This is a genomic window from Streptomyces panacea (assembly GCF_040560175.1).
GTDB classification, from domain to species: domain Bacteria; phylum Actinomycetota; class Actinomycetes; order Streptomycetales; family Streptomycetaceae; genus Streptomyces; species Streptomyces panacea.
In genome coordinates this window covers 1-46,611 of sequence record NZ_JARJHW010000043.1, presented here as the reverse complement: position 1 = coordinate 46,611, position 46,611 = coordinate 1, and the positions used below count along the sequence as shown (strand labels likewise).

At 71.2% G+C, this 46,611-nt stretch carries 37 protein-coding genes and 2 pseudogenes; 25 read left to right on the top strand and 14 right to left on the bottom strand.

Annotation, left to right across the window (positions count from 1 at the left end):
* Positions 1 to 685: pseudogene (locus tag P3L51_RS13490) on the top strand (lytic transglycosylase); the annotation flags it as partial.
* Between the two features lie 286 nt (positions 686 to 971).
* On the opposite strand, the gene hrpB reads toward P3L51_RS13490, so the two are convergent.
* Complete coding sequence (gene hrpB / locus P3L51_RS13485; protein ID WP_354605410.1) at positions 972 to 3,539, bottom strand: ATP-dependent helicase HrpB; 2,568 nt, start codon at positions 3,537 to 3,539, stop codon at positions 972 to 974.
* 4 nt (positions 3,540 to 3,543) lie between these two features.
* The gene (locus P3L51_RS13480) at positions 3,544 to 4,413 is read right to left on the bottom strand and encodes a class I SAM-dependent methyltransferase (protein ID WP_354605409.1); all 870 of its coding nucleotides are present in this window, start codon (positions 4,411 to 4,413) and stop codon (positions 3,544 to 3,546) included.
* 388 nt (positions 4,414 to 4,801) lie between these two features.
* On the opposite strand from P3L51_RS13480, the gene rpsA reads away from it, so the two are divergent.
* The 4 genes from rpsA to P3L51_RS13460 all read left to right on the top strand — a co-directional run bounded on the left by rpsA (position 4,802) and on the right by P3L51_RS13460 (position 8,645).
* Positions 4,802 to 6,325, top strand: coding sequence for a 30S ribosomal protein S1 (gene rpsA, locus P3L51_RS13475; RefSeq protein WP_354605408.1), 1,524 nt, complete (start codon positions 4,802 to 4,804; stop codon positions 6,323 to 6,325).
* A gap of 250 nt (positions 6,326 to 6,575) precedes the next feature.
* The gene (locus P3L51_RS13470; protein ID WP_354605407.1) at positions 6,576 to 7,514 is read left to right on the top strand and encodes a PAC2 family protein; all 939 of its coding nucleotides are present in this window, start codon (positions 6,576 to 6,578) and stop codon (positions 7,512 to 7,514) included.
* 81 nt (positions 7,515 to 7,595) lie between these two features.
* Positions 7,596 to 8,201 (top strand): dephospho-CoA kinase, encoded by a 606-nt coding sequence (gene coaE / locus P3L51_RS13465; protein ID WP_354605406.1) that lies wholly within the window; start codon positions 7,596 to 7,598, stop codon positions 8,199 to 8,201.
* A gap of 78 nt (positions 8,202 to 8,279) precedes the next feature.
* Positions 8,280 to 8,645, top strand: coding sequence for a tetratricopeptide repeat protein (locus tag P3L51_RS13460; protein WP_354605405.1), 366 nt, complete (start codon positions 8,280 to 8,282; stop codon positions 8,643 to 8,645).
* Here the strand turns inward: P3L51_RS13460 and P3L51_RS13455 are convergent.
* On the bottom strand, positions 8,614 to 8,958 hold the full coding sequence (locus P3L51_RS13455) for a DUF6343 family protein (protein ID WP_354605404.1): 345 nt from the start codon (positions 8,956 to 8,958) through the stop codon (positions 8,614 to 8,616). The genes P3L51_RS13460 and P3L51_RS13455 overlap by 32 nt on opposite strands.
* A 121-nt stretch (positions 8,959 to 9,079) precedes the next feature.
* Here P3L51_RS13455 and P3L51_RS13450 point away from each other — a divergent pair, with 121 nt between their 5' ends.
* The 4 genes from P3L51_RS13450 (at position 9,080) to P3L51_RS13435 (ending at position 14,389) form a co-directional block, all read left to right on the top strand.
* On the top strand, positions 9,080 to 9,547 hold the full coding sequence (locus P3L51_RS13450) for a DoxX family protein (RefSeq protein ID WP_354605403.1): 468 nt from the start codon (positions 9,080 to 9,082) through the stop codon (positions 9,545 to 9,547).
* A 160-nt stretch (positions 9,548 to 9,707) separates the two neighbouring features.
* A complete protein-coding gene (locus tag P3L51_RS13445) occupies positions 9,708 to 12,629 on the top strand; it encodes an SCO1167/SCO6262 family helicase (RefSeq protein WP_354605402.1) in 2,922 nt (973 codons plus the stop codon).
* The gene (locus P3L51_RS13440; RefSeq protein WP_354605401.1) at positions 12,626 to 13,891 is read left to right on the top strand and encodes an SWIM zinc finger family protein; all 1,266 of its coding nucleotides are present in this window, start codon (positions 12,626 to 12,628) and stop codon (positions 13,889 to 13,891) included. Before P3L51_RS13445 ends, P3L51_RS13440 begins: the two co-directional genes overlap by 4 nt.
* A gap of 45 nt (positions 13,892 to 13,936) precedes the next feature.
* On the top strand, positions 13,937 to 14,389 hold the full coding sequence (locus tag P3L51_RS13435) for a hypothetical protein (RefSeq protein ID WP_354605400.1): 453 nt from the start codon (positions 13,937 to 13,939) through the stop codon (positions 14,387 to 14,389).
* 119 nt (positions 14,390 to 14,508) lie between these two features.
* Here the strand turns inward: P3L51_RS13435 and P3L51_RS13430 are convergent, their stop codons facing one another.
* Together P3L51_RS13430 and P3L51_RS13425 are read right to left on the bottom strand one after the other, a co-directional pair.
* A complete protein-coding gene (locus P3L51_RS13430; RefSeq protein ID WP_354605399.1) occupies positions 14,509 to 15,693 on the bottom strand; it encodes a S1 family peptidase in 1,185 nt (394 codons plus the stop codon).
* 354 nt (positions 15,694 to 16,047) lie between these two features.
* Positions 16,048 to 16,224 (bottom strand): annotated as a pseudogene (locus P3L51_RS13425) (hypothetical protein); the annotation flags it as partial.
* A gap of 131 nt (positions 16,225 to 16,355) precedes the next feature.
* On the opposite strand from P3L51_RS13425, the gene P3L51_RS13420 reads away from it, so the two are divergent.
* From P3L51_RS13420 to P3L51_RS13395, 6 genes are all read left to right on the top strand, one after another.
* Positions 16,356 to 16,697, top strand: coding sequence for a hypothetical protein (locus P3L51_RS13420; protein WP_354605398.1), 342 nt, complete (start codon positions 16,356 to 16,358; stop codon positions 16,695 to 16,697).
* Positions 16,673 to 17,536 carry a tyrosine-type recombinase/integrase gene (locus tag P3L51_RS13415; protein ID WP_354605397.1) on the top strand — a complete coding sequence of 288 codons (864 nt, stop codon included), beginning with the start codon at positions 16,673 to 16,675 and terminating at the stop codon, positions 17,534 to 17,536. The genes P3L51_RS13420 and P3L51_RS13415 overlap by 25 nt, the downstream gene beginning before the upstream one ends.
* On the top strand, positions 17,533 to 18,279 hold the full coding sequence (locus tag P3L51_RS13410; protein ID WP_354605396.1) for a hypothetical protein: 747 nt from the start codon (positions 17,533 to 17,535) through the stop codon (positions 18,277 to 18,279). Before P3L51_RS13415 ends, P3L51_RS13410 begins: the two co-directional genes overlap by 4 nt.
* Entirely contained in the window at positions 18,276 to 18,557 is a 282-nt protein-coding gene (locus P3L51_RS13405; protein WP_354605395.1) for a hypothetical protein, read from the top strand. Before P3L51_RS13410 ends, P3L51_RS13405 begins: the two co-directional genes overlap by 4 nt.
* Entirely contained in the window at positions 18,554 to 19,132 is a 579-nt protein-coding gene (locus tag P3L51_RS13400; protein ID WP_354605394.1) for a DUF6262 family protein, read from the top strand. The genes P3L51_RS13405 and P3L51_RS13400 overlap by 4 nt, the downstream gene beginning before the upstream one ends.
* Before the next feature lie 304 nt (positions 19,133 to 19,436).
* Positions 19,437 to 20,462: a hypothetical protein gene (locus tag P3L51_RS13395; RefSeq protein ID WP_354605393.1), complete on the top strand. Its 1,026-nt coding sequence runs from the start codon at positions 19,437 to 19,439 to the stop codon at positions 20,460 to 20,462.
* 26 nt (positions 20,463 to 20,488) lie between these two features.
* Here the strand turns inward: P3L51_RS13395 and P3L51_RS13390 are convergent, their stop codons facing one another.
* The gene (locus P3L51_RS13390; RefSeq protein ID WP_354605392.1) at positions 20,489 to 21,019 is read right to left on the bottom strand and encodes a hypothetical protein; all 531 of its coding nucleotides are present in this window, start codon (positions 21,017 to 21,019) and stop codon (positions 20,489 to 20,491) included.
* 269 nt (positions 21,020 to 21,288) lie between these two features.
* Here P3L51_RS13390 and P3L51_RS13385 point away from each other — a divergent pair, with 269 nt between their 5' ends.
* Entirely contained in the window at positions 21,289 to 21,930 is a 642-nt protein-coding gene (locus P3L51_RS13385; protein ID WP_354605391.1) for a nucleoside/nucleotide kinase family protein, read from the top strand.
* 17 nt (positions 21,931 to 21,947) lie between these two features.
* Here P3L51_RS13385 and P3L51_RS13380 read toward each other — a convergent pair whose 3' ends face one another.
* The 4 genes from P3L51_RS13380 to P3L51_RS13365 all read right to left on the bottom strand — a co-directional run bounded on the left by P3L51_RS13380 (position 21,948) and on the right by P3L51_RS13365 (position 25,362).
* Positions 21,948 to 22,865: a carbohydrate kinase family protein gene (locus P3L51_RS13380; RefSeq protein WP_354605390.1), complete on the bottom strand. Its 918-nt coding sequence runs from the start codon at positions 22,863 to 22,865 to the stop codon at positions 21,948 to 21,950.
* Positions 22,862 to 23,770, bottom strand: a complete 909-nt coding sequence (locus P3L51_RS13375; RefSeq protein WP_354605389.1) for a pseudouridine-5'-phosphate glycosidase — start codon at positions 23,768 to 23,770, stop codon at positions 22,862 to 22,864. The genes P3L51_RS13380 and P3L51_RS13375 overlap by 4 nt, the downstream gene beginning before the upstream one ends.
* 81 nt (positions 23,771 to 23,851) lie before the next feature.
* Positions 23,852 to 24,394: a methylated-DNA--[protein]-cysteine S-methyltransferase gene (locus P3L51_RS13370; protein ID WP_354605388.1), complete on the bottom strand. Its 543-nt coding sequence runs from the start codon at positions 24,392 to 24,394 to the stop codon at positions 23,852 to 23,854.
* Positions 24,395 to 24,453: 59 nt separating this feature from the next.
* Entirely contained in the window at positions 24,454 to 25,362 is a 909-nt protein-coding gene (locus P3L51_RS13365; RefSeq protein ID WP_354605387.1) for a glycerophosphodiester phosphodiesterase, read from the bottom strand.
* 235 nt (positions 25,363 to 25,597) lie between these two features.
* On the opposite strand from P3L51_RS13365, the gene P3L51_RS13360 reads away from it, so the two are divergent.
* From P3L51_RS13360 to P3L51_RS13340, 5 genes are all read left to right on the top strand, one after another.
* Positions 25,598 to 26,527 carry an MHYT domain-containing protein gene (locus tag P3L51_RS13360; protein ID WP_354605386.1) on the top strand — a complete coding sequence of 310 codons (930 nt, stop codon included), beginning with the start codon at positions 25,598 to 25,600 and terminating at the stop codon, positions 26,525 to 26,527.
* Between the two features lie 52 nt (positions 26,528 to 26,579).
* The gene (gene uvrB, locus P3L51_RS13355; RefSeq protein ID WP_354605385.1) at positions 26,580 to 28,688 is read left to right on the top strand and encodes an excinuclease ABC subunit UvrB; all 2,109 of its coding nucleotides are present in this window, start codon (positions 26,580 to 26,582) and stop codon (positions 28,686 to 28,688) included.
* Positions 28,689 to 28,870: 182 nt separating this feature from the next.
* Positions 28,871 to 29,437: a TerD family protein gene (locus P3L51_RS13350; protein ID WP_031231966.1), complete on the top strand. Its 567-nt coding sequence runs from the start codon at positions 28,871 to 28,873 to the stop codon at positions 29,435 to 29,437.
* A gap of 233 nt (positions 29,438 to 29,670) precedes the next feature.
* Positions 29,671 to 31,719 (top strand): TerD family protein, encoded by a 2,049-nt coding sequence (locus P3L51_RS13345; RefSeq protein ID WP_354605411.1) that lies wholly within the window; start codon positions 29,671 to 29,673, stop codon positions 31,717 to 31,719.
* 281 nt (positions 31,720 to 32,000) lie between these two features.
* Entirely contained in the window at positions 32,001 to 33,044 is a 1,044-nt protein-coding gene (locus tag P3L51_RS13340; protein WP_354605384.1) for a TerC family protein, read from the top strand.
* 111 nt (positions 33,045 to 33,155) lie between these two features.
* On the opposite strand, the gene P3L51_RS13335 is transcribed toward P3L51_RS13340, so the two are convergent.
* From P3L51_RS13335 to P3L51_RS13325, 3 genes are all read right to left on the bottom strand, one after another.
* Entirely contained in the window at positions 33,156 to 34,202 is a 1,047-nt protein-coding gene (locus P3L51_RS13335) for a S66 family peptidase (RefSeq protein WP_354605383.1), read from the bottom strand.
* Between the two features lie 67 nt (positions 34,203 to 34,269).
* Positions 34,270 to 34,926, bottom strand: coding sequence for an MBL fold metallo-hydrolase (locus P3L51_RS13330; RefSeq protein WP_354605382.1), 657 nt, complete (start codon positions 34,924 to 34,926; stop codon positions 34,270 to 34,272).
* A gap of 10 nt (positions 34,927 to 34,936) precedes the next feature.
* The gene (locus P3L51_RS13325; RefSeq protein ID WP_354605381.1) at positions 34,937 to 35,623 is read right to left on the bottom strand and encodes a maleylpyruvate isomerase family mycothiol-dependent enzyme; all 687 of its coding nucleotides are present in this window, start codon (positions 35,621 to 35,623) and stop codon (positions 34,937 to 34,939) included.
* 228 nt (positions 35,624 to 35,851) lie between these two features.
* On the opposite strand from P3L51_RS13325, the gene uvrA reads away from it, so the two are divergent.
* The 4 genes from uvrA to P3L51_RS13305 all read left to right on the top strand — a co-directional run bounded on the left by uvrA (position 35,852) and on the right by P3L51_RS13305 (position 45,519).
* The gene (uvrA, locus tag P3L51_RS13320; protein WP_354605380.1) at positions 35,852 to 38,830 is read left to right on the top strand and encodes an excinuclease ABC subunit UvrA; all 2,979 of its coding nucleotides are present in this window, start codon (positions 35,852 to 35,854) and stop codon (positions 38,828 to 38,830) included.
* 99 nt (positions 38,831 to 38,929) lie between these two features.
* The gene (locus P3L51_RS13315; protein ID WP_354605379.1) at positions 38,930 to 39,181 is read left to right on the top strand and encodes an acyl carrier protein; all 252 of its coding nucleotides are present in this window, start codon (positions 38,930 to 38,932) and stop codon (positions 39,179 to 39,181) included.
* 22 nt (positions 39,182 to 39,203) lie between these two features.
* Complete coding sequence (locus P3L51_RS13310; RefSeq protein WP_354605378.1) at positions 39,204 to 40,829, top strand: amino acid adenylation domain-containing protein; 1,626 nt, start codon at positions 39,204 to 39,206, stop codon at positions 40,827 to 40,829.
* Between the two features lie 97 nt (positions 40,830 to 40,926).
* Entirely contained in the window at positions 40,927 to 45,519 is a 4,593-nt protein-coding gene (locus P3L51_RS13305) for a non-ribosomal peptide synthetase (protein ID WP_354605377.1), read from the top strand.
* Here the strand turns inward: P3L51_RS13305 and P3L51_RS13300 are convergent.
* Complete coding sequence (locus P3L51_RS13300) at positions 45,516 to 46,415, bottom strand: carbohydrate kinase family protein (RefSeq protein WP_354605376.1); 900 nt, start codon at positions 46,413 to 46,415, stop codon at positions 45,516 to 45,518. The genes P3L51_RS13305 and P3L51_RS13300 overlap by 4 nt on opposite strands.
* Positions 46,416 to 46,611 lie beyond the last annotated feature (196 nt).

Here is a 46,611-nt window from a genome sequence, read left to right as displayed (position 1 = left end):
CGTCGAGCGGCTGGCGGACGCGGGCACCGGCAAGCTGTCCGCCACGGCCGGCGGGGCGTTCGCGGAGCGCGTCACGGTGCGCGGCGAGGACGCCAAGGGCAAGGCCGTCGGCAAGGTGGCCGTGCAGTTCACGATCGTCGGCGACACGGACGCGACGTTCGCGGACGGCGGGAAGAAGGCCACCGTCACGAGCGGCGCCGACGGCGTAGCCAAGGCACCCGCGCTTCGGGCGGGCGAGAAGACCGGCGACTTCACCGTGCGGGCGGGTGTCCTGCGCCGTACGGTCCCGGCCCTCGACTTCACGGCGACGGTCACCGAGCGCCGGGCCGACGCGGTCGTCAGGACCGGCGAGAAGGAACTGACGGCGGCGCCGGGCACGGAGTTCGCCGACGCCGTCGAGGTCAAGGCCACCGACAAGGGCGAGATCGCCCCGGGTGTGGCGGTCAAGGCCACCATGATCAAGTCCGCCGACGACGCGTCGGCGACGGACAAGGGCCCCTACTTCAAGGACGCGGACGGCAAGCCGCTGCGCGCCCTGACGGGCCTGAAGACGAACGCCCAGGGCCTGCTCGTCCTGCCGAAGATCTTCGCGGACGACGCGACGGGCACGTTCCTGCTCCAGATCGAGACGGCGGGCGGCGCGAAGGTGACGATCGAACTGAAGGTCGCCGCCCCGGCGGCGTAGTCACCGCACCGGCGCACACACGCCGCTCCTCCGTCGCGGACGGAGGGGCGGCGTCGCCGTGTGGTGCGTGCTGTCCAGCGGGGGAGTGTCCCGCCGCTCCCGTCGGGCTCGCGTGCCCCGGTACCGCGCCTCTCCGCCGTAGCCGCCTCCCTCTCCGGCTTGCGATCCACGGCACCGCCGTCACTTCAGCCGCCGTCACTTCAGCAGACGTCACCTCAGCCGCCGGCGCCGCGGGCGCCGAAGGGCGGGGCTCACGGCGGCCGGTGCTCCACGACAGGCCCCGGGCCTACCGGCGTTCCTTCAGGCGTCGCGTCGCCACCGCCCGCGTCGGGTCCTCCGGCCACGGGTGGCGCGGGTAGCGGCCCCGCAGCTCCGCGCGCACCGCGCGGTAGCCGTCCCGCCAGAAGGACGCCAGGTCCGCCGTGACGGCGGCGGGGCGTCCGGCGGGGGAGAGCAGGTGGACCAGCACCGGCACGCCCGCGACGGTCGGTGTCGCCGTCAGGCCGAACAACTCCTGGAGTTTCACCGCCAGTACGGGCTGCTCCCCGCCGTAGTCGACGCGTACGCGCGATCCGCTCGGCACCTGGATACGCTCGGGCGCCAGCTCGTCCAGCCGCCCCGCCTGACCCGACGACCACGGCAGCAGCCGTCGCAGCGCCTGGCCCGCCTCGACACGCGCCAGATCCGCGCGGCGCCGGGCCTTCGACAGCTCGGGCTCCAGCCAGTCGTCCGCGCCGTCGAGCAGAGCGGCGTCCGATACGTCGGGCCACGGTGCGCCCAACGCCCGGTGCAGAAAGCCCAGTCGCTCCCGCAGGGCCTCCGCGTCGCGCGTCCAGCGCAGCAGGGTGCCGGGGCCCTCGCGCCGCAGACCGTCCAGCAGCGCCGCCCGCACCCGGGCCGGGTCGGGCTTGCGCAGCGGCCGTGCGGACAGTTCGACCGCGCCGAGCCGCCGTACCTCCCTGGCGACGACGTCGCCGTCCTCCCAGCGCACCTCCTCGCCGGCGACGAGCAGATGCGCGGCGGCGGTGCGCGCCGTGTCCTCGTCGATGACGGCGGCGAGCCGCACCCGCGCCGACGCGGCCGTCGCGGGCCGGTCCGCGACGGCAACGGCCAGCCACGGCGCGCTGCGCAGCCCGGACCCCTCGCCGAGCTCGGCTCCGGTCCCGGACACCATGAGGAACGCACCGCCGCCCCGGGCCCGCGCCACCCGCTCGGGAAACGCGTACGCGGCGACGACCCCGACGACGACATCGTCGGTCGGACCGGCCCCGGCCCCGGCCCCGGCGCCGTCGCGTCCGCCGGCGCCCCCACCGTCGCGTCCGCCGCCCGGCAGTGCCGAAGCCAGCCGTCGGGCCTCCTGACGCCAGCGCGCCGCGTACCCGTCGCTGCCCCGTTTCGCCGTACGCCAAGCCGCCGCCAGGTCGTCCCCGTAAGCCCTCGGCGGTTCCTCGCTCAGCAGCGCCACCACCTCGGCGGCCCGGCGTGCGCCGACCTCCCGGGCGCCGTCGAGCAGCGCGCGGGCGAGGCGCGGGTGGAGGCCGAGGCGGGACATACGGACGCCGCGGTCGGTCACCCGGCCCGCCGCGTCCACCGCGCCGATCGCGGCCAGCACCGCCCGCGCCGCGGCCAGCGCCCCCGCCGGGGGCGCGTCGAGCAGGGCGAGGCCCGAGGCGTCCGGGTCGCCCCAGCACGCCGCCTGCAAGGCGAACGCCGCCAGATCGGCGACCTTGATCTCCGGCGCGGGGAACCGCGCCAGCCGTGCGTCCTCGGCCTGGTCCCAGCACCGGTACACCGCGCCCGGTGCCTCGCGCCCCGCACGCCCCGCGCGCTGGCGTGAGGCGGCCTGCGAGGCCCGCACCGTGGTGAGCGCGCTCAGCCCCCGGGCGTGGTCCGTACGCGGCTCACGCGCCAGCCCCGAGTCGACCACGATCCGCACGCCCGGCACGGTCAGGCTCGACTCCGCCACCGAAGTCGCCAGCACGACGCGGCGGTTGCCGTCCCCCGACCCGGCGAGCACGGCGTCCTGCACCTCCGCCGGCGCCCGGCCGTGTACCTGGAGGACCTCCGCGCCGAGGTCGTCGGGGCCGCCCAACTGGCCCGCCACCCGGCCGATCTCGCCGACTCCCGGCAGGAACACCAGCACGTCGCCCGCGCGCTCGGCCAGCGCCCTGCGTACGACGGAGGCCACATGCGTCAGCAGCGCCGGATCGACCCGCATCCCGTGCGGCGGACGTACCGGCCGCGCCGGGGGCGCCCACACGACCTCCAAAGGATGCGTCACTCCCCGCGCCTCCACCACGGGCGCGTCCTCCAGCAGCCGCGCCCACCCCTCGGCGTCGGTCGTCGCGGAGGCGGCCACCAGCCGCAGTTCGGGACGGAGCGTGGCCCGTACGTCCAGCAGGAAGGCCGCCACCGTGTCGGCGTCCAGGTGCCGTTCGTGACACTCGTCGATGATCACCACGTCGACGCCGCCGAGTTCCTGGTCGCGCTGGAGCCGCTGGAGCAGTACGCCGGTGGTCACCACCTCCACCACCGTGTCCCGGCCCACCACGCGCTCGCCGCGCACCGTGAAGCCCACGCTGCCGCCGACCCGCTCGCCCAGCAGCCACGCCATGCGCCGGGCCGCCGCACGCGCGGCGATCCGGCGCGGCTCGGCGACGATCACCCGCCGCCGCGGGCCCGGCGCGACACCGTCGAGCCGAACGAGCCCGGCCAGCACCAGCGGCACCAGCGTCGTCTTGCCCGTGCCGGGCGGCGCGCACAGCACGGCGCACCCCGGCCCGTCGAGGGCCGCCTCCAGCGCCGGCAGGGCGGTACGGACGGGCAGACTGCCGAGGACGTCGTCGCGGATCACCCGCTCAGTCTCGTACGCAGACGAAGATCGCCGAACCGGGGATCAGATTCCCGCGCAGCGGCGACCAGCCGCCCCACTCCTGGGTGTTCCAGGCCGGCCACTGGGGCTCCACCAGGTCGACCAGCCGGAAACCGCCCGCCACCACGTCACGTACCCGGTCACCCACCGTCCGGTGGTGTTCCACGTACATCGCGCGTCCCCGCTCGTCCTGTTCCACGTACGGCGTGCGGTCGAAGTACGACGCGGTCACCGACAGGCCCTCGGGCCCGGGCTCGTCGGGGAACGCCCAGCGGATCGGGTGCGTCACCGAGAAGACCCAGCGCCCGCCGGGGCGCAGCACCCGCCGTACCTCGCGGAACACCCCCACCGGATCGGCGACGAAGGGGATCGCGCCGTACGCGGAGCACGCGAGGTCGAAGGAGCCGTCCCGGAACGGCAGAGCCGCCGCGTCCGCCTCCACAAGAGGTACGTCGTCGCCGATGCGCAGCGCGTGCTGGAGCTGTCGGTGGGAGAGGTCGAGCGCCACCGGGCGCGCGCCCTGCTTCGTCAGCCAGCGTGAACACTGCGCCGCGCCCGCTCCGATCTCCAGGACGTCGAGGCCCCTGAGCGACTCGGGCGGCCCCAGCAGCTCCGCCTCCACCTCGTCCAGGCCCTCCGGTCCCCAGACGAACCGGTCGTCGCCGAGGAAGGTGCCGTGCTCGACCTGGTAGTCGTCCGCGTTCCGGTTCCACCAGCTCCGGTTGGCGCGGCTGCTCTCGGTGCCGTCGCTCGCACGCCGGGTGGCCTCCGGCTCCTGCTCCGCCCCCGCGTCCACCGCCTCCGGCGCCCGCGCCGTGTCGTGCTCCGCCTGCTGCTCTGCCTGCTCTTGGCTCATCGTGCCCGTCGTCGTAGTGTGCGGAGAGGCTCAAAGACTCTGTGCCGCGCTGTAGTCGGCCGGTAGCGGCCTGGGCTACGGTGCGGCCATCGTGGCCTCATGAAACGCTTGTTGTGCCGGGTATGGGGCGTTCCGCCCCGGGTGTGCGCCTTCGCGCATTGACCCTGTCCGGCTGCCCCCGTATGCTAAAGGTTGCGCTGCGGGCTTGCGCGCCTCAGACGTAGCAGGCCGCGCTCGCATCTGTTGTAGGTCCCCTCGGCTGTCGAGGCGCCTCCTTTTACATCGGGAATGGCGCTTCCTTGGCTGTCCGGCCTCCGGCAGATGGCGATACGGGCTCTCGGCGTGGCAGTACCTACGACTCAATGTCCGCACCGGAGCCTTTACCCACATGACGAGCAGCACCGAGACCACCGCCACCACCCCGCAGGTTGCGGTCAACGACATCGGTAACGAGGAAGCATTCCTCGCCGCGATCGACGAGACGATCAAGTACTTCAACGACGGCGACATCGTCGACGGCGTCATCGTGAAGGTCGACCGGGACGAGGTCCTGCTCGACATCGGTTACAAGACCGAAGGCGTCATCCCGTCTCGCGAGCTTTCGATCAAGCACGACGTCGACCCCAATGAGGTCGTCAAGGTCGGCGACGAGATCGAAGCCCTTGTTCTCCAGAAGGAGGACAAGGAAGGCCGCCTGATCCTCTCGAAGAAGCGCGCGCAGTACGAGCGCGCCTGGGGCACGATCGAGAAGATCAAGGAAGAAGACGGCATCGTCACCGGCACCGTCATCGAGGTCGTCAAGGGTGGACTCATCCTCGACATCGGCCTCCGTGGCTTCCTGCCGGCTTCTCTCGTCGAGATGCGCCGTGTCCGCGACCTCCAGCCCTACGTGGGCAAGGAGCTCGAAGCCAAGATCATCGAGCTGGACAAGAACCGCAACAACGTGGTCCTGTCCCGCCGTGCCTGGCTCGAGCAGACGCAGAGCGAGGTTCGCCAGACCTTCCTCACGACCCTGCAGAAGGGCCAGGTCCGCTCCGGCGTCGTTTCCTCGATCGTCAACTTCGGTGCGTTCGTGGACCTCGGCGGTGTCGACGGTCTCGTGCACGTCTCCGAGCTCTCCTGGAAGCACATCGACCACCCCTCCGAGGTTGTCGAGGTCGGCCAGGAAGTCACCGTCGAGGTTCTCGACGTGGACATGGACCGCGAGCGTGTCTCCCTGTCGCTCAAGGCGACGCAGGAAGACCCGTGGCAGCAGTTCGCCCGGACGCACCAGATCGGCCAGGTCGTTCCCGGCAAGGTCACCAAGCTCGTTCCGTTCGGCGCGTTCGTCCGTGTCGACGAGGGCATCGAGGGTCTGGTCCACATCTCCGAGCTGGCCGAGCGCCACGTGGAGATCCCGGAGCAGGTCGTCCAGGTCAACGACGAGATCTTCGTCAAGGTCATCGACATCGACCTCGAGCGCCGTCGCATCAGCCTCTCGCTGAAGCAGGCCAACGAGGCGTTCGGTGGCGACCCGGCCTCGGTCGAGTTCGACCCGACGCTGTACGGAATGGCTGCCTCGTACGACGACCAGGGCAACTACATCTACCCCGAGGGCTTCGACCCCGAGACCAACGACTGGCTCGAGGGCTTCGAATCTCAGCGCGAGGTGTGGGAGACCCAGTACGCCGAGGCGCAGACCCGCTTCGAGCAGCACCAGGCTCAGGTCATCAAGTCCCGCGAGGCCGACGAGGCCGCTGCTGCCGAGGGCGCTGCCGCCCCGGCCGGCGCGGCTCCCGCGGCCTCCGGTGGCAGCGGTGGCGGTGGCGGCGGCGGTTCGTACTCCTCGGAGTCCCAGGACAACTCCGGCGCCCTGGCGTCGGACGAGGCCCTGGCCGCGCTGCGCGAGAAGCTGGCCGGTGGCCAGAGCTGACGCTCTGACTCCGTAGTCGATCGCGGTAGAGCATGACGTGAGGCCCGTTCCCCCCGGGGAGCGGGCCTCACGCATGCCCGCACGGGGCAGGCGGGGAGGGGCGCGGCGCCAAGTGCCCTACGCGGTCGGTCTCTTGCTCCTCGCGCCACCGGTGCGGGGCCCACGGCGGCCGGATGCGGGACGCGCGGGCGGGGAATGCTCACGCCCGGAGGTGCGTTCTTCCTGAGGAACACGAGGAGGACCGGTAATCGTGCTTGATCCGCAGGATTTGTACGAGTGGGAGCCCAAGGGCCTGGCAGTCGTCGACATGGCGCTCGCGCAGGAGTCCGCGGGCCTTGTCATGCTCTACCACTTCGAGGGCTACATCGACGCGGGTGAGACCGGCGACCAGATCGTCGAGAACCTGCTCGAATCGCTGCCGAACCAGGTGGTGGCGCGCTTCGACCACGACAGGCTGGTCGACTACCGCGCCCGCCGACCCTTGCTGACCTTCCGGCGCGACCGCTGGTCCAGCTACGAGACGCCGACGCTGGAGGTGCGGCTCGTCCAGGACGCCACGGGCGCCCCGTTCCTGCTGCTGTCGGGGCCCGAGCCCGACGTCGAGTGGGAGCGGTTCGCGGCGGCCGTGGGCCAGGTCGTCGAGCGCCTCGGCGTCCGGCTGGCCGTGAACTTCCACGGCATCCCGATGGGCGTGCCGCACACGCGACCGGTCGGCATCACCCCGCACGGCAACCGCACCGACTTGATGCCGGGCCACCGCAGCCCCTTCGACGAGGCACAGGTGCCCGGCAGCGCCGAGGCGCTCGTCGAGTACCGGCTGATGGAGCAGGGACACGACGTACTCGGCGTGGCCGCGCACGTCCCGCACTACGTGGCGCGGTCCTCGTACCCGGACGCGGCGCTGACCGCGCTGGAGGCGATCACGGCGGCGACGGGACTCGTCCTGCCGGGCGTCGCGCACGCCCTCCGTACGGAGGCGCAGCGCACCCAGACCGAGATCGAGCGCCAGCTGAGCGAGGGGGACGAGGAGCTGGTGACGATGGTGCAGGGCCTTGAGCATCAGTACGACGCGGTGGCCGGCGCCGAGAGCAGGGGCAATCTGGTGGCGGAGCCGGTGGAGCTTCCGTCGGCGGACGAGATCGGGCGCGAGTTCGAGAAGTTCCTCGCCGAGCGGGAGGGCGACGCGTAGGACCTCAGGTCGTCAGGTGGTGTCCGCCAGATCGTCCGGGCGGCTCGTAAGACGTACCGTCCACGCCCTAAGCTGCGAGGCATGCTGAAAGTGGGCCTGACCGGCGGGATCGGTGCCGGAAAAAGTGAAGTCTCCCGACTGCTCGTCTCGTACGGCGCGGTGCTGGTGGACGCGGACAAGATCGCCAGAGAGGTCGTCGAGCCCGGGACTCCCGGGCTCGACGCCGTTGTCGACGCCTTCGGGCCCGGCGTCCTCAGCGCCGACGGGAGGCTCGACCGGCCGAAGCTCGGCTCGCTCGTCTTCTCCGACAGCGACAAGCTCGCGATCCTCAACGCCATCGTCCATCCCCTGGTCAGCGCACGTTCGGTGGAGCTGGAGAGTATGGCGGGGGCGGACGACATCGTCGTCCACGACGTGCCGCTCCTCGTGGAGAACGGGCTGACCGGGCTCTACGACACGGTCGTCGTCGTGGACGCGTCGCCCGAGACACAGCTCGACCGGCTGGTACGAGTGCGTGGCATGGCGGAGTCCGAGGCCAGGTCGCGGATGGCGGCCCAGGCCACCCGCGAACGGCGTACCGCGTCCGCCGATCTGGTCATCGACAACGACGGACCGCTGGAGAAGCTGGAGCCGCAGGTCCGCGCGGTCTGGGAGCGGCTGGTCGAGCGGGCCGCCGGCGACGCGTGACGCGCCCCGCGTACCCCTTTTGGAATAGCGGCAACCTGTGCGACGTTGAAAGCGCCGACCGAGGGGAAGGATCCCACCGTGCCCGAGAGCCCCGAGACCCACGTCATCGACTTTCGCGCGGCGGAACAGCTGCTGGCCGCGCGCGACCCGCGCGGCGCGGTCAAGCTGCTGGACTCGGTGATCGCGGCGCATCCCGAGAACACGGCCGCCAGGCTGCTGCGCGCCCGCGCGTTCTTCGCGGCGGCCCAACTGCGGCCCGCGGAGCTGGAGTTCGAGCTGGTCCTGGAGCGCGAGCCGGACAACGCCTTCGCGCACTTCGCACTGGCCCGTACCTACGAGCGGGCGGGCCGGCCCGAGCAGGCGACGAAGCACTTCAGGCTGGCGGCGGCGCTCGACCCCAAGCCCGAGTACCTCAAGGCCGCGCGTTTCGACTCCGACGACTGATCCGCCGACCGGCGTCGGCGTTCCCGCCGCCTTCGGCGTCTTCGGTGCTGTCGGCCCGGTGGCTGTGCTCTTCGTACGGCGGTACGTCACGCCCCGGCTGGTAGCGCGATCCCTGTCGGATATGGCGCACGACCAGCACGAAGTCGGTGGCGACGATCAGCAGCAGCACCCCGCAGGCGATCGCCCAGCCCGGCCGGCCGACGACCGCGAAGGCGATCGTGCCGAAGGCGGTCCAGATCAGACCCCAGACGCTCAGCCACCAGCGCATCCGCAGCGGGCTGCGCGCGGTGAGGGGTTCACTTCCGGTGCGCATGGCATCGCACCTCCCGACGGAAATTCGTCGATCCCACCGCCCGGACAGCGATGAGTTCCGGGCGGGGCGGGTGTCTACCTCCTTGAAAGCACACCGCGTGCACAACGGAGGAGACCCCCCAATGTCCGAGGCTACGTCCACCACCGCGCCGACCGCATCCGCGCCTGCCACCACCGCCACCGCCGCCACCGCTCAGGCCGGGCCCTCGCGCCGTACGGACATCACGGTCCGTACGCTCCAGATCGTCCTGGCGCTGTTCATGGCGGTCCCGAGCGCGGGGCCGAAGCTCGTCGGCCACTCGTCGGCGGCCGAGACGTTCGACGCGATCGGCTTCGGCGACTGGTTCATGTACCTCACGGGCGTCCTTGAGCTGGCGGGGGCCGTCGCGCTGGTGATCCCGATCCTCTCGGGGGTGTCGGCGATCGCGCTCAGCGGCCTGATGATCGGCGCGTTCATCACTCAGCTGACCGTCTTCGACGGTGAGAACGCGCTGACGCCGGTGATCTTCCTGGTCCTCTTCGCCGTGGTCGCCCGGGTCCGGCGGCACAAGACGGCGGAACTCGTCGCCCTGGTGCGCCGCCGGGTCTGATCCGTGGCCACCCGCTCCGCCGCGCCCGAAGACCGCATCCTCAAGCCTTGAGGGATGCGGCCTTCAGGCGTGACGGGGGGCACTGTCAGACCCCCCGCCTAGACTCGCCGGGTAACGAGATCTCGCAGGTAGGCGACCAGGGCGGAGGGAGTCGGTGACGATGACACGACACGTGTCGAGTGACGCGACGCCGCTGGCGCGCTGTGCCGCGGTCTTCCTTCCCGCCGGGCTGCCACGGGACGGGCGTGTCGCGTTCTGGGCCCCGGAGGGGGAGCCGCCCGTCGCGGGTGACCTCACCACGAGCGATCTCACCACGGGCCCCCTCACCACGACCGACCTCACGGTTGTCGCCCCGGGCGGCCGAGGAGATCCCGCCGATCAGGACGATCCCGGCGCCGGTGTCCGTACGCGCCTCGTGCCCGCCGTCCTCGTGCCCGTCGCCGACGCCGTGCCCCTGCTGGTCCGCGCCCGCTCCGACCCCTCGGCCCACCCCTCCGCCGCCTGCTGGGGCGCCGCGGCTCTGCACGCGCTGCATCTGTCGGCCCGGGGCCGGCTGCTGCCCGGCCTCACCGCCTCCGACCACGACGCCTGGCGGGCCGGACCACTCGACGCGGACGACATCGCCCAGCTGCGGGCCGTCGCCGCCGCCATGCCCTACGAGGCCCACGCCGTCCCGCTCCCCGATCTGCTCCCGCTGCGGCTGCCCGAGCCCGAAGCGCTGGTGCGGGCCTTCCTGGACGCGGTCGCCGACGCCCTGCCCCGTACGCCCGCCGCCGCCCACGCCGCGGGCGCGCCCTTCGCCGCGCACACCGCGCAGCATCTGCCCGGCGCCCGCTCGTGGGCCGCCGAGGCGGCGGCCGGGATGGACGCCGGGGTGCGCGTATCGCTGCGCCTCGATCTGTCCGCGTACGAGCTGTTCGACTCCTCGTCCACCCACGAGACCCCGGAGGAGCCTGGCGTGGAGCGGCGCGCGGGGGCCGCCCTCGTCCAGATCCACAGCCTCGGGGACCCGACGCTCGTCATGGACGCGGCCCGGCTCTGGGCGGGCGACGGCGACGACCTCTTCGGACCGCGCGCCCGGATCGACGCCCTGCTCGCGCTCCGCCGCGCCGCCCGCGTCTGGCCGCCGCTCGCCCGGCTGCTGGAGCACGACGTCCCCGCCGCGCTGCCGCTCTCCGAGGACGAGCTGTACGAGCTGCTCGGTCCGGGAGCCGCGAGCCTCGCCGCCGCCGGGGTGGCCGTCCACTGGCCGAGGGAGCTGGCCCGTACGCTCTCGGCGGCCGCCGTCGTACGCCCCGCGCCCGGCTCGGCCACGGACGGCACGCCCTTCTTCGACAGCAGCGAACTGCTCAAGTTCAACTGGCAGTTGGCGCTCGACGGCGATGCGCTCAGCGAGGCGGAGATGGACGCGCTCGCCGAGTCGCACCGGCCGATCGTGCGGCTGCGCGACCAGTGGGTGGTCATCGACCCCGACCTCGTACGGAAAGCGCGCAAAAGGGAGTTGGGCCTGCTCGACCCGGTCGACGCGCTGGCCGTCGCCCTCACCGGCTCGGCCGAGGTGGACGGCGAGACCGTCGAGGCGGTCCCGACCGGCGCGCTGGCCGTCCTCCGTGACCGGCTCGTCTCCGGCCCGGCGGCCGTCCCGCAGCCCCCCGCCCTGGACGCCACCCTGCGCGACTACCAACTGCGCGGGCTCGCCTGGCTCGACCTGATGACCTCGCTCGGCCTCGGCGGCTGCCTCGCCGACGACATGGGCCTCGGCAAGACGATCACCGTCATCGCGCTCCATCTGCACCGCGCCCGCCCGGTCCCGACACTCGTCGTCTGTCCGGCCTCCCTCCTCGGCAACTGGCAGCGGGAGATCACCCGCTTCGCACCCGGCGTCCCGGTCCACCGCTTCCACGGCTCCGGCCGCTCGCTGGACGGGGTGACGGACGGTTTCGTCCTCACCACGTACGGCACGATGCGCGGCAGCGCGCCCGAACTGGCCGCGTACACCTGGGGGATGGTCGTCGCCGACGAGGCCCAGCACGTCAAGAACCCGTTCTCCTCCACCGCCAAGGCCCTGCGCACGATCCCGTCGCCCGCCCGCGTCGCCCTGACCGGCACCCCCGTGGAGAACAACCTCTCCGAGCTGTGGGCGCTCCTCGACTGGACGACCCCCGGACTCCTCGGCCCGCTCAAGTCCTTCCGCGCCCGCCACGCGCGCCTCGTGGAGAACGTGGAACACGCGGGGTCGGCGGGCACCACCGCGAGCGACGAGGCCGTGGAGCGGCTCTCCCGGCTGGTCCGCCCCTTCCTGCTGCGCCGCAAGAAGTCCGACCCCGGCATCGTGCCCGAGCTGCCTCCGAAGACGGAGAGCGACCATCCCGTGCCGCTCACCCGCGAACAGGCCTCCCTCTACGAGGCCGTCGTGCGCGAGACGATGGCCGCCATCGAGAGCGCGGAAGGCATCGCGAGGCGCGGACTGGTCATGAAGCTGCTCACCGCCCTCAAACAGATCTGCAACCACCCGGCGCAGTATCTGAAGGAGGAGCAGGCCCGGCTCACCGGCCGGTCCGGGAAGCTCGCCCTCCTCGACGAACTGCTCGACACGATCCTGACCGAGGACGGCTCGGTCCTGGTCTTCACGCAGTATGTGTCGATGGCGCGGCTCCTCTCCGCGCACCTCACCTCCCGCGCGATCCCGTCCCAACTCCTGCACGGCGGCACGCCCGTCGCCGAGCGTGAGCGGATGGTGGACCGGTTCCAGTCCGGTGAGACCCCTGTCTTCCTGCTGTCGCTCAAGGCCGCCGGCACCGGCCTCAACCTCACCCGGGCCGGTCATGTCGTGCACTACGACCGCTGGTGGAATCCGGCCGTCGAGGAGCAGGCCACGGACCGCGCCTACCGCATCGGCCAGACCCAGCCCGTGCAGGTGCACCGGCTGATCGCGGAGGGCACCGTCGAGGACCGCATCGCCGAGATGCTCGCCGCCAAACGCGCCCTGGCCGACGCCGTTCTGGGCTCGGGCGAGGGAGCCCTCACCGAGCTGACCGACCGTGAACTGGCCGATCTGGTCTCACTCCGGAGGCCCTCATGACCGCACCGCGCGCCCCTCGGCACGACGACCGCCGCCGTACGTTTCCCGCGCTGCCGTCCCGGCCCGGCGCGGCGGGCGGAGCGGCCGGCGAGGGGGACTTCGCCACCAGCTGGTGGGGCAACGCCTGGGTGGAGTCCATGGAGGGCGCCGCGCTGGACCCGGCCCGGCTGCGACGCGGGCGCGCCTACGCGAACGGCGGGCACGTGGACGCGATCACGGTCACTCCGGGCCGTGTCATGGCGTACGTGCACGGCTCCCGGCCGCGCCCGTATCGTACGGAGATCCGCCTGCGCACCCTCGGCGACGGCGACTGGGAAGACCTCATGGACGCCGCGGCGGCCCGCCCCGACCACATCGCCGCCCTTCTCGACAAGGACATGCCGCAGGCGCTCGCGGCCTCGGCGGACCTGCTGCCGACCGCGGGTGACCTGACGCCCGACTGCTCCTGCCCCGACGACGGGTTCCCGTGCAAGCACGCGGCGGCGCTCTGCTACCAGACGGCGCGGCTGCTCGACGAGGACCCGTTCGTGCTGTTCCTGATGCGCGGGCGCGGCGAGCACGAGATCCTCGCCGATCTGACCCGCCGCAACGCCACCCGCTCCGCCGTCGAACGCACCGCGGCCGCACCGACCATGCCCACGGTCGACGCGGCCACGGCGGTCACCCGTCACCCGTCGCGCACCCTGCCGCCGCCGTTCCCGCTGCCCGCCAACCCCGGCCGCCCGCCCGTCTATCCGCACACACCGGGCGCCCCCGACCCGCTGGCGCTCGATCTGCTCGCCACCGAGGCGGCGGCCCGCGCGCACACGTTCCTGGCGACCGGTATCGACCCCGTCGCCGGCCTCACTCCCTGGCAGGACGCCGTGCGCCTGGCCGCCGCCCACCCCGGCTCCGGGCTCACCGCCTCCACCCGCGCCCTCTACCGCGACCTCGCGGCGGGCACCGACCACAGCCCCATGGACCTGGCACGCGCCGTCGCCGCCTGGCGCCAGGGGGGCCGGGCGGGGCTGGCCGTCCTGGAGGAGTCCTGGGACCCGCCCGCCGGCCCGTTCGACCGCGCCCGCCCCGCGCTCATGGCGGCCGACTTCCCGCACTTCCGTCCCTGGCGCAACCGCCTCTCCGAGCCGTCGCTCCAGCTCCGTTTCGGCCGCGACGGGCTCTGGTACGGCTACGAGTCGGACCGCGACCGCGAGGACTGGTGGCCACGCGGCACCCCCGACACCGACCCGGTGGGCGCACTCACGGCCCTGATCGGACGGTAACCGGTACGCTCGTATCCGTGACCGTCCACGGATCAAGGGGGAGCGGTGGAAGGCGAGTTGGTGGCACTGGCGACCGCGGGGGCGACCGCCCTCGTGCAGCAGATGGCGACGGACGGCTGGAGCGCGGCCCGCGACCGGATGGTCGCGTTCTTCGCGGGGCGGGGCTCGGCCACCTCCGGTTCGGTCGAGGAGGACCTGGAGACGGGCCGCGCCGAACTGGTCGCGGCCCAGCGTGACGAGGACGAACAGCTGATGGCCGACGTCCACTCCGAATGGCGCTCCCGGCTCCGCCGCGCCCTGACCGCCGACCCGGCGGCTGCTGCCGAACTCCGCGCACTTCTTGATGAGTTGGCACCGACGGCGCCCGCGCCGCAGCAGGTCTTCGACAACAGCAACACCATCAGTGGTGGCACGGTGAACGGCCCGTTCGTCCAGGCCGGGAGGATCGACGGGCTTCGCTTCGGAGATCACGGCACTCGATCGCCGGACGGTTTCTGAACCGTCCGGCGATCAAGGGCGAACCGGCCGCCGGGCCGACCCGGCGGCGGTTCCGTTCCGGCCCGCGGGCCGTGGCCCGCGTCAGGCCGTGGTCGTGATCAGGTCCGGTGAGCGGGTGATCAGGCGGTGTGCAGCGTCAGCCCGTACGTGCCGAGGATCTCGTTGATCGGCTGGTACCAGGTCTCACCGCCGCCACTGCAGTTGCCCCAGCCGCCGGACGTCACGCCCTGCGCCTGGTCACCGCTGAGGAACGAGCCGCCGGAGTCGCCGCCCTCGGCGCAGACACTCGTCTTGGTCATCTGGTGGACGGCGCCCTGGGCGTAGTTGACCGTCTCGTTCTTGCCCAGGACGTTGCCGCAGCGCCAGTGCGTCGTGGAGCCGGAGCGGCAGATCGAGGCGCCGATGGGCGCCTCGTTCGAACCGCGGACCAGCTGGTCGGACACGGAGCCCCAGCCGAGGACGACGGGCACGGTCCACCAGCCGTTGGCGACGTTCACCCACGCGTAGTCGTTGCCGGGGAAGGACGATCCCTGGAAGTTGCCGATGGCGGAGTTGTCCCAGCCGCGCACCGACTGGCCCCGCGGGCCGCAGTGCCCGGCGGTGACGAAGCCGCCGTGCACGGAGAAGCCGATGGAACAGCGGACGTTGCCGGTGTAGTACGGGTCTCCGCCGACGGTCCCGGCGGCGAAGGTGGTGGGAGCCTGCGTCGTCTCCGCGACCGTCACCGGACCGGTCTTCCTGGCCTTGGCGACGAAGCCGGCGACGGCCTCGCTGTCGCTCTTCGACGCGAGGACGTTCACCACGACCCGGTTGGTCCTCGGGTCGACACGCCAACTGCTGACGCCGGCCGGCGCGGAGAGCGCGTCGATCCGCTTCATGGTCGCGTCGAGCGCCTTCTCGCTGTGCTTCACGAGCTTGACCGTGGCACCTGTCGCGCGCACGGCGGCTGCTTTGCCTCCGTCGGTGAGGGCGACGGTCAGCTTGTTGTCGGCCGCGCTGAACCAGGAGCCGCCGTACGACGCTCCCGCCACGCGCTGCGCCTTGTTCTCGATGGCGGTCGCCGTCTTCTCGGCGGCGAGCCTGGCGACGGCCTGACTCTTCGTCAGGCCGAATTCCTTCTGCATGGCGGTGAGCAGGCCCTCGGACGCGGCGGCCTTCGATGTCGATGCTGACATCGATGTCGGAGTAGAGGTCGACGCGGAGTCGGGAGCAGCGGCCGACGCGGGCGCGAGCCCGGCCGTCGCCCACGTACCGACGAGGAGGAGTGCGGACAGACCGGTGCGTACAACTGTCTTGCGTCTCACGGCATTCGCCCTTCGGTTGTTCCAGCGATCGTGGGGTTGGAACAGTGGAACAGCGGGCGAGTGAGAGCGCTCTCATCCGCCCCCGCCGGAGCGTATCCAAGGATCGTGGACAGGTCCATGCCAATGGTGGAAGAGAAATTCGCAGGCCGCTCGATTCGCCTGGTCGGGAGGGATTTGAACCGGATGGAACGATGTCTTCCGGCGGGTGTGCGGGCCGGTGCGGCAGTGCTCCAACTCCCCTCGGCCCGAGGCTTTTACAGCGTCGTAAAGGGCAAGCCGTGAACGCTTCTCAGCGCCGTACGGAGTGCTGACGGCGTGCTGACGGCGTGTGGTCGGAGCGTCGGCGGAGTGCCGTCAGGGCAACTCCGCCCAGCGCACCAGCGTCTCGAAGTCGCGCTCCCGCAGCCCTCGTCGCGGATGGATGCGCAACAGCAGGGCGGGCCCGTCGTGGTGGGTCGCGACATACGTCGTGTCGAGGTCGGTGATCATGTCGTCGACCCAGGCGAAGGGGCGGCCGGCCGCCTTTTCCAACTGCTCTGTGAGTGTTCGTGTCCCTCGTTTGGGTGTTCCCCGTGGGCATCCCGTGCTGATTTACCGACTGTCTCCGTTTCCTTCGGTACGTGTGGGAGATCGATCGGGGAGGCAGGGCGGCACGGAGTCGGGTGGTCCTTGGGGATCTGCGCGTCCAGGTGCTGGAGCGAGCTGGTGGTGGCAGGTCGTACGTGATCGTGCGTCCGGACTGTGCGGTCGACGCGGAGGCGGATTCGTATCTGCGGCTGTTCGAGGGCTCGGGGTCGCAGAAGACGTATGCCTACTCCCTGGTGGACCACTTGCGGTGGCGGGTCAGGGAGGGGCTGACCACCGAAACAGTCACGATCCGTGACCTGCACCGCTACTTGGGGGCCGTGGGTGCTCAGGTGCCGATGCCGTATGGGCAGCCATGGCGGTATCTCCTCAACGTCCGTACGGTGCCTCGGCTTTGCAGGTTGCGGCGGCATGCCTGAAGGGCTTCTACCTCAACGCATGCGTCAGCAAGGGCGTGAACGCCTCCCTGAAAGAGGCCCTAGCGGTTACGCGGCTGCCGACGCAAGTGGACCGGGACCGGGCTCTCTTGGGGCATGTGAAGACGTCGATGACAGTCAATCCGCTTGCTCCGAGGCGGTCGCCGCGGCGTCGGCACCCGAAGATGCTGCCGGAGGGAGCCAAGGACGAGTTGCGGGGCGTGATGAACACGGCCCGAGACGAGATGGTTTTGCAGTGGCTGTCGGACACCAGCCTGCGGCCGGGCGGGCTGACGGGTCTTCACTTGATGGACCTGCACCTGCGTGAGAACGCGGCCTGCGGTGAGTGCAGGGACCCTCACCTGCACATTTGTCATCGCTTGGGAAATCCGAACCGGGCCGCGGCAAAGATCAAACCGGAGTGGAGGGTGGTCGACGACGTCGTCACCGGTGGTGAGATCTACCGCGCCAGTCCCGCAATGATCAGCAGCTACTTCAAGTACATGACGACAGAGTATGCAAAGTACGCCACGGGGCACGGGATGCTGTTGATCCAGCTTGCCGGCCCGAACCGTGGTGATCCCTGGAGCGCGGATGCCGCCCGCGGGATGCTGCGGCGAGTCGGCCGCAGGGCCGGGCTGCCGGGAAGGATCACGCCCAAGGCATTTCGCCACCAGATCACCAGCGACGTCCTCGACGTCACGAACGGCGACTCGATGGTGGCCAAGGCCGTCGGGAACTGGTCGTCGGTCAGGATGGTCGATGAGGTCTATGGCCACCCCGATCTGCACTCGCCCGACTTCACGGCCGCTCTCCAGGCCGTCTGGGGTGAGGACGCATGACGCACCCTGCACTGGCATTGCGGGCCTTGCCGGTGATCGTTCCTGGGCGGGACGGGCGAACCACGCGGGACCGGTTGGAGCTCCTCACCGCCTTGATGGACGCGCCCGCCTTCGATCCGCTGTTCCGCCTGGACGTCATCAAGGTGCCCGGAGATCATCCTGTCTACGGATGGATCTGTGGTGTTCCGGAGTGCCAGCGAGGGCGGGAGGCCACGGCCGACTTCTGTTTCAACCACGATGTCGAGTGGCGGAATCTGAAGCGGGAAGGCCAGCGGCTGGACGTTTTTTTCAAGAACGCCTGGCCCTTGCCGACCGTGTCCTGGCACGACCCGCCGGACTGCTTGATCTGTCCGGGGATTCCGGCGGCCAGCTCGGTCGGGTTGTGCAAACTGCACGTGGACCGCTGGTATCAGCACCGTCTGCGGCAGCAGCGCCAAGGGCAGTCAGCCGATCTCGACGTGTGGTTGGCGTCTGAGTCCGCGTTCGTGCCGTTCGGCCAGTGCCTGGTCGACGTCTGCCCCGACCAGGCGGTAAGCCCCTTGGGGCTATGCAGTCGGCACCGCTACCGCTACAAGAGCGAAGGGCGGCCCGGCGGCGCCGATCTTCCTAAGAACTGGGGCAGATGGCTGGCCGACCTCGGCAAGCCCGTCCCGGTGACCTACACCGACGAAGCCGCCTTTCGGCGGTGGTGCACGCCTGCCCCTGGAAACTCGACTGCCACAACTGCGACAAGTTCGTCATGACAGGCGCCGACCTCGTCTACTGGCAGCGCAAGCGCGAGCAGTGGCGCATGGTCGCTGAAGGGGCCCCCACCTCTGCCGCTGCCGACTACCTCAACGACCTCTTCGAGCCCACGGCTCGCGCGATTGACGGCCTCGAAAGGGCGCTGGCCGCAGTCGGCCTCCTCGACGAGGCCCTCTCCCTCGACCTTCGGCGTCCGCAGGACTACTTCGGACGCGTTTGGAGCACCGCCTTTCGGGCCCATGAACTTGCTCGCGAAGACGCTGGAGCGGCCGCATGATTTCCGGCCCTCAATCCACCAGCGCCGCCATCGAGGCCCGTCGGCAGCAGACCCAGGACAAGCTCAACCAGGTCGAGAAGGCCATCGGCCAACTCCGCCGGGAACGCGGACGCCTGACCGTCCGGGCCATCGCCGAGCGAGCGGGCGTGTCAGCCACGTTTCTCTACGAGAACACCAACGCACGTGGCCTCGTGAAGTCCGCAGTGGAAAACAGCCGCAGCCAGCATGACCGACTCGGACAGGATCAGCACGATCGCATCGAGGCGTCCTGGCGGGAGCGAGCCTTGAACGCCGAGGCCGAGCTGAACCGAACCCAGAAGGAGGTCTTCGCTCAGCGACAGCGGATTGGCGAACTCATGGGCCAACTACGCGACTTCGACCCCATGGTTCCTGGCGAATCCGTCCAGCAACTGTCCACCGAGAACACCACCCTCAAGCACCGCGTTCACCAGCTCACCCAGGAGCATCGCAAGCTCCAGGAGCGACTGGAAGGCGCCCGTTCCAACCTCCGCTTCGCCGACAAACGCATCGCCGCCCTTGAGGCCCAACTGCTCGAATCTCAAGGGCCTGACTGAGGATGGAGGCTCACCACATTCAAGAGGTTCGGCCACGGCCTGCGGATGGAGATCGTGATGGGCCATCTCCTGACCGGCGGCGGTCCGGACGGAATGGACGCGTCAAGGTCGTCCCCGTCCAGGTGGTACGTGGCGACGAACCGCGCGCGTGGACGGACATCCACGCGGCGATCGTGGACCTGCTCGCGGGCCATCTGCCGGCGACGGATCGGCGGTAGCGCTCTCCCGGGTGGCGCCCGTGCCGGAGCTCTTCGTGGGGCGGCCACGAGGGCCGTTGTCAGAGGCGATTGGCAAGATTGCGGCCATGAATGTCACTCCTGTCACTCCGCCACGGCCGATCGACGTTGCCGCGGTCTTTCCCCAATTGGCTCCGCTGGCCCGCACGGCGACCCGCCTGCACCCCCGCCCTGGGGCGCCGACATGGCACGACAGCTCGATCGGCGGGCCGCTGCTGTGGCCCGCTGAGGAGCCGTGGCCGCACTGCGAGGAACCGCATGTGGTGGATGGCATCAACCCAGGCCAGTCCCCGGCGGATCTGCGGCTGGAACGACGGATCTTCGCCGCCTCGCACGGCCGGGACCTGACTCCGGAGGAACGGGAGACTCTCGAGCGGATCCGGCCCCCTCGGACGTATCCGGTGAGGCTGGCGGTCCAGTCGTACGACGGCCCCATAGCGATGCTGCCCGTCGCGCAGCTGTACGTACGGGACGTGCCCGATCTGAGCCCGCCGGAGGGCAAGGACCTGCTGCAGGTTCTGTGGTGCCCCTTCGATCATCCGATCATGCCCAGGACCCTGCTCTTCTGGCGTTCGGCAGCCGCCGTCACCGACATCCTCGACACGCCCCCCGAGCCGCCCGCAGTGCAGTTCGACGGCTATCTACCGGAACCGTGCGTGCTCGAACCGGAGCAGATCACCGAGTACCCCGACCATCTGGAGCTGAGCGAAGAACTGCGGGAGCAGCTCAAGCAATGGAGTGTGCCGCAGGCAGCAGAGGAAGACATGGACCCGGACACGTACTACGACTGTGTGCTGTCCAACGCACCCGGCTGGAAGGTCGGCGGCTGGCCCGCTTGGAACTCCGCCGACCCCAGCTCGCAGCCCTGCTCCGAGTGCGGCACCGGCATGGAGGTCCTGATGACCGTCGCCACGTTCGAGGAAGGGGACGACGCCGGGAACAGCTGGTCTCCGCACCCCCACCCAGGTGCTGGACCGTACCCCGGCCACCGCGGCTACAACGCGACCGGGGTCCAGATAGGCAGCGGCTACCGGCAGCACCTGTTCGTCTGCCCGGCGGAGCCCGAGCATCCGCACATCGAGTTGATGACGTAGCCCGTCCGCAGTGTGCAGCCGGGGCGTCACGGTGCGGGCATGCCGTGACGCCGGGTGGCCGCGAGGCTCAGGGTGCCAACCTGCGGCCCGACATCCGAGAAGGAAGCAGGCCATCCCTGACACGACCGCGACGCATCGCCCCAGGTTGAGCGCGTCCCGGTGAGCTCGCCGGTCGGTAAACTAGCGCACTCCACCAGGTGACGCGTCTTCCAGTAGAGGCCGTCGGGATCCGTCGCGAAGAGCTCGGGCCACTCGATCACCGGCAGATCGGTCGGCAGCCCGACGGCCGGCGCGATCATGGTGTTGGCCTCGTGCATCCAGGTGGTGGCCCAGGCCAGTTCGAAGGGCAGCCCGGTGAGTATCGGGCCGTGGGCGGGGTTGAGCCGCACCCGCAATCCGCGTCTGTGGGGCCGGGATCCCGGTGTCTGGCGGGAGAGCCAGCTCGATGGGTGGAGATGGTGCGTCGTGTAGCCGCGCGGCCGGGGCAGCCGCGCGGCGTACGGGTTGAGGGGGCCGTCGACGTCGAGGAGGAGCAGGGGGCGTTCGCGAACCGTCATGGGGAAGAAATGCCCGCTACGGGGGCCGTTTTCGACCTCCGCGCCGTTCTCGCGCCGTTCTCGCGTGGTCCTCGCGCCGTTCTCGCGTGGTCCTCGCGTCGTCCTCGCGTGGTCCCCGCGCCGTCCGCGCGCCCTCCCCGCGCTCGTCTCCCGCGCCGGTACCGCCGTTGACGGACCGTGCCCACGGCCGCCGTATCCAGGACGACGCCCCTGCGGCCGGTCCGTCCCGAATCGGCGAGCGAGGCCGAGATCGGGGACAAGATGGCACGGTGAGACTCGAAGCGATCACCTGGGAGCGGCTGACCGACGCGCTGGCGGAGCGTGCCATGGAGACCAAGGCCGACGACGGCAGCCCCTGGCTGCGGATCGCCGTGGACGGCGCCCCCGCCGCGCACCCCGGCGTACCGGCCGAGGCGCTCGCCGACGCCCTGCAGCTCCGGGGCCGTTCGGTGCTCACCGTCGGGACCGGTGGCTTCCTGCGGCCCGCGTCGCTGCGGTACGAGTACGGGCGCCACGACCCCGACTCGTACTTCGACGGCTGGTTCGACACGGGCGCCCTGTGGCGGGAGGTGTTCGGGCCGGTGGAGGCCGGTGGAACCGGCCGCGTCCTGCCCGATCTCTGGGACCCCGCGACGGACCGTGCGACCCGCAGCGCGCGTGTCGAACTTCCGCCCGGCGGTGTCCTGTTGGTGCACGGGCCGTTCCTGTTCGGCCACTGGTTCCCGTTCGACCTCACGGTGCATCTGCGGCTGTCACCGGCCGCGCTCCGCCGTCGCACCGACGAGGGCGAGCAGTGGACACTGCCCGCTTTCGAGCGGTACGAGCGGGAGGTCGGCCCGGCCGAGACCGCGGACGTCCTCGTCCGGGCGGACGATCCGAGGCACCCCGCCTGGGCGCTCCGGCAGAGCTGAGCCGTGCGCGCGCGAGGTCATGGCACCGGTGGCCGGCCGCCGGGCAGTGCGACAGCCAGGGCCCCGGCGCGGCAGCCGGCGGCGGCTGCCGTCACGGGGTCGGCGCCCGCCAGCAGGGTCGCGAGGAAGGCGCCGTTGAACGCGTCGCCCGCCCCGGTGGAGTCGACGGCCCGCGCGTGATCGGGTGGCACGCGCGCCGTCACGGCTCCGTCCGTCGCCACCAGGGCGCCCTCCGGGCCCAGCGTCACCACGACGAGCGGGAATCGGCGGCTCAGCTCGGCCGCCGCTTTCTCGGCGTCCGGGACGCCGGTGAGCAGCCGGGCCTCGTCCACGTTCGGCAGGAGTACGTGGACACCGTCGGCCGCCGCGAGAAACGCCTCCGCGCCGAGGCGCGCGATGAAGCCCGCCGACGCGGGGTCCACGCTCACCGGGACGCCACGGCCCAGCGCCGACTCCAGTGCGGCGCGCACCACTTGACGGCTCGTGGCGGCGAAGAAGAGATAACCGGAGATGTGCAGCCGGCCCACGCCGTCGAGCAACGAGTCCGACCAGTCGGCGGCGCAGAGGCGCAGGACGGCCCCGCTGTCGGTGAGGAAGGTGCGTTCGGCGGAGGCGTCGACCAGCGAGACGACGGTGGCGGTCGCCACGTCGTCGTCGACGACGAGAAGGGGCCGGACGCCCGCCGCTCTCAGCCGCTCCTCGTGCCATCCGGCGGCGTCCGCGCCGACCCGGCCGAGCAGCCGGACGTCCGTGCGTCCCGTGAACACGGCCCAACAGGCGGCGTTGGCTCCGGCGCCGCCCGGCAGGGTGCGGATCTCGGCCGCCGTGTCCGTGCCGTGCGTGAGTGGCGTACGGTGCCGGGCCACCACGTCGGTGACGACGTCCCCGACGATCAGCAGCGCGCCCGGATCACCGTCGGGGCGCTCACCGCTCACCGCGCCGCCGCGATCAGCGCGGCCAGCCGTACGTTGCCGCGTACGGCGGCCAGATTCGCCTCCAGGGACGCGCCGTCGGTCCGTCGCATCAGCTCGCCCAGCAGGAACGGCGTGACCGCCTGCCCGCCGATGCCCCGCTCCCGGCACTCCGTCAGCGCCTCGGCGAGCACCCGGTCGTGCAGCTCCGGATCGAGCTGCTCCGCCGCCGGTACGGGATTTGCGACGATCAGCGCCGCCGCCGGCCCGCCGAGCGCGTCCTGGGCGCCCATCACCGCCGCGACCTCCTCCGGAGTGCGCACCGTCCAGTCGACGGGCTCCCCGGACGACGAGAGGTAGAAGCCGGGGAAGTGCTCCGTGCCGTACCCCAGGATCCCGACACCCAGGGTCTCCAGACGCTGCAAGGTCGCCGGTACGTCCAGGATCGACTTCACGCCCGCGCACACCACCGTGATCCGGGTCTCCGCGAGCAGCCGCAGGTCCGCCGACTCGTCCTGCGCCCGGGTCCACTCGCGGTGGACACCGCCCAGGCCGCCGGTCGCGAAGACCCGGATCCCGGCGCGGGCGGCGAGGAACGCCGTCGCGGACACGGTCGTCGCACCGCTGGCCCCCATGGCGAGGGCGGGCGCCAGATCGCGGTGGCCCAGCTTCCGGACGGACGGATCTCCCGCGACCCGCGCCAACTGGTCCTTGTCCAGGCCCACATGGGCCCGGCCGTCCAGTACGGCGACGGTGGCGGGGACGGCGCCGCCGGACCGTACCAGCGCTTCCAGTTCTTCGGCGACGGCCAGATTGCGCGGGCGCGGCAGACCGTGCGCGATGATCGTCGACTCCAGGGCCACGACGGGCCGGCGCGAGTCGAGCGCCTCCCGCACCTCGGGGGACAGCAGCAGTGTCGTGTCAGGCATGTCCCATCCCTGGCACGGGACGGGGCCCCGCAAACGTCGCCGGCCGACCCGGGGCCGGGCAGGACGCGCAGCCGAGGCGGGTCAGAACAGCGGCGCGGGCAGCACGCCTTCCAGCGCCAGCAGTTGGCGCTTGGTCTCCAGGCCGCCCCCGAAGCCGCCCAGTTTGCCGCCGCTCTCCACCACCCGGTGGCACGGCACCACGATCGGCAGCGGGTTGGACCCCATCGCGGCGCCGACCGCCTGGGCCGCGCCCGGACTGCCCACGCGGTCGGCCAGATCGCCGTAGCCGACGACCGTGCCGTACGGAACGCCGGCCGCCAGCTCGCGCAGCACCCGCCGGTTGAAGCCGCCCGACAGCGACCAGTCCAGCGGCAGTTCGAACTCCCGCAGGGTGCCGTCGAAGAAGGCCGCCAGCTGACGTATCGGCTCGGCCAGCCGTCCCGCCGGATCCTCGACGGGCTCGGCGCCGAGCCGCCCCTTCAGCTGTCGAAGCGCCGTCTCCCGCCGCCCGTTCGTGGCGTGGAAGACAACCGTCACAAGTCCTTCACCGGTGGCGGCCAGCAGCAGCGGACCGATGTCGCTTCCGACGACGGCCCACTCCACCGACTGCGTGTCGCTGTCCATGCCGACAACGCTACGGCCAGGGTCTGACAACGGGCCCCGGCCCCGTCACGGGCCGTCCGTCAGCCCACCGCGTCCCGCACCACGTCCGGGTTGTTGGTGATGATGCCGTCCACGCCGAACCCGTCCACGCGCACCGCGCCCGCGGTGTCGTTGACCGTCCAGGTGTTGACCTGGAGCCGCTTGCCGTGCGCGCCCTTCAGCCGGTGCACGGCGGCCACGTACTCGGCGGTGAGCGTGGAGTGCGTCGGGTTGATCTGGTCGGTGAACTTCGCGTACGACGGCAGGTCGGCCACCGCCGGCGTACCGAGGAACCCGGTGATCACGTCGGGCCGCCGCTCGTGCACGGCCTTCACGCTGTCGGCGCCGAAACTCTGGATGACGAGCTTGTTCCGCACGTGCGCGCGGTCCAGCCAGCCCTCCGCGCGGAGCACGCGCAGGATGTCCTTCTCGATGCCCGGGTACAGCTCGGGCGCCTTGATCTCCAGGAGGAGCTTCTGCCGGTTGTCCTCGACGGCGTCCAGATACCGCTTCAGCGTCGGCACCCGCGCGCCCGCCCACTCGGCGCCGAACCAGCTGCCCGCGTCCAGCCGCGCGATCTCCGCCGCGGTGAAGTCCTTCACATTCCACGGAGCGCGGTCGGGGTAGACCTGCTCGACGTCGGTGGTGCGCTTGAGGTGGGTGTCGTGCAGGACGACCAGTTCGCCGTCCTTCGTACGCTGGACGTCGTTCTCCACCCAGTCGATGCCCAGTTCCTCGGCCTTGTCGACGGCGGCGAGGGTGTTCTCCGGCGCGTAGGCGGAGGCGCCGCGGTGCGCGATGACCAGCGGATCGGCGCCGTGACGGGCGGACGCGGGGGCCGTCTCCTGGCCCGTGGCCCGCGGCGCGGCGGCCGACGTGGTGCCCGGCAGAACCAGCGCGGCGGCTCCCAGCAGCGCGACGGTCGCGGTCACAGAGGTGCGTGCGTACACGTGGACTCCTTGCGTCGATCGATCACGGACGGGCCGAGACTGACAGTCGGCGGCCAACACGCGACAGGCGAAGGTTGGCCACAACGTGAACGGACTGCGCCCGAGCCGGGCCCGGAGGCGGTCTCCATGTCGACAAAAGGGTGACCTGATGTTTGCTTGCCGTGCCGCTGGTCATACCCTCGCCCCCGAACCTGGGCTTGCGCAGACGGCTCATCAGGAGCGAAGGACGTACCGCATGCAGGGCACCACCGACGGATTCAGCTACGGCCTGATCACCCCCGTGGCGGCCTTTCTCATGGCCTGCCTCGGCGGCGCGCTGGGCCTGCGCTGCGCCATCAGATCCCTGCACACGGCCGAACGCGGGCGCAAGGCCGGCTGGCTCGCGCTCGCCGCCATCGCGATCGGCTCGGGCGTCTGGACGATGCACTTCATCGCCATGATGGGCTTCGCCGTCGCGGAGACCCCCGTCACCTACGACCCGGCCACCACCCTCGCCAGCCTCGCCCTCGCGATCGTCATGGTCGGCCTCGGCATCTTCATCGTGGGATACCGCGGCACGACCACGATGGCCCTGGTCACCGGCGGTACCGTCACCGGCCTCGGCATCGCGAGCATGCACTACCTGGGCATGGCCGGTATCCGCCTCCAGGGCGGTATCGAGTACGACACGCTCACCGTCGGCGGCTCCGTCGCGATCGCCGTCGTGGCGGCCACCGTGGCGCTGTGGGCCGCCGCGTCCGTCCACAGTCTGCTGATGAGCCTGGCCGCCAGCCTGACGATGGGCGTGGCCGTCACCGGGATGCACTACACGGGCATGGCGGCCGTCCACGTCCACCTGAGGCTGCCCGGCGGCTCCGCCGAGGGCGCCGAAGGCGGCGAACCGGCGGCCACACTGCTCGGGCCCATGCTGGTGGGGCCCGGCGTCTTCCTGCTGCTGGCGGCCGTCGTGGTGATCTTCGACCCGCTGATGGTCATGGGCGGCCAGGAGCCCCGCGACCCGGCGCCCCACGGCAGACAGGGCCGAGGACGCCACGAGCGTGCCCTGCCGGGCGTACCGGCCCAGCGGGCCCCGCGGGAGCCCACCTACGGCGAGAGCGCCGAGGAGACGGTCTCCAGACAGTCCGGGGGCGCCGGAGGCGGGTCGCGGGGCGTCCACGACTGGTGATCCGGCGGGTGATCCACCCTCGACTGTCAGTGGGTGGTCGTACGGTGGATACATGCGGCCAGTTTCCAAGATCGAACGTACTTCGGCGCCTTTTGAGGTCATCAGCTCCTACCAGCCCAGCGGCGACCAGCCGACGGCGATCGCGGATCTGGAGCGCCGCATCCGCGCGGATGAGCAGGATGTCGTCCTGCTCGGTGCGACGGGCACCGGCAAGTCCGCCACCACGGCCTGGATGATCGAGAAGCTTCAGCGCCCCACCCTGGTGATGGCTCCGAACAAGACGCTCGCGGCCCAGCTGGCGAACGAGTTCCGCGAGCTGCTGCCCAACAACGCGGTCGAGTATTTCGTCTCGTACTACGACTACTACCAGCCCGAGGCGTACGTCCCCCAGTCGGACACGTACATCGAGAAGGACTCCTCGATCAACGACGAGGTGGAGCGGCTGCGCCATTCGGCGACGAATTCGCTGCTCACCCGCCGTGACGTGATCGTGGTCGCGTCCGTCTCCTGCATCTACGGCCTGGGTACGCCCCAGGAGTACGTGGACCGGATGGTGCCGCTGAAGGTCGGCGAGGAGTACGACCGCGACCAACTGCTGCGCCGCTTCGTCGACATCCAGTACACGCGCAACGACATGGCGTTCACGCGCGGCACCTTCCGGGTCCGCGGCGACACGATCGAGATCTTCCCGGTCTACGAGGAACTGGCCGTCCGCATCGAGATGTTCGGCGACGAGATCGAGGCCCTCTCCACGCTCCACCCGCTCACCGGCGAGATCATCAGTGAGGACCGGGAGCTGTACGTCTTCCCGGCCAGCCACTACGTGGCGGGGCCCGAGCGCATGGAGAAGGCCGTCAACGGCATCGAGCGCGAGCTGGAGGAGCGCCTCGCCGAGCTGGACAGGCAGGGCAAGCTCCTGGAGTCCCAGCGGCTGCGCATGCGTACCACGTACGACATCGAGATGATGCGCCAGATCGGCTCCTGCTCCGGTATCGAGAATTACTCGATGCACTTCGACGACCGCTCGCCCGGCACCGCGCCCAACACCCTCCTCGACTACTTCCCCGAGGACTTCCTGCTGGTCATCGACGAGTCGCACGTCACCGTGCCGCAGATCGGCGCGATGTACGAGGGCGACGCGTCCCGCAAGCGCACCCTGGTCGACCACGGCTTCCGGCTGCCCTCCGCGCTGGACAACCGCCCGCTGAAGTGGGAGGAGTTCCAGGAGCGCGTCGGCCAGACCGTCTATCTGTCGGCCACCCCCGGAAAGTACGAACTCTCGCGCGGCGACGGTTACGTGGAGCAGATCATCCGCCCCACCGGGCTCATCGACCCGGAGGTCGTGGTCAAGCCCACCGAGGGCCAGATCGACGACCTGGTGCACGAGATCCGCGCCCGCACCGAGAAGGACGAGCGCGTCCTGGTCACCACCCTCACCAAGAAGATGGCCGAGGACCTGACCGACTACTTCCTCGAGTTGGGCGTGCAGGTCCGCTATCTGCACAGCGACGTCGACACCCTGCGCCGTATCGAGCTGCTGCGTGAACTGCGCGCGGGCGAGTACGACGTCCTCGTCGGCATCAACCTCCTGCGTGAGGGCCTCGACCTCCCCGAGGTGTCGCTCGTGGCGATCCTCGACGCCGACAAGCAGGGCTTCCTGCGGTCGGGCACCTCGCTGATCCAGACGATCGGCCGCGCGGCGCGCAACGTCTCGGGCCAGGTCCATATGTACGCGGACAAGATCACCCCGGCGATGGAGCAGGCCATCGACGAGACCAACCGCCGCCGCGAGAAGCAGATCGCGTACAACACCGAGCGCGGACTCGACCCGCAGCCGCTGCGCAAGAAGATCAACGACATCGTCGCGACCATCGCGCGCGAAGAGGTCGACACCGAGGCACTGCTCGGTACGGGCTACCGCCAGGGCAAGGAGGGCAAGCAGGCGAAGGCCCCGGTGCCGACGCTCTCCCGGGCGGGCAAACAGGGCGCGGTGGTCACCGACCGGCCCGCGGCCGAACTGGCCGGAATCATCGAGGAGATGACGGATCGTATGCGGGCGGCAGCCGCTGATCTGCAGTTCGAGGTGGCCGCGCGGCTGCGCGACGAAGTGAGTGAACTGAAGAAGGAATTGCGGCAGATGAGGGAAGTGGGGCTGGCCTGACGAGGCCGCGTCCGGGTGTGTTGCAAGACCGACACAAAAACGGCCGAAGCCTCCTGCACTGTCAGTGTGACTGCGTAGGGTACGGGACAACCGCACACATGGACGGTTGCGGGGGAACTTCCGAGAGGGGACAGCGCGTGGTCGACGTATCCAAGGGCAGTGCCGGGGGCCCTGGGGTCAACCTGACCAAGGGGCAGGCGATCAGCCTGGAGAAGAGGGGCGGGGGCACCCTGACCGCGGTGCGCATGGGGCTCGGCTGGCAAGCCGCCCCGCGTCGTGGCCTGTTCGGGTCACGTACCCGCGAGATCGACCTGGACGCCTCGGCCGTGCTCTTCGCCGACAAGCAGCCGGTCGACGTGGTCTTCTTCCGCCACCTCGTCAGCGACGACGGCTCCGTACGGCACACCGGTGACAATCTCGTCGGCGGCGCCGGACAGGGCGGCGACGACGAGGCGATCCTCGTCGATCTGCAGCGGGTTCCGGTGCACATCGACCAGATCGTCTTCACGGTGAACTCGTTCACCGGCCAGACGTTCCAGGAGGTGCAGAACGCCTTCTGCCGCATCGTCGACGAGACCAACGGCGACGAGCTCGCCCGCTACACACTCGACGGCGGCGGTCAGTACACCGCGCAGATCATGGCCAAGGTGCACCGCGCCGGCGCCGGCTGGCAGATGACCGCCCTGGGCAACCCGGCCAACGGCCGGACGTTCCAGGACCTGATGCCGGCGATCCTGCCGCACCTGTAGGCACGGCTCTCGTCAGCGCAAGCGCAGCTCCCGGAGGCACGGCCGCCGGGAGCTGCACCGCTTGCCGGGCGGTATCGACAGACAGTCGCACCGAGCACCGAGCACTGAGCGCCAAGCACCGAGCAGCACCAACGGGCACCAACCGAACGGTCCCACCGGGCAGTTCGGACGCCGCACCACACGACGACATCACTACGGGGCACCGACGCGTGACCGACGAGGGGACAGAGGCGATGACGGCCGAGCTGGTCCGGGGGCAGAACCACCCCTTGCCCCACAGCCGACTGGAGATCCGGGTGACGGCCGGAGTGCCGGTCCTGGCGTGTGCCACCCTCGGCGACGACCGGGGCACGGTCCTCGGTGTCGAGTGGATCGCCCACCCCGGCTCGCCCACGCTGCCCGGCATCGAGGTCTCCCGGCAGGCCGCCGCGGGACTGCGCTTCCATGTCGACCTGGAGGCCGTACCCGACCGCGCGCAGCTGGTGCACCTACTGCTCGCGCTCCCCGAAGGGGTCGGCGGACCCTCCCGGTTCGGCACCACGGCCGCCCCGTTCGCCGCCGTCACCGCCACCGACGGCACCGAGATCGCCAGCTTCACCATCACCGGCCTGGAGGCGGAGTCCGCCGTCGTCGCCCTGGAGCTCTACCGCCGCCAGGGCGCCTGGAAGGTCCGCGCCGTCGGCCAGGGGTACGCGGGCGGGCTCGCCGAGCTGTTCGGCGACCAGGGCGTGCCGCAGGCCACCGAGTTCGCCGCCGGGATCCAGGAAGCGGTGGCCCGGCACATGGCCAGCGCGATCCAGGCACCGCTGACCGGCACGGCGGACGGCGCACGCGTCCGCTCCGACAGATCCGCCACGGCCACCCAGCCCGGCCAGACCGCGGGGGGCACCGGGGGCGCGGGAGCCTCGCCGGTTTCCGGCGTGACCCCCGGCTCCGGTACGACACCCGTCACCGGCGCCACACCGCACCAACTGCCGGGCACCCCCGGCCAGCAGCCGGCCGGCCCGTCGGACGGCCAGGGGCAGCAGCCGGCCGCCGCCGCGCACGGCACCGCCGGTGGACGGGTCAACTACACGCACCCGCGCCGGCGGACGACGGCTCCGCCCACCCCGCCGCCCGCGTCACCGCCGGCGCAGCCCGGCCAGGCGCCCCGCCCGGTCGCGGGCGACGCGACCGGCTGGTCCATGGAGGAGCGCCTGTACAACCAGGTGTGGGGCATGTTCGAGGACCTGGCCCGCGCCGCCGCCGCCTACCGCAGCGCCGTCGACTTCGCCGAGTCCCGGATGGACCAGGAGCTGGACCGGGTCCTGTCCGACCCGCGCAGCCGGATAGGCGGCACGGGCGACGCGGCCCGCGAAGTCGCCCGCGCCAAGCGCGACCGGCTCACCGACCAGGCGCGGGAGGCCCTCGACCGGGACCTCGGCCAGCTGGCCGCCGAGTCCGAGGTCGTCGAGCCCGCCCTGCCGCCCGCGTACGCCCGCTGGGACAACCCCGTCTGGCACGCCTACCGCGTCCCGATGGACAACCCGATGGCGCTGCGCCTCGGCGATCTCCACCTTCCCGAGAGCGCGGATCTGCGGATCCCCATGCTGGTCAGGCTCCCGCTGGAGCGCGGCCTGTGGATCGACAGCGGCCGGTCGGGCTCGGACGCCGCCCTGATGCTGGACGAGGGCCGGCTGCGCAGGCTCGCCATGGACAACGCGGTCGGTGTCGCCACGCGCCTCCTCGCGGCCTACCCGCCGGGCGAGTTCACCGTCCATGTGATCGACGCCGCGGGCTCGGCCGCCCTGTCCCTCGCCCCGCTGGTCGGCGCGGGCGTGCTGAACCAGCCGCCGGCGAGCGGCGCCGCGGGCGTCGCCGACGTACTCGCGAAGCTCACCCGGCGCGTGGACCTGACGCAGATGGCCATCAGGGCCGGCGCGGCCGACTCGCTGCCGCCCGATCTCGACACCGCCGAGCAGTTGCTGATCGTCAACGACTTCCCGCACGGGTTCGACGACCGCGCGGTGACCCAGCTGCGCTATCTCGCCGACGAGGGCCCGGCCGTCGGTGTCCATCTGATGATGGTCGCCGACCGCGAGGACGCCAGCGCGTACGGCCCCGTGCTCGACCCGCTCTGGCGCTCGCTGCTGCGGATCACACCGGTCGCCGACGACCACCTCGCCGACCCGTGGGTCGGACACGCGTGGACGTTCGAACCACTGACGATGCCGGCGGGCAGCCAGATACTCCGGCGGGTGCTCGAACAGGTAGCCGAGGCGCGGCGCGCCTGGCGCCGCTGACCCGGCCGGGTCAGGGCCCGTCCCCGCACCCGTCCGTGAGCGGCTGAACAGCAGCTGACCTGCACGTCGGCGCCCGCCCGACCCTGAACTTTACCTTCTCTTGGGGTTTCCTGTACTCTCCATTGAACGGAGGGGAGTACTCCCACACCGCGACGTACCCGTCAATACGGACCGCCATCGGTCCCGGGGCGTCGGCCCGCCGGCGCAGATGAGACGCCCGGGTGGAAGAGACCTCCGGCAGCGACGACGCTGATCAGTAGCCGTACGACGCCGGAGGCGCAGTGGACGTTTCATGGACCCTTTGGGTACTGACCATTCTTGGTCTGTGTGCCCTGATCTCGGTCGACTTCCTCATCGGGCGCAAGCCCCATGACGTGTCGATCAAAGAAGCCGGAATCTGGACGGTCGTCTGGATCGTTCTCGCCGCCCTGTTCGGCATCGGCCTGCTGATATTCGGCACCAGCCAGGCATCGGGCGAGTTCTTCGCCGGATTCATCACCGAGAAGTCGCTCAGTGTCGACAATCTCTTCGTCTTCGTCCTGATCATGGCGAAGTTCTCGGTGCCCTCACACCTCCAGCAGCGGGTGCTGCTCGTCGGTGTGCTCATCGCCCTCGTCCTGCGCGCCATCTTCATCGCGGCGGGCGCGGCGATCATCGCCAGCTTCTCGTGGGTCTTCTACATCTTCGGCGCGTTCCTGATCTACACCGCCTGGAAGCTCATCCAGGAGGCGCGCTCCGACGACGAGGAGGAGGAGTTCGAGGAGAACCGCCTCCTGAAGTCGATCGAGAACCGCTTCGGAGTCGCCGACAGGTACCACGGCACGAAGCTCTTCATCGAGAAGAACGGCAAGCGCATCCTGACCCCGCTGATGGTGGTCATGCTCGCCATCGGCACCACCGATGTGCTGTTCGCGCTGGACTCGATCCCCGCGATCTTCGGTCTGACCCAGGACCCGTACATCGTCTTCACCGCCAACGCCTTCGCGCTGATGGGTCTGCGACAGCTGTACTTCCTGATCGGTGGCCTGCTCAGGAAGCTGGTCCACCTCAGTTACGGTCTGTCGATCATCCTCGGCTTCATCGGCGTCAAGCTGGTGCTGCACGCGCTGCACGAGAACGGGGTGAATGTCCCCGAGATCTCCATCCCGTTCTCGCTGGCCGTGATCTGCGGTGTGCTGATCATCACCACGATCACCAGCCTGATCGCCTCCAAGAAGCAGGCGGAGCGCGACGCGGCCGAGGGCAAGGACGGCAAGGACGGCAAGGACGGCCAGGACAAGGCCGAGGGCAAGGACAGCGAGGGCAAGGCCGACATCGAGGCCTGACCGCGCGACGTACGAGACACCCGTACGAGACACCGGGACCGGGGCGAGTGGCACCAGCCACTCGCCCCGGTCCCGTCTGTCCGCCGGTTCCGTCGGTGTCCCCGTGCCGCCTCAGTACGTGACGGTGATCCGCCGCGCGGGCCCGTCCACCCGGGCCGTGCCGCCGTACGGAATGACCAGTTGCGGATCGGTGTGTCCGAAGTCCACGTCGAGGACGGCCATCGTGTCGGGGGCGTACGTCTCCAGCGCCCGTACCACCGCCGCGCGCTGCTCCCGGGCGTACAGCGCGGACTCCTCCGGGCTGTTCCGCCGCTCCAGCGACCAGGTCTTGGGCCGTCCCATCAGCAGTGCGGGGAAGCGCCGCAGCAGCCCGCGCTCGCCCATGTCACGCAGGACCCGGAAGACCTCGCCGGCGCCCGGCAACTCCTCCGAGGTCTCCAGCAGGAGCACACAGCCGTCGTACGCGGCGAGGTCTTCCTGGATCTCCCGGTCGGCCACGAACAGCCCGGACAGGGTCTCCAGATTTCCGCCCCAGGTCCGGCCCTCCACCACGCGCTGGGGTCCGTGCACCGTCCATCCCGCGCCCGGCCGGGTCTCGGGCTCGGCGAGGAAGGTCGCCGGGTCGGCCCAGTCGCCGTCGGTGTCGCGGAAGCGCGCGGCGGGAGCGAGTTCGTACGGCCCCGAGGTGAAGAGGGCGGCGCGCAGCGACGCCTCCGTAAGAGGATCCATCGCGCCGGGCCGCCCCAGCTCGCACATCACGCTGCCGCCGTGGAAGGCGACGATCCCGGTGTTCCAGAGGAAGGCCAGCAGATTGGTGTTGTCGCTCCAGCCGAAGAACGGCTTGGGGCAGGCGCGGATCAACTCGCGGTCCAGCAGCGGCAGTACGGTGATCTGGTCGTCCCCGCCGATGCTCGCGACGACCGCCCTGACCGTCGGATCCGCGAAGGCGGCGTGGATGTCGTCGGCCCGCTCACGTGGCGTCGAACCCATCTTCCGCGTCGTCGGATACTCGACGGGCACCAGGCCGAAGTCCTTCTCCAGCCGGGTCAGTCCCAGTTCGTACGGGCGCGGGAACAGACCCGGCAGCCCGGACGAGGGGGAGAGCACGGCGATCCGGTCGCCGGGGCGCGGCTTGGCGGGATACGTGAGCGGCTGCATACGACCGGAGCGTAACGAGAGCCCCGGGTCGTGGGCAGCCGGTTTTCCGCCGGACGGGGGCCGCCGCCTACCAGCCGCGTTCGCGCCAGGCAGGCAGCTGCGGGCGTTCGGCGCCGAGCGTGGTGTCGTCGCCGTGGCCCGGATAGACCCAGGTCTCGTCCGGCAGCCGGTCGAAGAGCTTCGTCTCGACGTCGTTGATGAGACTGGCGAAGGCCTTCGGGTCCTGGTGCGTGTTGCCCACGCCGCCGGGGAAGAGGCAGTCGCCCGTGAAGAGGTGCGGGTGGCCGTGCGGGTCGTCGTAGACCAGGGCGATCGAGCCCGGTGTGTGACCGACGAGATGGCGCGCGGTCAGTTCGATCAGTCCGACCCGGATCGTGTCGCCGTCCTCGACCAGCACCTCGGTCGGGACGGGGATCCCCTCGGCGTCGTACCGTCCGGCGTAGGTCTCGGCGCCGGTGGCGGCCACGACCTCGGCCAGCGCCTGCCAGTGGTCCCCGTGGCGGTGCGTGGTGACGACGGACGCGATGCCGTCGTCACCGATCAGCGTCAGCAGTGTGGCCGCGTCGTTCGCCGCGTCGATCAGCAGTTGCTCCCCGGTGGCCCGGCAGCGCAGCAGATAGGCATTGTTTTTCATCGCACCGACGGCGACCTTGGAGATCATCAGGTCGGTCAACTCGTGCACATCCGCCGGTCCGTCGAGCTTCACGGCTCCGCTGTAGGTCATACGACTCAGCCTATAGCGGAGGCAGTACGGGCAGCGAAGAGTCCGACGTCTTGAGCGCCGTCCCGTCGCGACGGCCGGCGAGCCAGCCCATGAGGTCGGCCGCCGGTCCGGTGACGGTGGCCGGAGTGCCGTCGGCGCGGCCGGTGCGCCAGGTGTGTCCGCCGGGGGAGGTCAGGGCGAGCGGCGGTACGTCGGCGTGCCCGGCGAAGCGCTCGGTCAGGAAGTCGATCTCGCGGTCGGTGAAGTCGTCGGAGAGATCTTCGAGGTCCCGGCCGATACCGAGGTCGACATGGTGGAGCTCGACCTCGACGAGCCTGCGGAACGGGACCCGGGCGGCCACGTCCGTCACGCCGTTGCGGAGCGCGACCGTGCGTGCCCAGTCGGCGGGGACGGCCGCCACCCGCCGGAAGCGCTCGGCCGTGGCACGTACGTCGGCGACCTGGGCGTCCAGGGGGCGCGGGGCGTCCCGCTCGATGTCGGTGTCGCGGGTCACGGCGTCCGGGTACATCGGCCGGCCTTCGAGCACATTGACGAGTGCGTCGGCGTTCCTGGCCAGATGTGCCAGTACGTGACCACGGCTCCAGCCCGGCAGCCGTGACGGCTCGGCCACGGAGGCGTTGTCCAGTCGGGCGGCCGCGGTGAGGAGCCGCTCGGTCGCTTCACGCAGGGATTCCAGGTCGCGCACATGATCGAGCATGGGGCCGACGATAGCCCCACCACTCCTTCGGGTGAAGGCGGTCGCAAGGCGCCGTAAATCGAATGCGCGTGCTATAAGCTCGTCGGAGGCATCCTGGTAAGGAGCCCTCGCAGCCCGGTGCCCCAGTGACCCGGGTCATTCCGCTTGGCAGTCCATCGCTCTGGCGACCCCCATTACTCTGGAACGGGGGCTCCGCCCCTGCTTCTCTCTAGAAAGGTGCGGACCGGCGTGGCCGACCGTCTCATCGTCCGTGGCGCTCGCGAACACAATCTCAAGAACGTCTCGCTCGACCTTCCCCGTGACTCCCTGATCGTCTTCACCGGGCTCTCCGGGTCGGGCAAGTCCTCCCTCGCGTTCGACACGATCTTCGCCGAGGGACAGCGCCGCTATGTCGAGTCGCTGTCCTCCTACGCCCGGCAGTTCCTCGGCCAGATGGACAAGCCGGACGTCGACTTCATCGAAGGGCTCTCGCCGGCCGTCTCCATCGACCAGAAGTCCACCTCCCGCAACCCCCGCTCGACGGTCGGCACGATCACCGAGGTCTACGACTACCTCCGGCTGCTCTTCGCCCGTATCGGCAAGCCGCACTGCCCCGAGTGCGGCCGGCCGATCACCCGCCAGTCGCCGCAGGCGATTGTCGACAAGGTCCTGGAGCTGCCCGAGGGCAGCCGCTTCCAGGTGCTGTCGCCGCTGATCAGGGAGCGCAAGGGCGAATTCGTCGACCTGTTCGCGGACCTCCAGACCAAGGGGTACAGCCGGGCGCGCGTCGACGGGCAGACCATCCAGCTGAGCGAGCCGCCGAAGCTCAAGAAGCAGGAGAAGCACACCATCGAGGTGGTCGTCGACCGCCTCACGGTGAAGGGCAGCGCCAAGCGCCGGCTGACCGACTCGGTCGAGACCGCGCTCGGGCTCTCCGGCGGCATGGTCGTGCTCGACTTCGTCGACCTCCCGGAGGACGACCCCGAGCGCGAGCGGATGTATTCGGAGCATCTGTACTGCCCGTACGACGACCTGTCGTTCGAGGAGCTGGAGCCGCGTTCCTTCTCCTTCAACTCGCCCTTCGGCGCCTGCCCCGACTGCACCGGCATCGGCACCCGTATGGAGGTCGACCCGGAGCTGATCGTCCCCGACGAGGAGAAGTCGCTCGACGAGGGCGCCATCCACCCCTGGTCGCACGGCCACACGCGGGAGTACTTCGGCCGGCTCATCGGCGGCCTGGCCGAGTCCGTCGGCTTCCGTACGGACATCGCGTGGGCGGGACTGCCGCAGCGTGCCAAGAAGGCCCTGCTGTACGGCCACAAGACCCAGGTCGAGGTGCGTTACCGGAACAGGTACGGCCGCGAGCGGGCGTACACGACCCCGTCCTTCGAGGGCGCGGTCTCCTTCGTCAAGCGGCGGCACTCCGAGGCGGAGAGCGACACCAGCAGGGAGCGCTTCGAGGGCTACATGCGCGAAGTGCCCTGCCCGACGTGCCACGGCACCCGCCTCAAGCCGCTCGTCCTCGCGGTCACGGTCATGGACCGGTCCATCGCCGACATCGCCGCGATGTCGATCAGCGAGTGCGCCGACTTCCTCGGCGAGATGACGCTGAACGCCAGGGACAAGCGGATCGCCGAGCGCGTCCTCAAGGAGGTCAACGAGCGGCTGAGGTTCCTGGTCGACGTCGGCCTGGACTATCTCTCGCTCAACCGCGCGGCCGGCACACTCTCCGGCGGCGAGGCGCAGCGCATCCGGCTCGCCACCCAGATCGGCTCCGGTCTGGTCGGCGTGCTCTACGTCCTGGACGAGCCGTCCATCGGCCTGCACCAGCGCGACAACCACCGGTTGATCGAGACCCTCATCCGGCTGCGCGACATGGGCAACACCCTGATCGTCGTGGAGCACGACGAGGACACCATCAAGGTGGCCGACTGGATCGTCGACATCGGCCCCGGCGCGGGCGAGCACGGCGGCAAGGTCGTCCACTCCGGCACGTTGAAGGAACTCCTGGACAACGAGGAGTCGATCACCGGGCAGTATCTGGCCCGCAAGAAGGCCATCCCGACGCCGGACGTGCGCAGACCGATCGACCCCGGGCGCAAGCTCACCGTGCACGGCGCGCGGGAGAACAACCTGCGGGACATCGACGTGTCGTTCCCGCTCGGGCTGTTCACCGCTGTCACGGGCGTCTCAGGATCCGGCAAGTCGACCCTGGTCAACGACATCCTCTACATGCACCTGGCCCGGGAGCTGAACGGCGCCAAGTCGGTGCCGGGGCGCCACACCCGCATCGACGGGGACGACCAGGTCGACAAGGTCGTGCATGTCGACCAGTCGCCCATCGGCCGTACGCCCCGGTCCAACCCGGCCACGTACACCGGGGTGTTCGACCATGTGCGCAAGCTCTTCGCCGAGACGATGGAGGCGAAGGTCCGCGGCTATCTCCCCGGGCGCTTCTCCTTCAACGTCAAGGGCGGGCGCTGCGAGAACTGCGCGGGCGACGGCACGATCAAGATCGAGATGAACTTCCTGCCGGACGTGTACGTCCCGTGCGAGGTCTGCCACGGCGCGCGCTACAACCGGGAGACCCTGGAGGTCCACTACAAGGGCAAGTCCATCGCCGAGGTGCTGGACATGCCCATCGAGGAGGGGCTCGACTTCTTCGAGGCCGTCCCGACGATCTCCCGCCATCTCAAGACGCTCAACGAGGTGGGTCTGGGCTATGTGCGGCTCGGTCAGTCCGCGCCGACCCTCTCGGGCGGCGAGGCGCAGCGCGTGAAGCTGGCCAGCGAGCTCCAGAAACGGTCCACGGGCCGCACGGTGTACGTGCTGGACGAGCCCACGACCGGGCTGCACTTCGACGACATCAGCAAGCTGATCAACGTGCTGTCGGGGCTGGTCGACAAGGGCAACACGGTGATCGTCATCGAGCACAACCTGGACGTCATCAAGACGGCGGACTGGGTCGTCGACATGGGTCCCGAGGGTGGCAACGGCGGCGGGCTCGTCGTCGCCGAGGGCACACCGGAGGAGGTGGCCGGGGTCGCGACCAGCCACACCGGGAAGTTCCTGCGGGAGATCCTCGACGCGGAGCGGATCAGCGACGCCGCTCCCTCGGGACGGACGAAGTCACCGGCCCGGAAGACCGCGGCGAAGACCACCGCGGCGAAGGCCCCGGCGAAGAAGGCCGCTGCCAGGAAGACGGCCGCGCGGTCACGTAAGTCCTGACATCGATGGGCCGAGGCGTCCCGCCGGGGCGCCTCGGCCGAACGTATGCGCGGGATCTGGGTCAGAATGGTCACCTTCCATCAAACGGCAGGATGCGAGATGAAGGTGTCCGAGCAGCAGCGTGGCGACAGCGCTTCCGTCGTCCGGATCATGGCAGAGGTCCTCGGAGCCGGTGAGTTGAAGCCCTCCGACAGCTTCTACGACTTCGGCGGCACATCCCTCCAAGCGGTACGCATATGCACCCGCGTCAAGAGAGAGCTGGGCATCCGGGTCTCTCCCGACACGGTCTTCGACAGTGAGACGGTCGCCGATTTCAGTGCCGCCGTGATCGCCCGCGGCGAAGCCGTCTGACGGGGACGGAGACCGACTTCTCATGTCCCGCGTGTCCCCCATGCCGCGCCCGCCAGGTGCGCGGCTCATCCACGAGGCCGTCGCGCGGCAGGCCCGACTCCGGCCGGACGCCACCGCACTCGTCCACGCGGGCCGGCGCGTCAGCTACCGGACGCTCGACCGGGCCGCGGAGGCGTACGCCGCGGAGCTCGGCCGGCTCGGTGTCGGCCCAGGGCGGCCGGTGCCCGTGCTGCTGCCGCGCTCGCCCCAACTGGTGGCCGTGCTCCTCGCCGTACTCAAACGCGGTGCCGCCTACGCGGCGCTGGACCCGAAGCTGCCCGCCGACCGGCTGCGGACCGTACTCGGCATGCTCGCGCCGCCGGTCGTCGTGGGCCCGCCGCCGGTCGAGGGCGCGGCGCCCGCGGTGGACGCCGGCGATCGCACCGTATGGACTCCACCCGCCGAGGAGCTGAGCGAAGCGGCCGGCCGGGCACCGGACGCGGACTCCGCACCGGCCACGTTCCCCCCGCCGGAGCGGGACGCGGCGGACGGGTCCGCGCCGGCCACCGTGTTCTTCACCTCGGGCACCACCGGCACCCCCAAGGGAGTGCTCTCACCGCACCGCGCCACCACCCGGCTGTTCGGCCCGGACAGCTTCGCCGACTTCGGCCCCGGCCGCGTGATGCCCCAGGCCGCCCCCGTCTCGTGGGACGCGCTCACCCTCGAACTGTGGAGCATGCTGACCACCGGCGGCACCGTCGTGCTCGTCGACGGCGACTACTTCCTCCCCGACGATCTGGCCGAACTCGTCGAATCCACCGGCCTGGACACCATCTGGCTCACCGCCGCCCTCTTCAACCTCTTCGTGGACGAGGACCCCGGCTGCTTCACCGGGCTGCGCCAGGTCTTCACTGGCGGCGAGCGGCTCTCCGCCCCGCACATCCGGGCCTTCCTCGCCCGGCACCCGGGAATCACGCTGCTCAACGGTTACGGCCCGGTCGAGTGCTGCGTCTTCGTCACCACCCACCGGATCCGACCGGCCGACTGCGAGGCCGAGTACGGCATCCCGCTCGGCACGGCGGTCCCCGGCACCGCCATCCATGTCCTCGACGGCGACCACGAGGTCCCGCCCGGCGCGCTCGGTGAGATCTGTGTCTCCGGGGACGGCCTGGCCGACGGCTACCTCGGCAACGAGCGGGCGACGGCGGAGAGTTTCGCCACATTCGACCCCGGCACCGGCCCCAGAAGGATCTACCGCACCGGCGATCTCGGCCGGCTGGACAGCGACGGGACACTGCACTTCCACGGCCGCGCCGACCGGCAGATCAAGATCTCCGGGCACCGCGTCGAGCCCGCCGAGACAGAGGCCGCGGCCTTGCGCCTGCCGGGCATACGGGAGTGCGCCGTGCTTCCCGTGGCAGGTGAGAGCGGTGCGTACGAACGGCTCGCGCTCTTCTACACCGCCCAGCCGTACGACGGGACGGGCTCCACCGGTGACCCCGAGGGCGCGGCCGACGGCGCCTCTCCGGAGCCGGACACCGTACGGAAATCGCTCGCCGCCGTGCTGCCGCGCGCCCAGGTGCCCGACGAGGTCCGGCGGATCCGGGCCTTCCCCCGGACGCCCAACGGGAAGATCGACAGCGTCGCTCTGTTGGACCAGCCGGGCTGAGAGACGCATGATCGGTGTCTGAATATCGCCGCACCCGGCCTCAGCCGCCACCCCCCAGAGGTCCGTCCCAGTCGTTCGCACCACGAAGCGAGAAGCGATGGAACCGCGTACCTATCCGATGTCGTTCGAGCAGGAGTCGATCTGGCTCAACGACCAGTACCAGCAAGGCACCTCGCGCTATCTGGAGTCGTGGGTCCACCGGCTGCGGGGCCCTCTCGACATCGTTGCCGTCGAAGCGGCGCTGACCGGCGTCGTGGCCCGGCACGAAGCGCTGCGCAGTCGTTTGACGCTGGTGGACGGCCTGCCCCGGCAGACCGTCCTCCCACCGATGCGGGTCCCCGTCGACGTACGGCGGATCACGGCGGACGAGCGGGAAACCGCGCTCAGGGACGCCGTCACCCGGCAGACGGACCTCGCCGAACCGCCGCTGCTGACGGCCACGCTGCTGGTGATCGCCGACGGCGCGGACGACGACGTCATCGACCCGCGTTCGCGTCCGCGCGCGGACGGTGAGTCCGTACTCGCCGTCGCGATCCACCACGCCGTGATCGACGGCTGGTGCTTCAGCCTCCTCGACCAGGAGTTCAGCGAGCTGTACCGCGCCGAGGTGGAGCACCGGGCGCCCCGGCTGCCCGAACTGCCCCTCCAGTCGGGGCCGTACGCCCAGCGCCAGCGGAGCACCGACGGCGAACATCGCGCGCGGCTGATCGAGCACTGGCGGGCCGAACTGGCCGGCGCGCCCGACGAGTCGTCCTTCCCGGCCGACCGCCGCCGCCCCCCGGCCCTCAGCCACCACGGCGGCCAGGTGGAGTTCGGCGTCGACGCCGCCACGGGGGCGCTGATACGCGGCCTCGCCGCCCGGCTGCGGACGACACGTTTCGTGGTGCTGGCCGCGGCGCTGACCGCGCTGATCGGCCGGCACACCGGCCAGGACGACCTCGTCATCGGCACGCCGGTGTCGCGCCGCGACGAGCCGGAGACCGAGGACCTCATCGCCTGCCTCACCGATGTGCTGCCGCTGCGCGGACGGCCGCGCCACGACCGGTCGTTCACGGACCTGGTGGTGGAGATGAGGCATCAGGTCAGATCGACCGTCCGGCACAAGGACGTGCCGTACAGCCATCTGGTGCGCGAGCTGGGTGTCGAGCGCACCCTGAGCCGGTTCCCGCTGTTCCAGGTGGTGTTCGCGGTCGACGACGCGCCGCCGTCGGCGCTCTCCCTGCCCGGCGTGGCGGCCGAGCGCTTCCAGGTGCACGGCGGGACGGCCAAGTACGACGTGTTCCTGCACCTGATGCCCGACGGGGACGGGTACCGCGGACTCTGGGAGTACTCCGCCGACCTCTTCGACCACGCGACGGCCGAGCGCCTGGCGGCCCGGTTCCGTACGCTCGTCGCCGACGCCGTCGCCCGCCCGGAGACCGCGCTCCAGGACCTGGCGGTCATGCCCGCCGACGAGGAGCGGCGGACGCTCACCGAGTGGGCACACGGCGCGCAGCCGCCCCGCGAAGTCCCGCTCGTGCACGAGGCGTTCGCGCGGTCCGCCCGGCTGACACCGGACGCGCCCGCCGTCGTGGCGCACGGGCGGACCCTGTCGTACGCGGAGCTGGACGCCGCCGCCGACCGGGTCGCCGCGGTGCTCGTCGCGCGAGGCGTCGTACGCCGCCCCGTCGGCGTGTGCGTGGAGCGGACGGCGGACCTGCCGGTGGTCGTCCTCGGGGTGCTGAAGGCGGGCGGCAGCTGTGTGCCGGTCGACCCGGACCATCCGGCGGAGCGGATCGCCTTCACGGTGCGGGACAGCGGGATCGACGTCCTGCTCACCCAGCGCGGCTGCCGGCCGGCCGAACTGCCCGCCGGCGTCGAGGCGGTGCTCCTCGACGACCTGCCGGACGTACCGGACCTGGCTGACGTGCAGGACGTGCCGGGGCGGGCCGACGCCGGGCCGCCGTTCACCGGCCCCGTCGTCCCGGTGGGGCCCGACGACCTCGTGTACGTCATCTACACCTCGGGTTCGACGGGCCGGCCCAAGGGCGTCGCCATGGAACACGGCCCGCTGGCCAATCTGATCGAATGGCAGCGACGCCGGTCGGCGACCGGGTCGGACCCGAGTGAGGGGGCGCGCACCCTTCAGTTCGCGCCCCTCGGCTTCGACGTCGCGTTCCAGGAGATCTTCGCCACCTGGGCGGCGGGCGGCACGCTCGTCCTCGTCGACGAACAGGTCCGCAGGGATCCGCACCAACTGCTCGACCTGATCGCGGCGGAGCGGATCGAGCGGCTGTTCCTGCCGTTCGTCGCGTTGCAGCAGTTGGTGGAGTACGCGTGCGCCACCGGCCGTCGCTGCGACTCCCTCATAGAGGTCCTCACGGCGGGCGAACAGCTCCAGGTCACGCCCGCCCTGCGGCAGTTCTTCGGCACACTCACCTCGGCCACGCTGGAGAACCAGTACGGCCCCTCCGAGACCCACGTCGTGACGGCGGAACGGCTGGGCCCCGACCCCGCCGCCTGGCCCGGCCTGCCGAGCATCGGACGCCCCGTCGACGGCGCCACGGTCCTCCTGCTGGACGAACGGCTGCGGCCCGTCCCGGCGGGCGTCCCGGGCGAGATCTGCGTCGGCGGACCGGTGGTCGCGCGCGGCTACGTGGGGCGCCCCGAGTTGACGGCCGAGAAGTTCGTGCCCGGCGACCTCCCCGGAACCGGGGCGGGTACGCGAGGGGGCAGCCGCTTCTACCGCACCGGTGACCTGGCCCGGCTGCTGCCCGACGGCCGGATCCAGTACATCGGCCGGAGCGACGGCCAGGTCAAGATCCGGGGCCACCGGGTGGAGACCGGCGAGGTGGAGGCCGCCGTACGCGCCCAGCCCGGCGTGGCCGGCGCGGCGGTCGTGGCCCAGGACCTCGGCCCGGGAGCCGGCAAGCGGCTCCTCGCCTACTACATCGCCGGTGACCCGGACCTGGCCGGCCCCGAGGAGATGCGGCAGCGGCTGCGAGCCCGGCTGCCCGACCCGCTGGTCCCGGCGCGCTGTGTACCGGTCGACCGCTTCCCGCTCACGTCGAGCGGCAAGGTCGACCGCGCCGCACTCGCCGCGAGGAGAGGCTGCGGGGAGGACCGGGGCGAGGGCGCCGGCGAGAACGGCACCGCACGGGCCGTCACGCCGCTGACCGCCACACAGGAGCGGATCGCCCATCTGTGGTCGGCGCTGCTCGGCCCCGGCACCATCGGCGCGCACGACGACTTCTTCACGCTCGGCGGCGATTCCCTGCTGGCGACCCGGCTCGTCCTCGCGCTCCGCGAGGAGCTGGACGTACGGGTACCGCTCCGCTCGGTCTTCACCTCACCGACCGTCGCGGGCCTCGCCGCACTGGTGGACGCCTCCTCGACAGGAGGGCGTACGGAGGCCGTTCCCGACCTCACCGACGACCTGCGACTCGCCCCCGACATCGTTGCCGCCGACGATGTCCGCACCGTCGTCCCCGACCCGGAGCAGGTCCTCCTCACTGGAGCCACCGGTTTCCTCGGCGCCTTCCTACTGAGGGAGCTGCTGCGCCGGACCGACGCCACCGTCCACTGTCTGGTGCGCGGCAGCGACCGGCCGAACGCGGAGAAGCGACTGCGCTCGGCCCTTGAGTCGTACGGCCTCACCGACCCGGCCACCGAACACCGCGTCATCGTCGTCCCGGGCGATCTGGCCCGGCCCCGACTGGGCCTCTCGGCGGCCGGCTTCGACCGGCTCGCCCGCACCGTCGACGCCGTCTACCACTGCGGAGCCGCCGTCAATCTGGTGTTCTCCTACGAGCGGTTGAGAGACGCCAACGTGTACGGCACGCAGGAGATCCTGCGGCTGGCCGCCCTGCACCGCACCGTGCCCGTCCACCACATCTCCACCGTCGGTGTGTACGGAGGCGGTGGGGCCGGGAGCGCGTACGGCGCCGGCGAAGGGCCCGCCCGCCCCGTACGGTCCGTACGGCCGCAGGACCCGACCGGACCGGCCGCCGCGCTCGAACACGGCTACACGCGGAGCAAATGGGCGGCGGAGCGGCTCGTCGAGGACGCGCGCGCCCGCGGGCTGCCCGTCTCCGTCTACCGGCCCACCCGCATCACGGGCGAGTCGGCCACCGGTGTCTGCCAGACGGGCGACTTCATGTGGCTGCTGCTGAAGGGCTGCGTCCAGGCGGGCGTCGCCCCGGCGGACGTCGACACCGCCTTCGACCTCGTGCCCGTGGACTACGTCAGCGCCGCCGTGGTGGCGCTCTCCCGCCAACCCCGGTCGGCGGGGCGGACGTTCCATGTCGCGGGGGAGCGCCCGCTGCGGATGGACACCGCCGTGGCGCGCCTGCGCGCACTCGGTCACTCCGTCCGGGACGTCCCCGTCGCCGACTGGCTAGCCGCCACCGAGGCCGATCCCGGCAACGCCGCCTTCCCGCTGCTCACGACCATGGCCGCCGAGACGCGCGGAGGGGGCTCGGAGGGGAGCGTGCTCTTCGACGCGGAGGAGACGCGGCGCGCGCTGGAGGGCACCGGGATCGGCTGCCCCGACATCGACGAAGACCTCTTCCGTACGTATGTGGAGTACTTCACCCGCACAGGGTTCCTGCCGCCGCCCTCCGCCGCGGCCGGTCCGGCGCCGTCCCCGCCCTCGTCGTCTGTTCCGAGGCCGCAGCCGCAGCCCCCGGTCGACTCCGTCTTCACCCGCTAAGGCCGCACCTCGGCCTCATAAGGAGGCTCAGCGCCGGTGCGGGAGCAGGTGACGGCGGCGGCCCGCGCGGCGAAGCCGAGGATGTCCCGCCACTGCTCCGCGTCGAGCGCGTCCAGCGCCCGCTCCGACAGGGCGTCGCGGGCGCCCAACCGGTGCAGCAGCGCGGCGTTCACGGTGTCGCCCGCGCCGATCGTGTCCACGACGTCCATCGGGGCGGCCGGTACGGAGATCTCCGCCCCGGCCCGCGTCCGTACGGTCAGCCCCTCGGCGCCACGCGTCAGCACCACGGCCGCCGGGCCGCGCGGCACCCCTCCGAGCCACCGGGAGTCCTCCTCGGAGAGCTTCAGGAGCGACACGTACGGCAGCCACCCCGCGAAGCGCGCGCGGTAGGCGTCGGCGTCCGGAATCAGCGGTGGCCGGATGTTCGGGTCGAGCAGGGTGAAGACCCCGCGGTCCGCCTCACGGCGCAGCAGCGCCTCGTACGCGCTCGCGCCCGGTTCGAGGACGAGGGAGCAGGTGCCCAGGGCGAGCGCCCGCGCCGACGGCGGCAGTCGGGGCGGCAGCTCGAAGAGCCGGTCGGCGGTGCCCTGGGCGTAGAAGCCGTAGCCGGCCGAACCGTCGCTTCCCACGGAGGCGACGGCGAGCGTCGTCGGTTCGGGGCCGCGCTGTACGAGGGAGGTGTCGACCCGCGCCGAGCGCAGACCGTCCAGCAGGGCCGCGCCGAAGCCGTCCGTGGAGACGCGCGAGCAGAAGGCGGTCGCCGTGCCGAGCCGGCCGAGGGCGACGGCGGTGTTGTACGGGCCACCGCCGAGCCGGGGCAGCAGGGGTGGCAGCGGGCCACCGGCGGCGGGCTGCGGGACCAGGTCGATCAGGGACTCTCCGGCGACGACGATCACGCCGCCGAACGTAACCCATCGTCCGCACGTGCGACAGCGTGTGCGTGCCGACCGCACGCGGGCCGCGCACGACGCCGGGGAGCCGCGCACGACCCCGCGCATGAGCCGCGCACGACGCCCGGAGGAGGCGCCGGAATCGCCACCGGTAGGGTCGAACGCAGCGCCAGCCTTCTGACCAGTGGAGACACCATGCCCG

Bases quoted from the DNA above. Each gene is read 5' to 3' on its own strand.
- P3L51_RS13325 (WP_354605381.1), bottom strand. From the start codon at position 35,623: ATGCTCGATCATGTGCGCGACCTGGAATCCCTGCGTGAAGCGACCGAG.
- P3L51_RS13335 (WP_354605383.1), bottom strand. From the start codon at position 34,202: ATGCAGCCGCTCACGTATCCCGCCAAGCCGCGCCCCGGCGACCGGATC.
- P3L51_RS13440 (WP_354605401.1), top strand. From the start codon at position 12,626: ATGACCGCACCGCGCGCCCCTCGGCACGACGACCGCCGCCGTACGTTT.
- coaE (WP_354605406.1), top strand. From the start codon at position 7,596: ATGCTGAAAGTGGGCCTGACCGGCGGGATCGGTGCCGGAAAAAGTGAA.
- P3L51_RS13480 (WP_354605409.1), bottom strand. From the start codon at position 4,413: ATGAGCCAAGAGCAGGCAGAGCAGCAGGCGGAGCACGACACGGCGCGG.
- P3L51_RS13450 (WP_354605403.1), top strand. From the start codon at position 9,080: ATGTCCGAGGCTACGTCCACCACCGCGCCGACCGCATCCGCGCCTGCC.
- P3L51_RS13360 (WP_354605386.1), top strand. From the start codon at position 25,598: ATGCAGGGCACCACCGACGGATTCAGCTACGGCCTGATCACCCCCGTG.
- P3L51_RS13445 (WP_354605402.1), top strand. From the start codon at position 9,708: ATGACACGACACGTGTCGAGTGACGCGACGCCGCTGGCGCGCTGTGCC.
- P3L51_RS13310 (WP_354605378.1), top strand. From the start codon at position 39,204: ATGTCCCGCGTGTCCCCCATGCCGCGCCCGCCAGGTGCGCGGCTCATC.
- rpsA (WP_354605408.1), top strand. From the start codon at position 4,802: ATGACGAGCAGCACCGAGACCACCGCCACCACCCCGCAGGTTGCGGTC.
- uvrB (WP_354605385.1), top strand. From the start codon at position 26,580: ATGCGGCCAGTTTCCAAGATCGAACGTACTTCGGCGCCTTTTGAGGTC.
- P3L51_RS13410 (WP_354605396.1), top strand. From the start codon at position 17,533: ATGACGCACCCTGCACTGGCATTGCGGGCCTTGCCGGTGATCGTTCCT.
- P3L51_RS13315 (WP_354605379.1), top strand. From the start codon at position 38,930: ATGAAGGTGTCCGAGCAGCAGCGTGGCGACAGCGCTTCCGTCGTCCGG.
- P3L51_RS13330 (WP_354605382.1), bottom strand. From the start codon at position 34,926: ATGACCTACAGCGGAGCCGTGAAGCTCGACGGACCGGCGGATGTGCAC.
- P3L51_RS13455 (WP_354605404.1), bottom strand. From the start codon at position 8,958: ATGCGCACCGGAAGTGAACCCCTCACCGCGCGCAGCCCGCTGCGGATG.
- P3L51_RS13370 (WP_354605388.1), bottom strand. From the start codon at position 24,394: ATGGACAGCGACACGCAGTCGGTGGAGTGGGCCGTCGTCGGAAGCGAC.
- P3L51_RS13305 (WP_354605377.1), top strand. From the start codon at position 40,927: ATGGAACCGCGTACCTATCCGATGTCGTTCGAGCAGGAGTCGATCTGG.
- P3L51_RS13405 (WP_354605395.1), top strand. From the start codon at position 18,276: ATGACAGGCGCCGACCTCGTCTACTGGCAGCGCAAGCGCGAGCAGTGG.
- P3L51_RS13400 (WP_354605394.1), top strand. From the start codon at position 18,554: ATGATTTCCGGCCCTCAATCCACCAGCGCCGCCATCGAGGCCCGTCGG.
- P3L51_RS13375 (WP_354605389.1), bottom strand. From the start codon at position 23,770: ATGCCTGACACGACACTGCTGCTGTCCCCCGAGGTGCGGGAGGCGCTC.
- P3L51_RS13395 (WP_354605393.1), top strand. From the start codon at position 19,437: ATGAATGTCACTCCTGTCACTCCGCCACGGCCGATCGACGTTGCCGCG.
- P3L51_RS13390 (WP_354605392.1), bottom strand. From the start codon at position 21,019: ATGACGGTTCGCGAACGCCCCCTGCTCCTCCTCGACGTCGACGGCCCC.
- P3L51_RS13345 (WP_354605411.1), top strand. From the start codon at position 29,671: ATGACGGCCGAGCTGGTCCGGGGGCAGAACCACCCCTTGCCCCACAGC.